We start from the raw sequence: 54,679 nt of genomic DNA on the forward strand, positions 1-54,679 counted from the left end.
CTCGACGATGCCCGATCCTACTTCCTGCTGCCGTGCCGCGGGCGGCTACTGCCAGCGCTGTGATCTTCTGGTCGGGTTGCCGGGGCTGCATGTGGTTGGCGTCGCCCGCGACGAGGCGGGGCTCAGGATTGAGGTCGAGTCCAGCGCCGACCAGGTGATGGGTTGCCCCGCCTGCGGGGTGATCGCGCATGCGCATGGCCGGCAGCGGGTCGAGTTGATCGACGCGCCGTGTTTCACGGCGCCGGTGAGGTTGTGGTGGCGGAAACGACGATGGCTGTGTCCCGAACCGTCGTGTCCGGTGACCTCGTTCATGGAACAAGACCCCGACGTGGCGCGACCCAGAGCGCGGCTCACCAGACGCGCGACGTCGTGGGCGATCGGGCAGATGCGGCGGGAGAACGCCTCTGTTCAGGGTCTGGCTCGGCAACTCGGCTGCACCTGGAAGACGCTGTGGCGGGCCGTCAAGCCGGTCCTTGAGACCGCCGCCGACGACGAGACCCGCTTCGCCGACGTCACCTCACTGGGCGTCGACGAACACATCTGGCATCACGTCTCCACCAAGCCCGTCGAGCTCGGCGGACGCGGCCCGAAGGAGTTCACCGGCATGGTCGATCTGACACGTGACAAGGACGGACGAGTCCGAGCCCGGCTCCTGGATCTGGTCCCGGGCCGCTCCGGCGAGATCTACACGTCGTGGCTGAAGGACCGCGGCGACGTGTTCCGCAAGGGTGTTGAGATCGCCACGCTGGACCCGTTCCACGGTTACAAGAACGCGATCGACGACCAGTTGGAGGACGCCGTCGCGGTGCTCGACGCGTTCCACGTCGTCAAGCTCGCCACGGCTGCCGTTGATGAGGTCCGCCGCCGCGTCCAGCAAGACATCCACGGACACCGCGGACGCAGAAACGATCCGCTCTACCGGGTCCGCAACGTCCTACGTGCCGGGCAGGAGCACCTCACCGACCGGCAGAAGACCCGGCTCGAGGCGGCGTTCACCGTCGATGACCGGCACGTCGAAGTCGAGGTCGCCTGGCACTGCGCCCAGCACCTGCGTTCGGTCTATCACCAGTCGAGTCCTGCTGACGGGCGTCGGGTAGCGGAGAAGGTCCTCGCCTCGTTCCCGACGTGTCCGATCCCGGAGATCGCCCGCCTGGGCCGCACCCTCAACCGATGGAGAGACGCGTTCCTGGGCTACTTCACCACCGGCGGCGCCAACAACGGCGGCACCGAAGCGATCAATGGCTTGATCGAACTCGCCCGCCGCGTCGCCAGAGGGTTCCGTAACCCCGACAACTACCGCCTCAGAATGCTCCTCATCGGCGGCGGTCTACGCCTCTGACCCCACGCTCAAGTCCGAAGAACCGAAGAACTTGGTGAAATTTGACCACTCAGGATCATCGCACGGCAACAGGATCGTCTTGCCCCTGAAAACGTCTGGGTCATACTCCACATAGGCGTTCATCTCACGTTCGATGTCCGCCCACTGGGTGTAGAACTCATCCTGTTTGGCCGCCTTGGCGGCGGTAAGGTTCGCATTCGCCATCTATCCCTCAAGCCTCCTCGCTCTCGTGAGAACCATAGCGGGAAGCGCTGACGGAGAACTTGGTGCCCTGCGACTTGGGGGAGGTGGCTGTGCGTGGACGCCCCTCGCTCTCTGGAGGACAGCGCCAAGCGGGGTGGGTGTCCTTGAAACGGCCCAGTGGCGTTACTCGCGGGTGACGGCTGGCTTAACCCCGCTCGACTGCAGATCAGGAGCCTGCATGGCCCTGCGCCTCTCGTCGCTCGCCTTCTCCCAAACGTTGATCGCCTTACGCAGTTCCTGCGTGTCGGGAGCGCGGTCCGGCATCTTGAGATGCGTGCACGGGCTCCGGTGCCTGAGGCGCTCCCATGAGCCGTCGGTGCGCGCATACTCTGCGGATACAGGGGAGGCGTTGCCCGTTCGAGCTCCGGCGCCCAGCGGTGCGACCCATGCCCAAGTCAGCTTTCGGCACGTGCTATTGCTGCAGCGAACCCCGATGGGCACCCAGCAATCGATGATGAGGTAGCCCGTCCCTGTCTTGAGTGGCTCTGGCTTGAGTAGCGCCATCACGCCGTGCCTGCTTCCTTGTAAGCCTTGTCGAACTGAGCCATGATCTCACGCCGTCGCTCTGGGAAGTGTCGTGCGTAAACCTGCAGGACCATCTTCATGTCACTCCAGCCCATCAACTCCATGGCTTCGTGCATGGGAGTGTTCTGAACTGCAAGCTGAGTCGCGAAGGAGGCCCGCATGTCATGCTGTCGTGGCACCTTGTAAGTGGCGCGCTCCGCTTCACTGAGCTTCTTCCACTGCCTCCCGCTGGGCAATAGTCCCATTTTCCGCAGTGTCCCCAGATGAGCTTGCCTTGGGCGGGACTCGGTGAGGGGTCCTCCATCCTCGCGCTGGAAGAGGAGAACCTCGGGGAGGCGGGGGTGGGCGCGGACGTACTCCGACAGGATTTCGGCCAACCCCTCGGTCATCGGGACGTCACGCGTAGCCGAGCGTGTCTTGCCCCCCGCTTTCACCTCTGTCCGATAAGTGCCCCCGTCCCGATATCGGGTGACCGAGTTTCGCACGTGGACGATGCGGTTCTCAAGGTCGATGTCTCTACGCAGCAGACCGCGCACCTCTCCGCTTCTGAGTCCTGCAAGCGCGGTTAGTGCCAGCAGCGCCCGGTGCTCCGGGGGCGCTGCTTCGATGTAACGCTTCACGTCGGGGAGTTCGAAGCCGTAGACCTCCTTACGCTCACTCTTCCTAACGCTGGTATCCATCCCGCGTGCAGGGTTACGCGCCAGTGTCGTGAGTTCCGCGTCCATCGCGAAGTCGATCAGTTGCCTGAACAGGGTCCATACGGAGTGCTGCACCTTCTTGCCGTCTGACAAGGCAGTCTCTCTCCACTCGTCAACGTCTGCCCTTGTGATGCTCGCGACCTCCCGGTCCTGGCCCCAGTAGGGGGCTATCCAGATACGCCAATGGGACTCCTGTGTATCGTGATTGCCCTTTGACCACCTGCCGGTTGTGAGCTTCCGACGCGAGAGCCGCTCCCAAACGTCCCCGAGCGCCACATCCCTGGATGCTTCCTGGTACCTGCCAAAGTCCGGGGTCCACGTGCCCGCGTCTATAGCGGCCAATGCTTTGAGCCGGAAAGCGCGCGCGGCCTGCAGCGTGGTGAAGGGGTGCGGGCCCTTGACCTGCCCCAAACCCGGCACGGAGTAGTAGACCCGAAAACTCAGCGTTCCGTCCTTAAGCTCGCGCACCTCAATGCCCGGCTCCTTCTTTGGTTTGCGTGCCATGGTCGGCCCCCTCCTGTGGTGCTCGTTCTTGACAAACTATCCCATAGATATCCCGTATGCGACAGCCCGCAGCCATCAAAATGGTGAATTACCTCGTCAAACGCGTGTCGATGCCACCATGCGCGCTTGTTTCGAATCCAACCGGGGTCGCCAATGAAGTCGCATCTTTCGTCGCGCCTGGCGTCGAGAAGCGCGGGGCCACTCGCTCCAGTCAGCTTCCGTCAGGCCCCTGGCCTGCTGTTCTTCTGCAGGAAGCGCGACACCGCGATGGCCAGCTCCGTCGGGTGCGTGAGCGCGAGATCGTGACCCGCCCCCGAGATGCTGACCGTCTGCACGTCAGGGAAGAGTTCCCGGACCCAGGCCTTGGTCTGGCGGAACATCGGCCCGCTGTCGGTCCCGCCGACGTACAGCACCGGGGCACCCAGGGAAACGGCCTCGTCCGGCCCGTAGCGCCAGGTCAGGAGGGCCGGGATGTCGCGGCCGAAGAACGCCGCCGCGTCGCGCTCGATCCGTTCAACCGACCCCGGCGCCACGGCCGCCGGGGCCAGCGAAGCGAGGTGCAACGCCTCTGCCGCCAGCAGCGGAGGCCGGAACTGCGCTCCCCCCAGCGCAGTCCCGACCGGTTTCCCCCCCAGCGCAGCGGGCTCAGAGCCCGACTGAATCCGCCCCGTGCTCGGCCTGTGCCTGCGAGAATCCCTCGTAGAGCAACTGGTCCACCAGGCCGGAGCGCGAGAATCCGCCCATCTCCAGGTACGACTTCGCCTTCAGCGCCGCCTGCTCCATCCAGTCGACGGTGACGTTGGCCACCCCGTAGAGGGCCTCCTCGGACGTGAAGCCCTCGTATTCGAGCTGGTCCACCAGGCCCGACTCCGAGAAGGCGGTGAACTCGAGGTACGACTCGGCCTTCAGCGCGGCCTGCTCCATCCAGTCGGCGCCGATCGCGTCAGCGGCGAACTCGGCGTCCGCAGTGGCGAAGCCCTCGTACTCGAGCTGGCCGATCAAACCGGTGCGCGAGAACGGGGCGAAGCGGATGTAGTTCTCGGCGCTGACGACCGCCTGGCCCTGGGTGACGCTGAGGCCCGGATCCGCCGGCTCCTCCACCACGGGCTCTTCCACCACGGGCTCCGCCGGCGTCGTCTCAGGGGCGGTTTCGGCCGTGGGCTCGAGTGCTGCCACCTCCGTGGTGGCTGCCGCCGGGGTGGTTTCCTGGAGCGGCTCCGCGGTGGTCTCCTCGACCGGTGCGACAGACGTGGTCTCCGCCGTTGCGCTGACGCTGGCCAAGGGCGCGGCCTGCTCGGTGTCGTCGCCGCCCTTGGGCAGGATGGCGATCAGGCCGATGAGCGCGACCACCGGGATGATGATGCGCTTCTTCGTGTACCAGGGCCGCCGCGCTGCGGCCGTGGTCTGGGTGGCCTGCGCGGCCTGGTCTGCCCACTGCGTCCCGTCCCAGTACCGGGACGAGCCGTCCGGCTGGGTGTACCAGCCGGCTGGATGCTGCTGTGTCATGTTGGTTCCCCCAATGACGATTGATGTGTACGTCATTGACGCTAGAGAGGGGGTCTGACAAAAACTGGGGACCGAAGGAAGATCAGTCGGTGAGTTCGCCGCGCACCAGGGAGTCGCCGGAGTGCGTGGGGGCGTCGTCGAACAGTTCGCGGGAGATGTCGACGATGGTGTAGCCCTCGTCCAACAGTCGCTGCGTCACAGGGAAGCGCTGCTCCCCGTCGGGCTCCAGGATGCCCACCGACACCATCCGCTGAAGGTCTTCGTTGATCAGCCAGACCTCGAAGTAGTCGGCTTCCTTCGCGTCGAACACCGGTGCCTCCACGACAAGGACCAGACCGTCGCCCCCGTCGACCAGGCGGGCGGCGGCAGGCGTGGCGTCGTCGGCGAGGGGGGCGAGTTCTGCGGAGGCCACGGTCACCGGGGCCGCGTCCCGTGACGGGAGCTCCAGCAGTGTGCCGAGGCCGACGCCGACCATGAGGCAGACGGCAGCCGCCAGCACCCAGGGCCATGACCGGGAACGCAGGCCGGACGTGGTGGTGCCGGCGGTGGCCGGTGCGTCGGAGGCCTCGAGGACGCGGGCCCGGAGCCGTGGGGGAGGTGTCGCGGCCAGGCTGGGCGAACCCTGCGCGTCCCTGACCAGCTGCGCGCCCAGGCGGAGATCCGCCACGGCCGAGTTGCAGCGGGGGCACGACGCAAGGTGGGCCGCGTACTGATCCGTTGTGTCATCCTCGGCTAGCGCCAAGGAGAGCAACTGGTCGTTCTCGAGGTGGGTCGTCACGATTGGCTCTCCTTCCAGGCGTCCTTCACGATCAACAAGCCCCGTCGGATGTGGCTCTTCACGGTGCCGACGGGCATCTGCAACCTGTCGGCGATCTCCGCGTGCGTCAGGCCATCGTAGAAGGCCAACTGCAACACTTTCCGCTTCGGATCACCCATGGCGTCCAGTACTGCGGTGACGAGGAGGCGGTCGTCGGCGGGCTGCTCTGTGGTGTCCTCCGTGCTGCTGTAGCGGCGGGCCTCGTCCACGCGACGGTTGTGGCGGGCGCGGGATTCCCAATGGTCCGCCACCCGCCGTCGGGCGATCACCAGCAACCAGGCGGGCAACGCCGTCTCACCGGGAACCAGCGCTGACCTGCTCGACCAAGCGGAGGCGAAGACCTGCTGGGTGACGTCTTCGGCATCCGCATCCGGGGGTGCCACCTTCCGCCGGACGAAGCCGTGGATCAGCGGCGCCCACCGGTCGTACATGGCCGCAAAGGCCTCGCGTGAACCCGCGGCGACATCCCGGCTGAGCATCGCAACGTCATCGGAGTCCACACTGAGAGCCTAGGTCAAGAAACGGGAACTGCGCGGGCGATCACGTTGTTCTGGTACCCGCCACGGTCACGGAGATAGGGGCCGCCGCACGTGACCAGATTGAGGTGGTGCGTCCCGGTGCGGGCGAACAATTGCGCAAGGTCGAGTTCGGCGCGCGGCACGGAGTCAACCGACTCCACGCGGTAGGCATGCTCAACCCCTGTTGCGTCGAGCACGACGATGACCTCACCGGGGGCCAGCCTGCGAAGGTCCGCCAGAGGTCCGATGCCCAGTTCCTTCGAGTCGACGTGGGCCGCGATCACGGTGGCGCCCTGGGTGTCGCCGGGGGCCGGACCGAAGCGGTACCAGCCAGCCTCTGCGGGATCGGGTGGCAGGGCCATCAGGCCGATGTCGTCGACGCCCTGAGGTGAGACCGGCATGTCGATCTTCAGGGAGGGGATCATCATCCGGGTCGGTGACGGCCGGGTGGTGGCAGCCGCGAGTCCTGCCGAACTGGTGCCGACCTGATCAGCCGGTGTGGAGGCAGGCGAGGGGGCTGAGGTCGGCGGGGCGGGGGACTGCGGGGGAGACGTGTCGGGCGCTTCCGATGAAACGGCCGGGGACGGGGACGAGGTCGCGAGGGCCGGCGCGGTGGAGGGCGGGACCCCTTGGGCGACCGGCCCGCCGCAGGCGGTGATCGCCGTGAGAGCGATCACCGCTGCGACTCCGAAGGCGGGGCGCCGTCGGTCAGGGCTCATGATGGTCAGTTGACCAGGGCGCGCCTGCGCACCAGTACCACACCGGTGCCTGCCGCCAGGAGTGCTGCCACGGCGAGGAGGGCGGCGGAGTTGGTGGCGTCCGCAGCAGCGGCCTGTCCACCGGTGCCGCCGGGAACGCCGCCGGGGGCGCTGTGGAGACCGTCGATCACCTGGACGGCGAGCCCCAGGTTGGCGTCTGCCGCACTGCCCCAGGCGTAGACGATGGTGTTGGCGCCCTCAGCGATGTTCACATCCGCCGGGCCGATCGCCACGGTGTCGGTGCCGGTGAGCACCACGTCGGCAGACACGGTGCCGGCCGCGAGGTCGGCCTTCATCTCGTCAGGGTTGGCGAGGTTGCTGAAGGCCACGGTGCCGTTGGCGCGCACGTCGACGGCAGGTGCCGCTGCGGTGTGGCGGACGGTGAGGCGTCCTTCTCCGGCGGCGGTGGCGGAGACGTCGTTGACGAAGGGCGTGAGCATGGGCTTGCCGTCGGCGTCGAGGTGGGCCACGACGGTGATGTTGGCGCCCCCGGGAACGGTGACGTCGTTGGCCTCGATGGCGGCCTCCCCGTCGGCACCGGCACCGGCGGCGGTGACCTTGAGGTCGTAGGAACCGGCCGGCAACTGCACGGCGTCGGTGAGGGTGCCGGGCGCGAAATTGGTCAGAAGGGAATTGCCGTTGGCGTAGACGTCCACCGTGAGGCCGGGCACGCCGTGGAGGATGTGGACGGTTGCTTCGTGCTCGTCTGCGGCTGCCATGTTCGGGGCAACCGCGCAGGCCAGTGCCAGCGGTAGCGCCGCGGCGAAGATTCGTGCTCGCATGATGGATCCTTTCGGTCCGGGCCCTGAGGCCGGCGCAGCGCGGCTTTCGTGCTACTGCCCCCTTAGTCCGCCTGGGACCGGTCCGTGGATGCACCTTGTTCAATGTTTTTTTAAGGTTGGTCTGATCGCTGCCCATGGAGGGGCACCCCGGAGATTAATCCCACACCTTGGTAGTAATATCTCCGGCATGCAAGATATCTCGCTCAGCCCCAAGTCCAGCTGCGGTTGCGGCGGCCACGACGAAGCCCTCCCGGAGCTCGACGCCCGCACCATCCCGCACGCCATCCGTCACGCCGCCATCCACGGCGTCGTCGACTCGTTGCAGCCCGGCACCGCTTTCGTGCTCGTCGCACCGCACGACCCGATCCCGCTCATCGCCCAGATCCAGCAGCGTCACGGGCAGGACGTCGCCGTCAGCTACGTGCAGCAGGGCCCCGACGCCTGGAAGCTCAAGCTCGCGCGCTCCTGATCGTGACAACCTCGGGTACAGCTGACCGGACGTCCCGGGCCACACGGGACATCGGTCAGCGCACGAAGAACTGGCGGGTGGCGATGGTCGCCCTCGCCGGTTTTTCGCTGTTGGCGGGGCTCAACGCCGGGCTGTTGCGGCTCGGCGTCTGGGCGCCCGTTGATTCAGACCGGCTGGCAGACCTCCACGGCCCGGTCATGGTGCTCGGCTTCATGGGGACCCTCATCTCCCTGGAGCGGGCGCAGGCGCTGCGGCAGGCGTGGGCCTATCTCGCCCCCGCGCTCTTCGGCCTGGGGTCGGTCACCCTGCTCGTCGGCGCCCCCATCGGGTTGGGCAAACTCCTCCTCTTCGACGGGGGCCTGGCCTTCCTCGCGCTCACCATCGCGCTGTGGCTGCGGGCCCCGCTCTCGCTGGTGGCCGCACAGGCCTTCGGCGCGCTGTTCGTCGCGCTCTTCACAGGCCTGTGGCTGGTGGCGGAGATCGCCCCGTTGCTGCCGCTGCTCGCCGCCTTCCTCATCATCACCATCGCTTCAGAGCGCGCCGAACTGGCCCAGCTCACCATGGGCCGCCGCGCCATCCCCACCCTGCTCGCCCTCGGCACGCTGATCGGCGGTGGCGCCACCCTCAGCCTGGTCTTCCCCGACACCGGTGCCCGGATCGTCGGCCTCGGCTGCCTGCTCACCGCGCTGTGGCTGTTCCGCGACGACGTGGGCCGCCGCTTCGTGCGCAGCACCGGGCTCCGGCGGTTCAACGCCGCCTCGCTGCTGGCCGGCAACCTGTGGCTCGCCGTCGCCGGCGTCGTGTGGCTCGTCGTCGGCCAGCCCACCTCCAGCGGCACCTACGACGCCGTCATCCACGGGGTCTTCCTGGGCTTCGGGCTGGCCATGATCATGGCGCACGCCCCCATCATCTTCCCGGCCGTCATCGGGCGGCCGCTCCCGTATCGTTCGTCCATGTGGGCCCCGCTCGTCGTGCTCAACGTGGGCATGGTCCTGCGCCTCAGCGGGGGGCTGGCGGGCATCCAACCCCTCTACCGAACCGGAGGCATCCTCACCGTGCTGGCACTCCTGATCTTCGCCGTGACCGTCGTGGTGTCGGTGGTGCGTTCATGAGGGGGCGCCGGTCGCTGCGCGACTTCACCCTGCTGGTCTGGCTGGTCGGCGCCGTCGTCATCGCGCTGGTGCATCGCTGGGTGCCCGAATCCACCTGGCTGATGGTGCACCTCGTCGGGCTCGGCGCCATCACCCACTCGGTCATGGTGTGGAGCGCCCACTTCACCGCAGCCCTGCTCAAGACCCGGCCGGACGACAAAGCCAGGAAGGTCGCCGATGTGCGGTTGGGCCTCCTCGCCGTCGGCGCGCTGGCGGTGTTCGTCGGGGTGCCGACCACGCAGTGGTGGCTGGTGCTCATCGGCGCGGTGGCCGTGTCGACGGCGGTGCTGTGGCACGCCTGGACCCTCATCCGCGACCTGAAGCGCGCGCTCCCCGGGCGCTTCCGGATCAGCATCCGCTACTACGTGGTGGCCGCGCTCTGCGTGCCGGTAGGAGCCGGCTTCGGCGCCGCGCTCGCCTGGGGTCTGGGCGACCGCTGGCATGCCAACCTCCTCGTCGCCCACACCATGACGATGATCCTGGGCTGGGTGGGCTTGACACTGGTGGGCACCCTCGTCACCTTCTGGCCAACGGTGCTGCGCACCCGGATGGACCACCGCGCGGAGCGCCTCGCCCGCCAGACGCTGCCCATCCTGCTGGGCGGTCTGGCCGTGATCATCGCCGGCTCGTTGACGGGGCTGCGGCCCGTCGCCGCCGTCGGCATCGCGGGATACGCCGTCGGGCTCCTGTGGTTCGGGCGCTGCCTCGTGGCCCCCACCAGAAAGCGGCCCCCGCGCGAGTTCGCCTCCGCGTCGATCCTGGCTGCCTGCGTCTGGGCGTGCGTCGCGCTGGTCGCCACGGCGGTGCACGTGTGGCGCGCCGACGACATCGCGCTCGCCACGGACTACCCGCTGCTCGCCGGCATCTGGGTGGTGGGCTTCCTCCTGCAACTGGTCACCGGTGCGCTGAGCTACCTCCTGCCGTCGGTACTCGGCGGCGGCCCGCGCGTGGTCCGGGCGGGCGCTGCTTACTTCGACCGCTGGGCCACCGCCCGGCTGGTCGTCATCAACGGCGGCCTGCTGCTGTTCCTGCTGCCGCTGCCCAGCTGGGTGAAGGTGACGGTCTCCAGCGCCGTGCTGGTGGCGTTGGCGCTGTTCATCCCGCTGATGGTGCTGGGCATCCGGGCGTCGGTGAAGGAGAAGAGGGCCGCCATGGCCGGCCTCGAACCCTCGCTGCCCGCAGAGCGGCCCAACGCGCTGACCGGCAGCGGCCTGGTGGCCGGCGTCGCCGCGCTGGCCGTCGTGGTTTCGCTCGGGTTCGGAATGGACCCCGGAGCGGCCGGCATCGTCCCCCCGGGCACCACGACGCAGGCGGTGGCGCCCACCGGCGAGACCGTCCGCGTGGCGGTCACCGCGCACGACATGCGCTTCGAACCCGCCAGCATCCAGGTGGACCCGGGCGACCGGGTCATCATCGAGCTCACCAACCTGGACGACACCAACGTGCACGACCTCATGGTGGGCGACGTCCGCAGCCCCCGGCTCGCCGCAGGGGAGACGGCGGAGCTGGACCTGGGCGTGGTCGGGCAGAGCATCGAGGGTTGGTGCACCGTCGTCGGCCACCGGCAGATGGGGATGACGTTCGACGTCGTCGTCGGCGACACCGCTCCCGAGCCGGCCGCCACTCCCGGCGACGGTCACGCGGTCCACCAACCCGCCGCAGGCAACCCCGAGGCGGAGTTGGGCCACATCGTCGACCCCGTCGCGCCGGAGCTGACAGACGAAACCGTCCGCCGCTACGAGTTCCGCGTCACGGAGGAGCCCCTCGAGGTGGCCCCCGGCCTGTGGCAGCGCAGGTGGACGTTCAACGGGCAGAGCGTCGGCCCCACCCTGCGGGGCACGGTGGGCGACACCTTCGAGATCACCCTCATCAACGACGGCACGATGGGCCACTCGATCGATTTCCACGCAGGCGCGGTCGCGCCCGATGCGCCGATGCGGACCATCGCGCCCGGCGAGAGCCTCGTGTACCGCTTCACGGCGGAGCGGGCCGGAGCCTGGCTCTACCACTGCTCCACCATGCCCATGAGCGCCCACATCGCCGCCGGCATGCACGGCACCGTGATCATCGAACCGGAGGAGGGCTGGCCCGCGGTGGACCGTGAATACGTGGTGGTCCAGTCCGAGGTCTTCGCCGACGACGCCGCCACCGCAGACGAGGCCACCGAGATCAACCCGGACCGCGTGCTCGCCGAGCAGCCGGACCGGGTGGTGTTCAACGGCATCGCCAACCAGTACGACCAGCGGCAGTTCGAGGCGAAGGTGGGGGAGAAGGTGCGCTTCTTCGTGGTCGACGCCGGGCCCAACCGGGCGTCGAGCTTCCACATCGTGGGCGGCCAGTTCGACACCGTCTACCGCGAGGGTGGCTACCTGCTGCGCGACGGCGAGGACGCCTTCGGCAACACCGGAGGCGGGGCCCAGGTGTTGGCGCTCCAGCCGGCCGAGGGCGGTTTCGTAGAGATCACCTTCAACGAGGCGGGGCACTACCCGGTGGTCAGCCACATCATGGTCGACGCGGAGCGCGGCGCCCACGGCATCGTCGAGGTCACGGACTGAAGACGCATCCGAACTCCACGCTTTCAGGCTGCCGAGAGCTCCGTGTCGTCGCCCAGCGACTCGCCGGCGACAGCGGGGACGCCGCCCAGGTCCACGAGGAAGCCACCGGGGAACTCCTCCGACAACAGATCAGCCAACCGGCGCGCGGTGCGGGAGCGGGCGTCGCGTTCGGCGTCCGCCGACACCGGCTCCAGCGGGTCCGTGCCGTGCAGCATCGCGCCCAGGTGGTCGTCAAGGATGGGATGGCCGCCGAGCGCGTCCATGTCGCCGAAGACGTCGAGTTCCGCACGCACCACCTCAACGGCCGGCAGGAGCGCCTCGGGGTTCGAGGTCAGCAGGGTGGCGCGGGTGCCCAGGGCGGGGAAGGTGGCCTCGTAGGGGAGCAGCGACATGGTGGTGTCCGTTCTGTTCGTCGGTGAATACAACCAAACCGGAGCTTTCTGTGCACATCCTGTGAGGCGTCTGGCAGGTCGGTGTGACCGGTTCCACTGCCCGATCTGGCCCCACGGGGGCACCTGAAGGTGAGCAATCCGAGGTCGCCGGTTAGGATCGATGCGTTACCTAGGAAGGGAATCGTCGTGTCCGAAGCCGGCCTGCAGGCAGCACGCCAGAAGATGATTGATGCCGGGGTACCCACTCCGGCCATTGAGGTGTTCACGCGCTTCTACCATCTGCTCGAATCCGGTGAGACCGGTGTCATCCGAGAGGACACGATCGAGCCGCTGCTCGACCCGCCGATGCTGACGGACGTGGACATCACCGACGCCGAGGCCCGCGACGCCATCGGCAAGACGGTCATCATCAAGCTCAACGGTGGCCTCGGCACCTCCATGGGCCTCGACAAGGCCAAGACCCTCCTCCCCGTGCGCGACGGGCTCAACTTCCTGGACCTCATCGTCCGCCAGGTGCTCGCCGCCCGCGAGCGCTACGACGCGCGCCTCCCGCTGCTCCTGATGAACTCGTTCCGCACCGACGACGACACCCTGGCGCACCTGAGCCGCTACCCCGAACTCCCCGTCGAGGAACTGCCGCTGAGCTTCGTGCAGAACCAGGAGCCCAAGCTCCGCGCCGACGACCTCACGCCGGTGTCATGGCCCGCAGACCCGTCGCTCGAATGGTGCCCGCCCGGCCACGGCGACCTGTACCCGGCGCTGGAGGGCTCCGGCGTGCTCGACGCGCTGCTCGAGGCCGGCTTCCGCTACGCCTGCGTCTCCAACGGCGACAACCTGGGCGCGGCCCCGAACGCCACCATCGCCGGCTGGTTCGCCAAGTCCGGCGCCCCGTACGCCGCAGAGCTGTGCCGCCGAACCATCAACGACAAGAAGGGCGGCCACCTCGCCGTCCGCAAGGCCGACGGGCAGCTGATCCTGCGCGACACCGCACAGACCGCGCCGGAGGAGATGGACTTCTTCACCGACGAGCACCGCCACCCGTTCTTCCACACCAACAACCTCTGGTTCGACCTGCAGGTACTGAAGGACACCCTCGTCGAGCGCGGCTCGGTGCTGGGGCTGCCCCTCATCCGCAACGAGAAGACGGTGGACCCGACGGATTCGTCGTCGACACCGGTCATCCAGGTGGAGTCAGCCATGGGCGCCGCGATCCAGGTGTTCGAGGGCGCCACCGCCATCTGCGTCGGCCGCGACCGCTTCCTCCCGGTCAAGACCACCAACGAACTGCTGCTGCTCCGCTCGGACGTCTACAACCTGACCGACGAGGGCAAGCTCATCGCCTGCACGGATGCCTCGCCGGAGATCAACCTGGACTCGCGCTACTACAAGACGGTGCAGAAGTTCGCCGAGCGCATCCCGTCGGCGCCGTCGCTGCGCAAAGCCAGGTCGTTCCGTGTGGAGGGCGACTACACCTTCGGGGCCGGCGTCGTCGTCACGGGCGACGTCACCCTGGCGGATCCGGGCGACAGCCGCACGGTCGCGGACGGTGCCCGGCTTGACGGCTGACCCGCTCGCGCGTGCCCTCGCCCTGGCGCTGACGGGGGAGGAACTCCCCGTCGGGTCTGTCGCAACGTTGGCCGAGGAACTGGCCGCACTGGGCTTCACCCCTGAGCGGCTGTCCGCACTCCGCCACGAGGCCCAGGCGGCGGAGCGCGTCTGGCCGTTCCCGGTGCCGCTGGACGTGCGACGCGAGGTGGGCTTCGCTCGCTTCGACGCGGCGTTGGCCACCGGCCGCCAGCAGTTGGGTCTGACCGGTCTGGTCGCGAGCCGGCCTGCGGAGCGGCCCCTGAACCGCGACGAACAACGCCTCGTTCAGGACCGGCCGCCGCACTGGTGAGCCGGGCCGGGACATGGGAAGGGGCGCCTCCGGAAGGAGGCGCCCCTTTCGTGTCCGTCGAGGTCAGAGGGTGCGGGCGCGGATGGCGTCGCGGATCTCCTCGAGCAGTTCCTCGGACTTGGTGATCGTGGGCGCCTCCGCCGCGGAACGGTCGAAGCGCTCCTTGGCCCTGGTGTACGGCAGCACGACGCCGAAGTAGACCACCGCGGCGATGATGACGAACGCCAGCAGCGCGGTCAGGAACGCGCCGACCGAGACGCCGCCCGGCTTGAAGTTCGAGAAGTCCGGGGTGCCGCCCAGGAGGCCCAGCACGTCCATGAACATCGCGGTGAACGACTCGATGACGGTGGCGAACGCGGCGCCGATGACGAATGCGATGGCCAACTCGATGAGGTTGCCACGCATCAGGAATTCTTTGAAGCCCTTCATAGCTCTTCAGACTTTCTGTGTAACCGCCGGAGCGGGGTCTGTCACGACGCGCGACTGTCGCGCCGTCGGACCGTGGTCCGGGATGACTCTAGCGGGGCGCCGGTGCACCGACAACACAGGAGAGCGTCACCCGGAGGCGCCACCCAGCACGATGCGCAGGCCGCCGTCCTGCCCCAGCGCGGCCACCATGGGGGCCTCGGACGTGGGTACGTCCACGAGGATCATCGGCCCGGAAGTGCCTGTTGCAGTGGCCAACGGTGAGCCTCCGGAGGGCGCGGTGGCCAGCACAGCCACGCGTGCGTCGGTGGTGAGGATCTCCACCTCGTCATAGCCCGTGGCGATCAGGGAGATCCGGTCGCCGGGGTTCAGCAGCGAGCGGAGGTTGTCGTCGCGCAGGACGATGGGGACCAGCGACCGGCCGGGTTCTGTGCTGCGGCTGGCGGCCAGCATGCCGGGTTGGAGGACGGTGCCCCCGCCCAGGGAGACTGCGGTGCTGCGACCCACCAGGGCGTCGGCTTCAGTGAGGGCGCCGTCGGGCACGGACTGCGGTGGCAGATGGGTGAGGCCCAGGTCCGAGGCCGTCAGCACGTGGCCCGCCGGCAGATCCGCCGAGATCACGACGGCGGGCTCAGTGGGCCCGTCCGCGGGGGCGAGGGAATTGCCCAACATCAGGACGGCCGCCGCGGCGAGCACTGCGCCCACCGCGCGGCGGTGCCAGGACACCCGTTGGGCGATGAGATCGAGGAGGCGCTTCATGCCTCCACTGTGGCCGGTTGGACCATCGATCCACCGTTATCCACAGGTCTGAGTGCGCGTCAGGCGGACTTGGCCTCGACCTTGGCGGCCGGCTTGGCCTCGGTCTTCGCGGGCTCCGCTGCCTTGGCGGCAGGCTTCGAGGAGCTGCGGTTGTCCGTCTTGTAGAAGCCGGAGCCCTTGAACACGACGCCGACGGCGCTGAACACCTTGCGCAGGCTGCCTTCGCACTCAGGGCAGACGGTGAGCGCGTCGTCGGTGAACTTCTGCACGACCTCGAGGTCGGTGCCACAGTGGGTGCAGCGGTACTGATAGGTGGGCATTGACTTCCTCCGTAGAGACAACCGCCCGCCATGATAGTTCAGCGGTCAACGATGACCCAACCGAGCTCGGTGGCGTAGCCATCCATGGGCACGTCATGGGGAAGCATCGGCACGCTGTCGACGACCTCCTCGGACCTCGCGAGCGCCACCAGCAGGACGTTCGGGCGTCGTCGGCTCAGCGCCCGGTCGTACCAGCCCCCGCCCGTCCCGAGCCGCGATCCGTCGCGCCCGACGGCGAGGCAGGGGAGGAGCACGAGGTCAGCCGCAGCGATGGCCTCCGCGCCCAGCCCCGGGCCTGGCGGGTGCGGGATGGCTCCCCAGCCGGGAACCAGCGCGTCCCAGCCGGGGAAGACCGCCCAGTCGGGTGAGTGGGTGAGCCGCGGCACCAGCACGCTCCAGCCCAGCGCCAGCAGCCCGTCGATGATCGCTCGTGTGCCAGGTTCACCGGGCCGCGACACGTAGACAGCCGCCGTCCCCACCGGCAACTCGTCGACGGCGGCGAGCACGTGCCGGGCCAGCTCCGCGTCCGCGCGGCGCCAGCCCGCCTCCGGGACAGCCCTCCGGGCGGCCGACACGTCCTGGCGCAGCGCGTCCTTCCGGAGCTGTTCGGGCATTGGCATATCGTAAGGGCCATGGCCTGGTTTGGACGCAAGAAAGAGGACCCCGTCGTCGAGGAGATCCCCGAAGAGCCGCGGCTCCCGGAGGCCCCTGCCCTGAACGCCTCAGGGCTGCGCAGCGTCGCAGACCACACCGCCTATCTGCTCGGCCTCGTGGAGCCGCTCGAGCCGTTCGGTACCCCGTTGCTGGAAGCCTGGGACCAGGTGATGTGCGAGGACATCGACTCGATGATCAACGTGCCGCCCAACTCCACCGCCAAGGTGGCCGGGTACGCGGTGCGCGCGGCGGACCTCGTCGACGACCAGGGACACCTGGCCGAGCCCCTGCAGATCGCCGAGGCCACCGTCGAGCGGTTGCCCGAGGGCGCGGCTGTTGTGGTGGCCGCCGGTGACGTGCTGCCGCGCGGCGCCAACGCTGTGCTGCCCGCGACCTTCGCCACGCTGGAGGGCAACCGTGCGCACCTCATCGAGAAGGTCACGGAGGGTGAGTACGTACGCGCCGCCGGCGAGCATCTGAGCGTCGGCACCCGCCTCCTCAGCGAGGGCGAGGTCCTCGACGACCGCGCCATGGGCCTCCTGGCGGGGGCCGGCATCGACAAGGTGATGGTGCGGCCCCGGCCGCGCGTCGTGGTCGTCAGCTCTGGCGAGCATCTCGTGGACCCAGGCGCCACCATGTCGCACGGTGACGCGACGGACGCCAACTCCTACATGATCTCCGCCGCGGCCCGCGCCGCCGGAGCCACGGTGTTCCGCGTGGCCGTGCACTCCAATGACCCCGAAGCGCTCCGCAACGCCATCACGGACCAGCTCATCCGGGCAGATCTGGTCATCTCGACGACCGGTGGGCGCCGCGAGGACTACGAGGCCGTCGTCGATGTCATGAACGATCTCGGCCTGGTGGATTCCGTCGACGTGGCCATGTCGCCGGGCCGCACCCAGACGTTCGGCCTGATCGGCGAGGACAACGAGCGGGTGCCCATGCTGATGCTGCCTGGCAACCCGGTGAGCGCCTATGTGTCGTTCCACGTCTTCGCGCGGCCGCTGATCCGCCGCCTGATGGGCGCGCGCACCGAACACCGGGCCTTCCGCGCCATCACCCGCACCATGCTGCGGTCCATGCACGGCACCATGCACCTCCTGCGGGGCCGGGTGCAGCTCGACGGCAGCATCCGCTACGTCGAACAGGTCTCGCTGCCCCACGCACTGGGGGAGCTGACGGAGTCGAACGCCCTGATCCTGCTCGACGAGTCGCTCGAGTCGGTGAAGGCCGGCCAGGCCGTCAAGGTGTGGTTGTTCGACGAAGAGGACTGAGCCCCGGCGGTCGTCTGCAGCCTGCGCCGCGTACAGGCGCGAACATGAAGAGACACCCTTCCACGCCTGGCGCGTGATGTACGCCAGGTCCGTCAGGTTGTTGAACGCCCAACCGGACTCGCGGGCGAACTGCCCGTTCCTGACGAGCACGCTGGATCCGCGCAATCTCGTTAGAATCAATATCGCGACGCGCCGCGGCCGAGCGGTCGAATTACGCGGATGTTGTTAACGTATGGGCATGCTCGCCGGGATCATCATCGCTGTTGTCGTCTGCGCCGGCCTTGCGTTCGCTCTTCCCTGGGTGAGCGCGCAGCGGCCCTCTGACCTCGAGCTCGAGGGCGACCCCACTGAGCGATTCGCAGACTCCATGCGTATCCTGCGCCGGGACGTGGAGGATTTCGTCGAGGACGAGAACCTCGCCTCGGTGTCCACCCCCTTCACCCGGCGGGCCGAGTTGAACGAACTCCGCCTCATCGCGCGCCAGGCCGCCCGGCGACGCCTCACCGTCGTCGTCGTGCTCCTCGGCGCACTGGTCATCCTCACAGTGCTGGCCGCGTCGAACATCGTCGCGTGGTGGACGCTCTCAGTGCCCGGGGGACTGTTGGTCGCGTTCCTGTGCGTGGCCCGGCTCACCGTCGTCGCGATGCACCGCAGCCTCGACCGTCGGGCAGCGGCCGTCAACGGCGGCTTCGACGAGCACGAGGACACCACCACCATCGACATCGGCCAGCCGGAATCGGAGAGCACCGAGATCTCCATCGAGCTCACCATGCCCACCACGATGGGTGCGTTGTGGGATCCCATTCCCGTGACGCCGGCCACCTACGTGTCGCAGCCGCTGCTGCCGCGCACCGTGCGAACCATCGACCTGTCCGCGCCCGTTGCGGCCACCTCGCCCCTGGTGCCGACGGCGGACAACCCCGCTGCCCCGGTCGAAGAGGGCGAGGCGACGATCACGGCGTCGGGCGGCGCGGCGAACATCGCCGAGTTCCGCCCCCGCGCGGTCGGCGAGTGACGCTGGTCACGGGCGAGATCGCCTCAGGTACCCCAACTTGGAGCGATTCCTCACGCGGTGCTAGAGTTGTCGATGCTCTGGGGCTATGGCGCAGTTGGTAGCGCGTCTCGTTCGCAATGAGAAGGCCGGGGGTTCGAATCCCCCTAGCTCCACCAGACAAATGCCCCGCTCCGGCGGGGCATTCTGCTTCTCCGGGACGATGCTCGAAATTCGCAGGGAGCTATCTGCCACATCGCCCTCTGTAGCGCCGATGTGGTAGAAATCTCCCTCCTATTTCTGGAGACTCAACCCTGGTCGGCGAGTAGTTCGACTTCCGCCGTGGCGCTCTGCTTGATCGTGCGGCCGACGGAGCACAGTCGGTCGACTGCCTTCACCGCACGCTCCACCAGCGCCGTCTGCTTCTCGGTGTCGATCTCCGACATGTCCACCACAACTGTGCTGCGGATCGCGGAGTAGCGGTTCTCGCCTCGCACCCCGTCACCTTCGACGGAGAACGTCGCGTCGAAATCCAGCCCCAGCTTGCTGGAGAGGACGTGGTCTGCGGACAGCGCGGCGCAGGAGGCGGACGCGATCTGCAGCAACTCGCCGGGAGTGAAGGCCGCCTCTGCGTCCGGTCCGCCGATGCGCACCTCGGCGCCGCGGTCGTTGCGAGCCACGTACACGGCCCGCTCCACCCTCTCTGCGGTCAGCCTTCGGGGCGGTGTCCCACCGATGTCGGCCTCGGGACGCTCAGGATCGTCGGTCATGGCGTCAGTCTGCCACGGGACGATGTCCCACCCGATGGGCCTGGATGTGGTTTCAGTCCAGGCACAGCCCGCCGCGACAACCTGGCCTGCTGCGGCAAGGGGATGAAGCCCACCATCGCCGCCGCGCTGCGGCCCTGCAGGTTGAGAGCAGTTCGAGCTGCCGGAGCGTGACGCTGGCCACGATCATCAAACGGCATCCGCACCCGAGCAGCGCGATGGCGAACACCACCACCACTGCATGCTGCACCGTCAGCGCCGCGAAGGACGACACGAACAGGGCCAAGCCGCCCATCATCAGCCGGTCGTAGCCCCACCGGAGGAGCATGCCTTCCGGCGGGGATCAGTGCGACCCGCCGGCCTGCCGCGGCCGCACGTCCTTGAACTCGCGCAGGTGGTAGCCGAGACTCGAATCACCGAACGTCTCGGCGTGAGTCACGGACGCCAGCACGACGGTGTGGTCACCGCCCGGCACGAACTGCAGGTGGTCACACCGCAGCCACGACACCGCCCCGTCGATGCAGGGGAGGCCGTGGTCCTCGCGCCACTCGAGATCGGTGAACCGTTCGGTGGGCTCCCTGCGCGCGAAGCGCAGACCCACGTCGGCCTGGTCCCCGGCCAGCACGTTCACGCCCACCCGGCCGGCGGCGCGGATGCGTTCGATCATCCCGCCCCGGTTGTCCAGGGCGAAGAAGACCATGGGGGGATCCACGGAGAGGGAGGCGAACGCCGAGACCGTGGTGCCGGTGGGGGTGCCGTCGACGGTGGTGGTGATGACGGTCACCGGGGCCGGAACGCGAGCCATGGCCTCGCGGAAGCTCACCTCAAGTTCTCTCACGCGCACCACGGTAGTCGCTCCGCGCCGACTGACCGTTGCCTCGACCCGGGGACGCCTCAGGAGTGCTCAGTGCTCGTCAGCGGTGTACATCCCGGGGGTGTCGTACTGCAGCGTGGCGCCGTCGGCCTCGTCGCGCATCTTGCGCGGCGCGATGGCGCGGGCCAGATGGTAGATGCCGATGGTCACGATGGTGCCCAGCGCGATGCCGCCCAGCTCGAAGTCGCCACCGAGGGGCACCTTCACGTCGCCCACGCCGATGATGATGCCGGCCGCGGCGGGGATCAGGTTGAGGGGGTTGCCGAAGTCGACGTTGTTCTCTTTCCAGATCTTCGCGCCGAGCAGGCCGATCATGCCGTACAGCACGACGGTGATGCCGCCGAGGACGGCGGACGGGGTGGCGGAGATCACGGCGCCGAAGATGGGGGAGAAGCCGAACAGGATGGCCACGATGGCGGCGACCACGTAGGCCGCCGTCGAATAGACGCGCGAGGCGGCCATCACGCCGATGTTCTCCGCGTAGGTGGTGGTGGGGCCGGCGCCCACGGCGGTGGCGAGCATCGACGCGGCGCCGTCCGCCGCGATGGCGCGGCCCATGAGCGGATCGAGATCCTCCTTGGTCATCTCCGCGACGGCCTTCACGTGGCCGGTGTTCTCCGCGATCAGGGCGATGACGACGGGGATGGCGATGATGATCGCGCCCAGCGAGAACTGCGGCAGGTGCAGGCCCACCACGTTGGCGGTGGAGCCGAACTCCCAGTTGGCCAGGTCCGTCACCGGGGGCAGACCGAACCAGTCGGCCTCCTTGACGGCGCTCCAGTCGACGCGGAGCTGTTCGGTGACCGTGCCGTCGGCGCCCTCCTTCTGCAGCGGACCGAACGCGAGGTCGGCCAGCCAGCTGACCACATAGCCGATGACCAGCGACAGGAAGATGGCGATGCGGCCCCAGAAGCCGCGCAGGCCGATGGACAGCCCCACGACGATGAGCATGACCACGAAGGCCAGCCAGGGGTCGACGGGCCAGTACACGCCGGCGACCACCGGTGCGAGGTTGAAGCCGATCAGCATGACGACGGCGCCGGTCACCACGGGCGGCAGCGCCTTGTGGATCACGCGGGCGCCGGCGAAGTGGATGATGAGGCCAGCCATGAACAGCAGGAGGCCGACGACGAACAGCGCGCCGGTCAGCGTCGCGGGGTTGCCGCCCGCCGCGTAGATGGCCGTGGCGACCCCGACGAAGGAGGCCGACGAGCCGAGGTAGCTCGGCACGCGGTGCTTGACCACGAACAGGAACAGCAGGGTGGCGATGCCCGACATCATCACCGCGAGCTGCGGGTTGAGGCCCATCAACAGGGGGAATACGAAGGTGGCGCCGAACATGGCCACGACGTGCTGGGCGCCCAGCCCGATGGTGCGTCCCCAGCCCAGGCGTTCGGTGGGCTTGACCACCGCGTCGGGGAGGAGGACTCCGTTATTGTGCAGCTTCCACATGCGGTCGCTTCCTTTCGTCGGCGTGATGTTACTCGGAGCGCCCCTCGGGTGGCATCTCCGGGTGTCCTAATGGGCGGCCATGTTGCGTGTGCGTCCCGGTGCCGCGCGCGGCGATGGATACTGTGGGGTCATGGCGCATGACGTGGTGGTCCTCGGCGCGACGGTGGCAGGTCTCACCGTCGCACGGCTACTCGCGTCCGAGGGCTTCGGCGTGGTGGTGCTCGACCCGAACGACGAGGGGGTCAGCGCAGCCACCGGCCACGGTGTCGCCGCCATCGGCCACGCCTCCACCGTCGCCACCATGGCCCACTTCTACGGACTGGCGGCCGCACGCGAACACACCCGCCGCAACATCGCAGGCCTCGCGCAGATCAGGGAGGTCTACCCGGACGCGCAACCCATGATGCTCCGCGACCGGTCGCTGCCCGGCGGAGACGAGGCGGAGACGCTGCAGCTCGCAGAGCTGTACCGCGGGGAGGGCGGCGAGGCCGACGTGCTGGTCGCGCCGGACTCGATCAGCCTCATGACGCAGGCGTTGGTCGTCGACCCCGTCGCCTACGCCGCCGAACTGCGCGCGGCAGCCGTGCGGGCGGGCGCCAACGTCGTCCACGGCGTCACCGTGACGCACCTGACGCGGCGCGAGGGCGCCACGCGGATCTACTTCCGCAACAACATGGCGTGGCTGCACGACGTGGGGCACGTGACCGGCATGGCCGTGATCGACACCCTCGGCGTCAGCCCGTGGGGCAGGGTGGCGCGGATCGGCCCCGCCGAGTGGGTGCCCGTCGTGCGGTGCCGCCCGGCCGCGCCGCTCACCGAGGTGTCGCTGTACGCCCGCCCCGAGGTGTGGATGGTGCGCCCCACTGGCGACACCGCGCTGCTGCTGGGCCAGAAGACAGCCCTCGGCGGGGTGGAGCACGCCGCGGAGGCGCTCGGGGCGTGGGCCGTCGAACACCTCGACGCCACTGAGATCGAGCACAGCCGCTTGGCGATCGACCCCAGCGACCACGGTCGCCCCGTCGTCGGCGCCTCCGCCATCCCGGGCGGGTTCTATGCGCGCGGCAACGGTCGCGGCGAACTGATGAACGGGACGGCGAGCGGCCACTACCTGGCCAGGTTGCTGGCCGGGCACCAGCGCAGCGACAACGCGCTGCCACCCATCAGCAAGATCCGCGCCCTCGGGTGGCGGATGCTGCGCAGCCTCTGACCCCTGCCCTGCCGTCAACCGGCACACCGGGCCGTGAACGACCGAAACCCCTGGGCTTCCAAGCTTCCGCTTGAACACCCCGGGGGTTTCGCACCGCCGCGACGTCGTCGCCGGGTCCGGCTCAGCCGGCGTTGGTGTTGAACAGCACGATGTTCTTGAACACCCACTGGTTCTGCTGGCTGAAGGTGTAGCCCCAGCGGGCTTCGCCGCGGACGCGTAGACCGTCGTCCAGGTGTAAGACCGGCACGCCCCGCGGCCGGTGGCCGCGGTGTCGCACTCGGTCTTCCACTGGCGCCCGGCCGAGGTGAACACAGCCCGTTCGTGGTCGAGCCCACGGCCGCGGCGCGAATATTCATCGGGGTCCCGTGCGACGGGAACAAGATCGGTCAGTGCTCAGGCTGGTGCGGGGCTTGTGACCGGTCGGTCAGACCCAGGTGTTGCCCAGCCACATCCGCGCCCACCAACTGCTCCTGCTGACCAGTTCGGCAGTGAGCACCGGATAGAGGTAGGCGAAGTTGACGATTACCAGCGCGACGATCAGCCCCGCGACGATGGCCCGCACCCGCCTCTTCGGATGCTCCGGTGGCCCGAGGATCTTGCCGATCGCCATCGCCAGGGCGATGGAGCTGAACGGGATCATCATGATCGCGTAGAAGAAGAAGATGGGCCGGTCCGCGTACTGGAACCAGGGCAGCCAGGCCGCGCCCAGCGCGAGCACCGGCACCGCGAAGCGCCAGTCGCGCTTGATGATCCACCAGTAGAGACCCGCCAGCAGTGCGAGGGCCGCGGCCCACCACAGGACCGGGGTGCCCATGCCGGAGATGATCCGCATGCACGTGTCGCCCACCGCCTCGCAGCCCTGGGTGCCGGGCTGGATGTCGTTCTCGGCCTCGATGCCGATGGGGCGCAGCATGAGGATCCAGCTGGCCGGATGCGACTGGTACGTGTGCGTCGTCTCCGTCATCATCTTGTCGCTGGTGTGGAACTCGTAGGCCTGGTGGTGGTACCACATGAGCGAGCCGAGGGCCTTGCCGAAGAACTTCACGAGGGGGTGGTCCGGATTGCCCTCTCCCCAGTCACGGCTGTAGCCCCCAGAGGTGCTGAGCCAGCCCCACCAGGTCGCGATGTACACGGGCACCGCCACGACGACCAGTTGGACGAACGCGGCGGGGGCGTCGATCACGAGTGAGAGCCACTTCCGGTGACGGGCACCGGCCAGCTGCCTGGCCCCGAGATCCCAGACCACGGTCACGATCCCGAAGACGGCGAGCACGTAGATGGAGTTCCACTTCACCGCGCAGGAGAGGCCGAACAGGACGCCCGCGGCGATGCGCCAGGGGCGAAGGAGCATGAGCGGACCGAACTGGCCGCCCAGGTCGTCGAGGTTGTTCTTCCTCAGGTGGTGCGCGAGGCGGTGCCGGAACCAGTCGCGGTCCGCCACCAGGGCGGCGATGGCCGCGACGGCGAGGGTGGCCTGGAAGATATCCAGCAGCGCCAGCCGGCTCATCACAAAGGCGAGGCCGTCGAACGTCAGCAGCAGGCCGGCGACCGCGCCGATGAGCGTGGAGCGCGACACCCGGCGGGCGAGCCGGATGGTGAGGAACACCAGCAGCGTGCCGAAGATGAGCGCCATGAACCGCCAGCCGAACGGGTTCATCCCGAACATGGTCTCGCCGAGGCCGATCAGGATCTTGCCCAGCGGAGGGTGGACGACGAACGCGGCCGTGTCCTCCATGCCGCTGAGGTCGCCCTTGAGGAGGAGGTCGTTGGCGCCGTCGGCCCAGTTGCGCTCGTAGCCGGACTGCATGATGGCCCAGCCGTCCTTGGCGTAGTAGGTCTCGTCGAACAGCACCTTGTGGGGGAAGCCGATGTTGTAGAACCGCAGCGCGAAGGCCATGAGGGTGATGGAGATCGTCACGATCCAGCCGACGGTCCGGTCACGGAGTTTGCCGTCGTCGAGCGCCGTCAAGGTCGTTTGCACACAGGCATCATAGGCTCTACCCATGCATGACCCGAGCGATGGAACACTGATCCTGGCAGCCACACCGATCGGTTCGTCCGACGACGCCAGTCAGAAGTTGCGCGACGCTCTGACCTCGGCAGATCTCATCGCCGCGGAGGACACCCGCCGTTTCCTGACGTTGGCCAGGCGCCTCGGCATCACGCCGAAGGCGCGGGTGGTGAGCTACTTCGAGGGCAACGAGGCCAGCCGCACGCGCGAACTGGTGGAGGCGGTGGGCTCCGGGCAGCGCGTGGTGCTCGTGACCGACGCGGGCATGCCCTCGGTGAGCGACCCGGGGTACCGCGTCGTGACCGCCTGCATCGACGAGGGCCTGCGCGTGACGGCAGTGCCCGGTCCGTCGGCGGTGCTGACCGCGCTGGCGGTCTCCGGGCTGAAGGTGGACCGGTTCTGTTTCGAGGGGTTCCTACCACGCAAGGCGGGTGAGCGCCGGCGGCGGTTGGCCGCCCTCGCCACGGAGGAACGGACGATGGTCTTCTTCGAGGCCCCGCACCGGCTCCAGGAGTTCCTGACCGACGCCGCCACTGAGTTGGGCGAGGGGCGGCGCGGTGCGATCTGCCGCGAACTCACCAAGCCGTACGAGGAGATCATCAGGGGGCCGCTCTCGGAGCTGGCGCAATGGGCCGCCGGCGAGGTGCGCGGTGAGGTCACCGTCGTCATCGGTGGCGCCGAGCCGCAGGAGACCTCGGCCGACGATGCGCTGGCGCTGGTTCGGCAGGCCATGGCCGGTGGTGCGAAACTGTCTGCGGCGGTGGCCGATGTCGCCAAGATCACCGGCACCAGCCGGAAGGCTTTGTACGCGGCCGCGCTGGCCGACAAGGAGAAGTGATGAGCGTCATCGACGAACTGGGGCTGCCCCCGCTGCCGGAGTCGTTGCCGCACGCGGTGATCGACAACCACACGCACCTCACCTCGACGGAGGAGTACTCGGGCCTGAAGGTTGCGGACAACCTTCGTCTGGCCGCCGGGGTCGGGGTGACGAGGGTGATCGAGGTCGGCTGCGACGTGCCGAGTGCCCGGGCCGCCGTCGCCCTGATGGAGGCAGACCCACAGGTGCGCGCCGCGGTGGCGCTGCACCCCAACGACGCTGCCCGTACGTTCCTGAAGCACGGGGAGTCGCGGCTGGACGGAGACCTGGCGGTCATCGAGGAGTTGTGTGCGCATCCGGGTGTCGTGGCCGTGGGGGAGACGGGGCTGGACTACTTCCGCACGCGGGAGGCTGAGGGTCGCCGGGTGCAGGAAGTCGCGTTTCGGCGCCACATCCAGTGGGCAAGGCACCTGGGCAAGACGCTGATGATCCACGACCGTGACGCCCACGACGACATCCTGCGGGTGCTGGACGACGAGGGCGCGCCGGAGCGGTTCGTGATGCACTGCTTCTCCGGCGACGCAGATTTCGCTGCCCGGTGCCTAGAGAGGGGCGCCTGGCTGTCGTTCCCCGGTGTGGTCACGTTCGGCTCGGCGGAGTCGCTGCGCGAAGCCGCGCTCGCCACGCCGGCTGACCGGATCCTGGTGGAGACCGACGCCCCCTACCTCACACCCAAGCCGCAGCGTGGCAAGGCCAACGCGCCCTACCTGCTGCCGCACACCGTCCGGTTCCTGGCCGAGCTGCTCGAGGTGGACCTCGCGGAGTTCTGTGACCAGTTGACCGCCAACACGTTCGCCGCATACGGCGGGAGGTGGGGAGATGCCTGAGACCGGACTGCTGGACCCGTCGTCGGTCCGCAAGATCGCCGCGGAACTGGACCTGCGCCCCACCAAGCAGCGCGGCCAGAACTTCGTGATCGACCCCAACACGGTGCGCCGCATCGTCGACATCGCCGAGGTGCAGGCCGACGACGTGGTGCTCGAGATCGGGCCCGGCCTGGGTTCGCTGACGTTGGGCCTCCTGGAGCGCGGCGCCACCGTCGTGGCCGTGGAGATCGAGCAGCGGCTTGCGCGGCGGCTGGAGCAGACCGTTCGCGAGCGGATGGGCGGTGACGCGGCGGGGCGGCTGCATGTCGTCGAGGCCGACGCCCTCCAGGTGGAGCAGTTGCCGCTGGCGCCCACCGCGCTGGTGGCGAACCTGCCCTACAACGTGTCGGTGCCCGTGTTGCTGCGGATGTTCGAGTTGTTCCCGGACTGGACGCGTGGCCTGGTCATGGTGCAGTTGGAGGTGGCGGACCGGCTGGTGGCGCCACCCGGCTCCAAGGTGTACGGCGTGCCCAGCGCCAAGGCCGCCTGGTACGCCGAGACCGCGCGGGTGGGCACGGTGCCGCCGAAGGTCTTCTGGCCGGTGCCCAATGTCGACTCGGGGCTGGTGCGGATCAGGCGCCGCCCCGCACCGGAGACGACGTCGACCCGCGCGCAGGTGTTCGAGGTGGTCGACGCGGCGTTCGCCCAGCGTCGCAAGATGTTGCGGGCCGCGCTCTCCGGGATGGCCGGCTCCTCGTCGGCGGCGTCCGCCGCGATCGAGGCCGCCGGGCTCGACCCGCAGCTGCGCGGGGAAATGCTTGACATCGAGGCATTTGCGCGCATCGCCGAGCGACTTCTGGGGTAGGTTCATGCCGTGAGTAACACGGTGCGGGTGCGCGTGCCTGCGAAGGTGAATCTCGCTCTGAGGGTCGGTGGGACCGACGCCCAGGGCTATCACCGGTTGGCAACCGTTTTTCAGGCCGTGTCGCTGGGCGACGAGGTCGCCGCTGAAGAAGCCGGAGCCGGTCAGTTCAGCCTCGCGTTCCACGGCGAAGGCGCCGCATTCCTGCCCGTGGACGACACGAACCTCGCCATCCGGGCCGCGCAGCTGCTGGCCCGGCACGTCGGGCGCGACGACCTGGGCGTCTCGTTGATCATCCGCAAGCGGATCCCTGTCGCGGGGGGCATGGCCGGCGGTTCAGCCGACGCCGCCGCTGTGCTCGTGGCGTGTTCCGCGTTGTGGGAGTTGGGGCTCTCCCGAGAGGAGCTCCACGCGCTGGCCGCGGAACTGGGTTCCGACGTGCCGTTCCTGCTGCTTGGCGGCACCGCGATCGGCACCGGCCGCGGGGAACAGCTGGCCCCCCTGATGACCGAGGGCACCTACCACTGGACGTTCGCGCTGTCGCACACCGGCCTGTCGACCCCCGCCGTGTTCAGGGAGTTCGACCGTGTCAGCACGCCGAACGCAACAGACGTCCCGCACGACCTGGTGGAGGCGCTCCGCGCCGGTGACCTCCCCGCTGTGGGGGCCGCGCTGTCCAATGACCTGGAGGAAGCTGCCATCGCGCTGCAGCCCACCCTCGCCCACACGCTGCGGTTGGGCCGCGACGCGGGCGCGCTCGGCGCGATCGTCAGCGGTTCGGGCCCCACGTGCGCCTTCCTGGCGGGGTCGGAGGCCCACAGCCACGAGATCGCCGAGGCGTTGGCCGTGTTCAGCGGCGTCCGTGCCGTCCGGCGTGCCTACGGCCCGGTCTCCGGAGCGCAGGTGATGCCGTGAGTGACGAGGTCGACGGCGTCGTCGCCGCCTGGGAACGGGTGCGCCCGGATCTGCAACTCGCTCCGCTGCAGGTGTGGTCGCGGATCGACCGCCTCGCCGGCACCTTGGCGGTCCAGCGCAAGGCGGCGTTCGCCCGCCACGAGATCGAGGGCTGGGAGTTCGACGTGCTCGCGGCGCTCCGCCGCGCCGGCAGCCCCTACCAGATGACGCCGGGGCAACTCCTCAAGGAGACCCACGTCACGTCGGGCACGATGACCAACCGCGTGGACCGGCTGGTGAGTAGGGGAGCGGTGACCCGCGAGCCTGATCCCCACGACGGCCGGGGCGTGCTGGTGTCGCTGACGGAGTACGGGCTGACGCTGGTGGACGCGGCGATGGCCACGCTGATCGAACTCGAGGTGGACCTGCTGGAGCAGTGGAACCAGGCCGACCAGGACCGGCTGGCCAACTACTTGCGGCGCCTGCTCCTGGGTTCTTCCTGAGGCCCGTCCTCCACTGCAATCTTGTCGCGTCGCTTGTCGATGGTCTCCATGATCAGCTTCGGGTCCGGTTTGAGGTGCGCCATCCCGTTCCAGGCCAGGTTGATCAGATGCCGGGCCACGATCTCGCGGGACGGCTCACGGCTGTCCAGCCACTGTTGACCCGTCTGCGCCACCAGCCCGACGAGGGCCTGTGCGTAGAGGCCGGCGAACTGGGGGTCGTGGCCGGTGCGGCTGAACTCCGACGCGAGGATGTCTTCCACCTGCACCGCGATGTCGCTGAGGATCGACGCGAACGAGCCGCCGGTCTGGCCGGCGGTGTGGACCGACGACGGGTCGCGCGACAGGATGCGGAAACCGTCGGGCCGGTTCTCGATGTAGTCCAGCAGTGCCATCGCGCCTCGCTCGAGCAACTCGCGTGACCTTGCGCGGGGGGTGGTGAGGGCGTTGCGGATGGCGTTGTGGAGCGTCTGGGTCTCGCGGTCCACGACGACGGCGTAGGCGCCTTCCTTGCCGCCGAAGTGTTCATAGACCACCGGCTTGGACACACCGGCCCTGGCCGCGATCTCCTCGACCGCGGTTCCCTCGTAGCCGCGTTCGGCGAACAGTTCGCGGGAGATCTCGATCAACTGCTCCCTGCGTTGGACCGCCGTCATGCGCGTCCGCGAGCGGCGGGCACGGTTGGGCGCAGCGGGAGTGGTCACCCCTCCAGTCTGGCCCATCGCTCAGACGGGCGCCAACCATCAGATATCTGCGGGCGACAACGCGCTGCGTCCGAGCGGGCGCCGGAGTCGCTGGATCGATCACGCCCGGGCGAGCCAGCACCCCTTGATGTGGTCATCCACGTGCCCGATCGCCTGCATGAGTGCGTACATCGTGGTGGGGCCGACGAAGCGGAATCCGCGCCGGCGCAATTCCTTGCTCAGCGCCACCGACTCGTCGGTGCTGGCCGGCACGTCGAACCCCGTCAGGGGTGCCCGCTCCCGCGGCTCCGGCGCGTACTCCGCGATCAGGTCCGCCAGGCGTTCGCCGTCCTCGTGCATCTTGTTGAGCGCCCGGGCGTTGCCGATGGTGGCGAGGATCTTCAGACGGTTACGGATGATGCCCGGGTTGGCCATGAGCTCCTCCACGTCGTCCTCGGTGAATTCAGCGACGACGGCGGGATCGAAGCCCGCGAACGCCTCACGGAAGGTGTCCCGCTTGCGCAGGACCGTCAGCCAGCTCAGGCCGGCCTGGAAGCCTTCGAGGCAGACCCGTTCGAGCAGCTCGCGTTCGTCGTCGGAATGTTCGAGAGGGTGGCCCCACTCGTCGTCGTGGTAGGCCTGATACAACGGGTCATCGGCGCCGAAGCAACGCACCTTGTCCATCTGGATTCTCCTTCGTGGCAGGAACAAGTCTCCCCTCCACTGTGGCCGGTGCGCCAGCCGATTTTCGATGGCTCTGGCTCCTGTGGATAACGGGGCTGTCGCCTTGATAGACTCTCGGGAGCCTCAGACGAGGTTGATCCCCGGTTGGTCTTTCGGTAGGGCCCGCCTGACTTTGAATCAGGATTAGCGAAGCAGGTTCGACTCCTGCCCGGGGAGCCGCAAAGGAGCTTGACAAGGCAAAATCCCCGCTGGCTCCGACGAGGCGGGTCCGAGCGTTCTCACAGGTAGCGGCCCCGGCGATGCTCGAGGGCCTCCAACTCGGACTCAGGCAGCTCGAGGGATTCCACCACAGCCCGCACGAGCAGCCCCCACCCGGCATGCCCCGGATCCGCGTCGACGAGTCGCACGCCGGCCCAGGCCGCAGCGTGGACCAGGCGGGGGCCGTGGGCGTCGTCGCTCCACTCTCCGGTGCGGAAGGGCCCGCCAGGTGACGGTGCCACCCGGGCGAACACGTCGGAGAGCCAGCCCTGCCCCTGGCGCAGCACGTTGACAGTGGCCAGCTCAGTCCTTCGGAACAGATCCCACCAGTCGCTGTCCTCGTCCACGAGCGCCACCAGTTCAGCGGGCTCCCCGTCGGCCACCAGTACCGACGAGATGGTCCATCCGTCGCGGGTGGTGCCTTCGGCGCTGGTCCAGATCGTGACCGGGGAGGGCATCAGGCCGCGGAGCCTGCGAACCGGGTCGCGCCGGTCTCGCGGTGGCAGGAACGGATGGTCACTGTGGATCGACATGGTTCCAGTGTTCCCCATGGGGCGGGGCCGGCCGCTGATGCCGGGCACGCCAGCGCGGCCTCGCCAGATCCCGAGCCCGCCTACAAGACGCCAAGCCACCTACCCCTTGCCGCCTAGAAAAACACCACGCCATGGGACTCGACCGGGAGCTTTCGGGCGCGTGCGGAGGAGCCGCCCGCACCAGTGCTAGAGAGTTGGCGGAGGGGCCGTCGAAGCGCGCACCACGAGACGGGCCGGGACAAGATCGACCCCAGGGGGGATCCTCTCTCCCTCGATGCGCCGGATGAGCATCTCCACGCTCCTTCGCCCCACTTCATCGAAGTTCTGGTGAACCGTCGTCAGGGGGACAGGGAAGTTGGCGGCGAGAGCGATGTCATCGAACCCCACCACGGAAACATCGTGCGGAATCCTGATTCCCCGTTCGCCGAGTGCGCGCATGAGGCCCAAGGCCATCTCATCGTTGGCCACGAACACGGCCGTCGCCACCCCCTCGTCAGCGATGTGGACACCGGCCCGGTAACCGGATTCGGCCGACCAATCTCCGCGAATCGGTTCGGGCACGGGCCTGCCGTGCGACCGCAAGTACTCCCTCCAGGCGTCTGTACGGCCGGCGGCGGAGAAGGAGTCCTCCGGTCCAGCCACGTGGTGCACCGTGATGTGTCCGAGGCCCAGAAGATGTTCCATGACCGCCCTGGTCCCATCGGCCTGGTCGGAGTCCACCACCGGGAATCGGTAGGCGGCGTTGGAATCGACGATGACGAGCCGCTCGTACGGGAGTTCCGTCAGGTGAAGTTCCTCGGCGGTCTCGATCTCGAGCAAGAGGATAGCGCCGTCCACGGGAGCCACGGACATGCGGTGGAAGACGTTCCCCAAACTCGCGTCGCTCGGAGCGTCCACGGTCATGAGCATCATCGAGTAGCCGCGCTCGTTGGCTGCCGAGACGATTCCCTCCAACGTCCTGTGGTTGCCGGTGGTCGCGAGACCTGACAGCACCACCCCCAATGACTTGAAGGAGCCCCGCTTCAGCGCTCGGGCTGCCGAGTTGGGACGGTACTTGAGGTCGGACATGGCTGCGAGCACCTTCCTCCGTGTCTCGTCCACGACGCTCGGGTGACCGTTGGCGACGCGAGAAACCGTTTGAGGAGAGACGCCGGCGTACCGAGCCACGTCTGCCATGGAGACCGCATTCTTCGACATGGGGCCAGTCAACCACAGGTTGCCCCAGCAATAATTGCGCAATCATTTCCTGTCGTGCATACTCTTGAGCAGCGCAATGGTTGCGCAAACATTTGCTGGAGGCAGCTGTGGCATTCGAGGTGGCCGACGACGGCTTCCGCTTGGACGGGCAACCCTTTCGAGTTCTATCCGGCTCGTTGCACTACTTCCGTGTCCATCCCGACCATTGGGCGGACCGCATCATCAAGGCGCGCCAGCTCGGCCTCAACACCATCGACACCTATGTCCCCTGGAACTTCCACTCGGAACGGGAGGGAGAGTTCCGGCTCGATGGATGGCGAGACCTGGGAGGCTTCCTCGATCTCGTTGCGGAGCACGGGCTCAACGTCATCGTGCGGCCGGGTCCCTACATCTGCGCCGAGTGGCGCAACGCCGGGTTGCCCACTTGGCTCACGGCGAAGAAGGGGATCAGGGTGCGTACCTCCGACCCCCAGTACATGGAGGCGACCGCAGCGTTCTACGCCCAGGCGCTGCCACTCGTTGCCGACAGGCAGGTGACCCGCGGCGGCAACGTGCTGATGGTGCAGGTCGAGAACGAGTACGGTGCCTTCGGCGACGACAAGGACTACCTGCGTAGCCTCGTCGGACTCATCCGTGCACAGGGGATCGACGTGCCGCTGTTCACCTGCGACCAGGCCAATGACGAGATGCTCTCCCGGGGTGGCCTGCCCGAACTCCTCCGCACTGGGACCTTCGGTTCACGTTCGAAGGAACGCCTCGAAATCCTACGGAGGCACCAGCCCACGGGGCCGTTGATGTGCGCCGAATTCTGGAATGGGTGGTTCGACAGCTGGGGCGGCCACCACCACACGACGGTTGCCGCTGACAGCGCCGCCGAGTTGGACCAGCTCCTCGCAGCCGGCGGCTCCGTCAACCTCTACATGCTGCACGGTGGCACGAACTTCGCCCTGACCAATGGTGCCAATGACAAGGGTGTCTATGTCCCCATCGCAACGTCGTACGACTACGACGCGCCGCTTCGCGAGGACGGCACTCCCAGCCCCAAGTACTTCGAGCTCCGCGAGGTGCTGAGCCGGTACACAACTGTTCCCGACGAGACTCCGTCCGGATTCGAGCCAGCACCGTCCTTCTCCGTTCCCCTGCAGCAGGTCGCGGTCTCGATGGAGGAAGTGCTGACCGGTCCCGTGGAATTCCACGACGTACCGGACATGGACGAAGTTGCACCGGACGCGAGATTCAGTGTTTACACCGCCGAGATCCAACCCGATGACGGCGTCGTGGTGTTTCGGGAAGTGCGAGACCGGGTCATCTGCCTGTTCAACGGTCGAAGGATAGCCACGCTGCAGCGAAGCCAGCACGAGCGAGCAGTCGTACTCCCCGACGGGGAAGCAGGCACGCTGCAACTGATCGTCGAAGACTTGGGGCGCGTCAATTATGGGTCGTGCATCGGCGAGGCCAAGGGGCTCATCGGGCCTGCCGTCACTCAGGTGCGGACGGTCACCGGTTGGAAGGTCGAGGTCCTGGACCACGAGCGGCTGCGCCTACAGGCCTTGTCGCAGACGGCGCGCCCCCTGCCCGAAGAGTCGCCCGTTCGTGGGCTCACCCTGATGACCGGTAGTTTCACTGCGCCGGCTGGCTCCGATCTGTTCTTGGACACTTCACAGTTCGGGACCGGTCTGGTGTGGGTCAACGACCTCCTCCTGGGGCGCTACTGGTCTGCAGGCCCTACGTCGACGATGTACGTCCCCGGCCCGGTCGTGACGTCCGGAGACAACACGATCGTCGTTTGGGAGCTCAACGGCGCGGACCGACCAGTGGCGGAGTTCGTCGACGGACCGCGCCTTGGGCACACAGAGGCATAAGGAGTCAGCATGGTTGAGGTCCGTGAGTTGAAGATGAGGAAGCCCAGGAAGAACTGGAAGGGCTGGATGTTCGTCGGTCCGTTCCTGTTCTTCTTCATGATCGTCTTCGTTGCGCCGCTGGTCTACGCGATCTACCTGTCCTTCCTGCAACCCGAGATGGTGTGGGGAGTGTCGCAGGGGGAGAAGTTCGTTGCGCTCGCCAACTACGCCAAGTTGTTCGGAGATCCGAACTTCTGGTCCGGCGTGGTGGGAGTCGCTCTCTTCCTGTTGATCCAGGTCCCCATCATGCTGCTCATCTCTTTGTTCCTGGCGCTCGCGTTGGACTCCGGACGGCTTTGGGGTGCTTCGTTCTTCCGCATGTCGGTCTTCCTCCCGTATGCCATCCCCGCGGTGGTCGCCACTCTCATGTGGGGATTCATGTACGGCACGCGCTACGGCGTCATGTCGGAGGTCAACGCGGCGTTCGGCACGTCCATCGATTTCTTCGGCCCGTCGTTGATCTGGGCTGGGATCGGCAACATCGTGACCTGGGAGTTCATCGGCTACAACATGCTGATCTTCTACTCGGCACTCAAGACCATTCCCCACTCCCTCTACGAGGCCGCCAGGATCGATGGAGCTGGAGAGTTCGCCGTCATCCGCGCAATCAAACTCCCAGCGATACGTGGTTCGTTGATGATCGCCGTGATTTTCTCCATCATCGGCACGTTCCAACTGTTCAACGAGCCGAACGTGCTCCAGCAGATGGCGGGCAACACCATCACCACGTACTTCACCCCCAACTTCTATGCCTTCCATCTGGCGTTCGAAGCCAACAACCCGAACTATTCCGCCACCCTCGCCATCGTTATGGGGGCTATTACCGTCCTGGTCGCCTACGTCGTGCAGCTGTGGGGAGCCAGGGGAGGAGTGAAATGACCACGCTTCGCGCGCCTCGAAAAACCAGCGGATACTCAGCCAGCCGACCACGCAAGTCGGTGGCGCTGACGGTCGCGACGAGCCTGTTCGCGCTCTATGCCCTGCTTCCCTTGGTGTGGCTGTTCATCAGCGCCACCAAGACCCAGCAGGATTACGTGGCGACGTTCGGGTTCGCCTTCGGCGACTCGTTCGCCCTGTTGGACAACATCAAGCAGACCTTCGCCTACCGCAATGGAATCTTCGCGCGGTGGTTCCTCAACACGATCATGTACGTGGTGGTGGGAGCCGGGGGAGCGACGCTGCTGGCGGTATTGGGTGGCTATGGCCTGGCCAAGTTCAGGTTCCCGGGGCGCCGAGGCGTGATCGCGCTGGTCATGGGAGCGATCGCGGTGCCCGCCACTGCGCTCACCGTCCCGTTGTTCCTCATGTTCAGCCGCATCGGTATCGTCAATACGCCGTGGGCGGTCATCATCCCGAGCCTCATCACACCCTTCGGCTTCTACCTCATGTGGGTGTTCGCGTCGGAGGCCATTCCCGACGAGTTGCTCGAGGCCGCCAGAGTGGACGGTTCGGGTGAGCTCAGCACCTTTTTCCGGATTTCGCTGCCGCTCCTTGCTCCGGGCATCGTCACGGTGGCGCTCTTCGCGATCGTTGCGACCTGGAACAACTACTTCCTTCCGCTCATCATGCTCACCTCCGAGTCCTGGAAGCCCCTCACCACCGGACTCAACGACATCAAGTTGCAGACCTATTCCGCAGCCGGGGGTGTCACGCCACTGCAGAACGTGATCGTCACCGGTTCCCTGCTGACCATCATCCCGCTCATCATCGCCTTCCTGTTCCTGCAGCGCTATTGGCAGTCCGGACTCGCGGCCGGGGGCGTCAAGGAATGAGCAGTAACCACACAACCACCCAGTGAACTTTTCACAGTTGAAAGGAAGCATCATGAAACTACCCAAGATCGTCGGCCTAGCGTTGGCGTCCACCCTCGCCGCCAGCCTGACTGCATGTGCAGGGGGAGGTGACAACCCCTCAACATCCCCGGAGGCCTCCGGCTCGGTGGCCGGAACTCCCGCGGGTGGGGAGCAGATCGAGCTCACCGTCTGGGGCTGGGAACCGACCCTCGAACCGGTCGTGGAAGCCTTCGAGAAGGCGAACCCGGACATCGACGTCAACCTCGAGAACGTCGGTGGTGCGGGTGACACCTACACCAAGCTCGACAATGCCATCGCCGCTGGGTCGGGTGCACCGGATGTTGCCCAGATCGAGTACTACGCCGTGGGCCAGTACGCGATCCCGGGACGACTCGCAGATCTGACCAGCCTGGGGGCTGCTGACCTCAAGGACCGCTTCACCACGGGTACGTGGAATGCCGTGACCCTGGCCGACAGCGGCAAGATCTACGGACTTCCGGTGGACTCCGGACCGATGGCCCTCTTCTACAATGAGGCCGTCTTCACCAAGGCTGGCGTCACGACGCCTCCGGAGACCTGGGAGGAGTACTACGAGGCCGCGAAGAAGATCCGCGCGCTCGGAGACAACTACTACATCACCTCGGACAACGGGGATGCCGGCTTCGCCACCTCCATGATGTGGATGACAGGCGCCAAGCCCTTCGGCATCGAGGGTGACCAGGTCACCATCAACCTCGGCGACGAAGGGGTGGTGCAGTTCGCGGAGTTCTGGCAGCGGATGATCGATGAAGACCTCATCAACACCACAGTCAGCGGTTGGTCCGACGACTGGTTCAAGGGACTCGGCGACGGCACCTTGGCCAGCCTCATCACCGGTGCCTGGATGCCGGCGAACCTCGTGGGATCTGCGCCCGACGCGTCGGGCGACTTCCGCGTTGCAGCGGCCCCTGTCCCTGAGGCGGGTACTCCGGCCAATGCCGAGAACGGCGGTTCCTCCATGGCGATCCTGGAGTCCAGCCAGAACAAGGAGGCCGCCTACCGGTTCCTCGAGTTCAACAGCAGCGGAGACGGCGTCGCCATCCGTGTCGCGGGAGGCAACTTCCCGTCCACGAAGGCCGAGCTGGAGGATCCGGAGTTCCTCGGCCACACGGACGAGTACTTCGGTGGACAGGCGTACAACGAGGTTCTTGCGCAGGCTGCCGAGGACGTGCTCCCCGGTTGGAGCTACCTGCCTTTCCAGGTGTACGCCAACTCGATCTTCGGTGACAAGGTGACCGGTGCCTACACCGGGTCCGGCACTCTCACCGAGGCCTATGCCGCTTGGCAGACAGACCTCGAGTCCTACGCCAAGGACAACGGGTTCCAGAAGTAGCCAGCGATGCGGTTGTGTGCCCCCTGCGTGCAGCGGGGCACACAACCGCACTGCTCCCACGACCCCTCTGACCCCGGCAACAACACATCGGGGGGCTGGAACAACGACAGCCAGGCCAGTCCCGACGTCTCCCGCAGGGCCAGAATCATCGCCGAAGCCGGTCAACGGACACTGGACAAAGGAGTCAACCGAACACCGCTAGGGCAGCTGAACCCAGACCTCACGATTCACCCAATCCCCGGCACGCGTCCGCACCCTTTGAAGGGTGGGGCACGAGCCTGATCTGGATGGCTAATGCCACGGGCCAGTATCCTGAGGAGCTCCGCAGCGACCTGATCGACAAAGTCTTCGGCGAAGATGGGCTGAGGCTGAACATCGCCAGATGCAACGTCCGCGGCGGCAACGCGAGCGACGTGCCGGACTACCTACGCATCGGGGGAGCGGTCGAGGGCTACTGGAACCCGGCCGCCCCGCTCAGTGACGAGCACGGTGCCATCACCTGGAATCACGCCGACAGGGAGCGCTACCTCGCTGCCTGGACCGGTGGCAGGGAGAGTGACTACAACTTCGGCGCCGACGCCAGCCAACGCGCCTGGATCGACGAGATCAAGAACAAGGTCACCGTCTGGGAGGCGTTCAGCAATCCCCCTATTTCATGACTGAGTCGGGCTTCACCAGCGGTGGCCTCAAATCCAGCTCGGGGGGAGCGATCAGACCGGGCGCACCAACCCCAAATCTCGACCCAGCGGTGAACTGGGTCACCGTCCGATCGGCTGTCGACTGGGTCACGGCACTGCTCTCCGACGCGTTGACCGCATTGGTGACGCCCGACGGCGCGCAGTACACCCCGCCTCACAGCGGGATCACGACGGGGCACGGGCAGCTACCCAGCCACTCGTGGGCAGAAGGCGGGACTGCTGACGAGGCACTCGGTGGCCGCCTCGTGGCACAGCGCTCCCCGTGAAAGGTTCGGCTTACCCCGCGAGAGTGCCGCCGAAGACCTGCCAGGCAAGCAGCGACTTCGCCACCAGGCTGAGGATGATGTAGCTGCGCTCCCCGAACAGGTAGTCGGCCCATCGACCCTTGGCGCGGTACTGCAGCCACTGGTTGAGGCCGAACACGTTGAAGAACAGGAAGAGCGACACGACGATGGCGTAGACGAAGCCGGGCGGCTCGGCGTCGGACCCCGGGGCGATGGTGTAGAACAGGATCGCCAGCCAGGGGACTATCCCGGCTAGGCAGCCGAAGATGAAGGGCAGGAAGCCCCCGGTGCCCGCAACTTCGTACTTTTCCTGCAGCCATCCGAACAAGATCATTGACACGTTCGCCCCGGCGATCCCGATGAGTGCGGAGACATCAGTGATCCCCACCAACTGTGAGATGACCACGATCATGAGGGTGGACGAGAAGGAATACTCCACCCAGCGGGCGCGATTGATCTGGCGGGACAGATCCCTGACATAGCGTCGGAACCACACGGTGCCGACGATGAGATGCGCCAGGAACGAGAGGAACAGGAAGCCGGCGACTGCGAGGCCCGTGGGTAGATCCGCCAGCACCGTCGCGGGGCCGGGCGGCGTTCCGGGCGGCCCCGCCAGGTAGGAGGCCGTGATCGGCAGCGCGAAGTCCGTGGCCAGAATCAGCACCGCTATCGCCTGAGCCAGATGGAGCCCCGCAGCCCCCAGGTTCAGGGTGCGGAGTCTGCCCTGTTCCGATGTCGTGATCTCGCGTGACCTCATTTTGACAATTTAGCTGCAGCCTCTCCCGCTGGGGCGATCCACGCAATTTCTCGATCCGCACCGCTCTTGCGGGGGTGACGGGGGCTATCGTTGACCCACAGACATCGGTGGGTGGACCGGGAAGAGTGCGGCCGAACGGCGGCACCGCACAGCGTTCGGCTTACGAACGTGTGCGAACGTCCGCTAAGCTCCCGCAGGCCAAGAAGATTTCAAGCTGGTGTGGTTATTCCAGCTCTCAGGATCCTTGAGATGCAGTCGCGCCGGACAAGCGCGAACCCATGGCGCCCACCCGACGTGACAGTCCGCGGAACCGCTGTCTGCAGCCGTGCGTCGCCGCCCCAGCCAAGGAACCACCATGACCAAGAAACACGCACTTCTCACCCAGATCTTCATGACCTTCACAATGGCCGCCGCGATGTCCGGCGTCATGAGCCTCATCTTCATGGGCCCTTCGCTTGAATGGCTGGCCACATGGCCGACTGATTTTGTGATCGCGTGGCCCATCGCCTTCCTCTTCACCATGGTGGCCCGGCCGATGTCCGTGTCCCTGGCCGGGTCGGTGCTCCGTCGCCGGACGCTCGCGCCTGCCGGGGCGACGTCTGCCGAATCAGCTGCCTGAGAGTCTCACCTTGGGGGTGCCGAGGCTGCGCGGCACTGGCTGCCGCGCAGGGGCCCGCCGACGGCGGCGCTGATGTAGCAGATGTCCAAGAGCCCGGCGGTGAGAGGGAGGGCGCTCCAGGCGATCGATGCCAGGCCGAGCGCACTTCCGCGGCCCGCGAGGCCGGCGGCCAGGAAGGCAGCGCCGGCGACCACCCTGAAAGCGCGGCCGCTGGGGCTGTTGACCCACCTGCCGAACCTCGACCTGTTGAAGGACTCCGCCATGGCGCTCATGCGCGCATCGTAGGCATCCCGGCATGCCGGGAGCAATGGCTCACGGCTGTGGACGTGCGGCCCACGGCGGTTCGGCGGCGGCCGGACCGGCGTGGATAGTGCGAGAGCTCCTGACTAAACGTCCAATAGTGACCCTATGCTCGTATATAATAGCTCACATGAGCGACGTGGGGGATCTGGTGCAGCAGGGCATCGCAGCGCTCTGGCACGCCGCTGCCGCCCTGAGGGCTGACCCCGCGGTGTCTTCAACCAGGCGGTTGAGCCTGGTCGATCAGGTGGCACAGGCGAAGGCGCAGTTGGCCGGCCTGGAACTGCACCTGCTCCATGAGGCCCGGCTCGCCGCCGACGACGCGACGGTGGACGGGGCGAGGCAGTCGGTGCGCACCACCACGGCGCAGTCCACCGCGTCGCTGAAACTGGCCATGGATCTGGGGGAACGCTTTCCCCTGATCGCGGCGGCGTTGAACGACGGGGTCATTTCGCTGGCGCAGGCCGAGGCGATCGTCTCGGGGCTGCGGAAGTTGCCCGGCAGGCTGACCCGCGCAGACCTGGTGGAGTGCCAGAAGTCGGTCCTTGAACACGTCGACACCCTGGGGCCCGCCGAGTTGCGGGAGTTGGCGTCGCGGCTGGCCGAGGTGATCGATCCTGACCTGGCGGACGCCGACGAAGCGAAACGCCTGGCGGCCGAAGAGCGGGCCGCTCGCAGGGGAAGGTTCCTGCGCCTTTCGCCGGACTACCACGGCTCGATCCGGATCACCGGCCTGCTGCCCGTGGCGGATGCCGCCTTGCTGGCGGCGCAGCTGGAGGCGTTGCTGCCGTCGGCCTCCTCCTACGCGGATGCGGGCGAGACGCCCGGGCCGGATGTACGCCGCGCCGACGCCCTGGTGCTGCTGGTCCAGGCCGCTGCCGCGTCCGGCGAGCTTCCGGCCCATGGCGGAGACCGGCCGCGGGTCCACATCACCATGCACCTCGACACCCTGGCCTCCGGCCTCGGGACGGTCGGGTTGCCCGGCCTCGACGTCGACAGCATCACGGCTGGCGAGGCCCGCAGGATGGCGTGCGACGCGGGCGTGATCCCGATGGTGCTCGGCACCAGCTCCCAGCCCCTCGACGTCGGCCGCGAACATCGGCTGTTCACCCCCGCCATCCGCGCCGCCCTTGTTCTCCGTGACGGGGGCTGCGCGTTCCCCCACTGCACCGCCAGCCCAGCTTCGTGTGAGGCGCACCACATCGTCCCCTGGTGGGCAGGCGGCGAGTCGTCGATCAACAACGCGGTGCTGTTGTGTCCGCACCACCACCGGCTGGTGGAGCCAGATCCGCAACAGTCAGCCGAATCGCAGTGGCAGGTCCACCTGGATCCGGTCACCGGGATGCCATGGTTCGCCCCACCCCGGCATGTCGACCCGGCCCGAAGACCCAGGCAACACCGAAGACACCTGCTGCGCGAACTCGTGGCCTCCGCCAAGGCATCACCCTGCACACCCGAGGCAGACGGAAACAACTACAGCCTGGATGAACTCCTCGAACGCAGCGCGACTATCTGGCACGCGGACGGCGGGAATGGTTCCGCGCCAAGCGGCACCGCGCCAGTACGAGTCGCCGCCCGGCCGAGAGGCCGGCCCCCAGTGGGAACCGGCCTCTCCTTCCGTCGACGATGACGGTGACCAACGCAACCGCCGATCAACGCAAACGCATCGAAATCAGTTCGCCCTGCGGAGGGTCGAAGAGGGCCTTGGTGGTGGCGTAGAGCGTCGATCCCTTGACTTCAACGTCAACCGCCATCGGGAGCGCCTCGTAGAGGCTCACCGCCCGGGTATCGGCATCGACCTGGTAGATGCCCTCGCCGAACAGGGACGCGATGTACAGGTTGCCGTCGCCGTCGAAAGCCAGACCTGTGGGGGTCATGAGGCCGTCGACGTAGAGCTCGTGGTGGCCACTGGCGACGTCAATGCGATGCACCGAGCCGCGGGCGCCGAGGCTCGGGTCTTCAGGTCCACCGGGAAGCAGGCCGACGTACAGCATGCCGTCGGGCCCGAACTCAAGATCGGTCGGCACCGCTTCGAAGGCGTACTCGAGGCCGGCGCAGGACGGCACTCCCAGCGTCTCCGCCGCTTCGGCCGTGATCTCCGCGGGTTGTGGGGGAAGGACTGCCACGGTGCTGATGCTGCCGGTCTTCAGGTTGATGGCCAGGACGGCATTCGCGCCGGCGTCTGCCACGTAGGCGGTGTTGCCGCGCACTGCGAGCGAGTAGGCGTGGGAGTCCACTTCGACGTCGGCGCCGGTGTAGCTGGCGGGGAATCCGACTTCTCCCAGCTCGGCGACACAGTCGGGATTTGCCACAGCGTCGGCAGCGGACAAGCCGTATTGAACGTCCGCATCGAGGTTGTTGTCCATCTCATACTGTGCGATCTGGTCCGTGATGGTGGTCACATTGCCCGCCGCGTCGATGGCCTTCAGGGTGCCCACCATGGGGCTCGGGTCGAATGGGCCTGCGCCCACGCTCTCTAGGAAGTACAAGGTGCTGCCGCGATAGTCCGCACCGCCCACCTCCCATCCGGGGGAGGAGTACACGGTGGTGGACTCACCCTTGCGGACAGTTGTCAGCATCCCGGCGAACGACTGTGAGATGGCCACAGTGCCGCCTGGGCCCACGGCGAGGTGGAGTGGTGTGATGAGCCCGTCCTGCAGGACAGTGGGGCCTGGGTCGGGCGGTGCCGCCTGGGACATGCCGGCGGGTACCAGTGCGAGGAGGGTGGCTGAGGCTAGAGCGACGCTGCGGAACTTCATGAGATCCCCTTTGGACGCAGAGCCGGCCGACGTGGCCGGTCGCATAAGGGCCAGCCTCATCTGAGGCGTGAGCCATGTCAATAGTTTTCATGCCTGGGAAACTGCGCTGACCATGATCCACGCGGCCAGTCGTCGCGCTTCGCTAGGGTTCAGATATGCGAGGGCGTAAAGACATCAAGAGCTGGCTGACGGACATGGACGGCGTGCTGGTGCACGAGAACGTCGCGCTGCCCGGAGCCATCGAACTCATCGAGCAGTGGAAGGCCGACGGCACCGAGTTCCTCGTCCTCACCAACAACTCGATCTTCACGCCCCGCGACCTCGCGGCCCGCCTCCGTGCCTCCGGCCTGGACGTTCCGGAGGAGCGGCTGTGGACGTCGGCGCTGGCTACGGCCGATTTCGTGTCCCAGCAGAAGCCCGGCGGCTCCGCCTACGTCATCGGCGAAGCAGGCATCATCACGGCACTGCACGAGCGCGGCTTCATCATGACGGACCGAAACCCGGATTTCGTGATCGTGGGGGAGACGCGCACCTACTCGTTCGAGCAGGTGACCACCGCCATCCGGCTGATCGCGGCAGGTGCCCGGTTCGTCGTCACCAATCCCGACGCCACGGGCCCGAGCCCGGATGGCATCATTCCGGCCACCGGCGCCATCGCGGCCCTGATGACCGAAGCCACCGGCCTGAAACCTTATGTCGTCGGCAAGCCGAACCCCATGATGTTCCGGTCGGCGCTGAACAAGATCGGCGCCCACTCGGAGGAGACGGGCATGATCGGCGACCGGATGGACACCGACATCGTCGCCGGCATGGAAGCCGGGCTGCACACGGTGCTGGTGCTGACGGGAATCGAGACCCGGGAGAGCCTGAAGATCCGGCCCTTCCGTCCCGTCGAGGTACTCGACGGGGTGCACGAGCTGGTCAGGGAGTACCGCGGCCCCGCGCATCAGGAGAGATGACCTCCTGCCCCACGAAAACGTGAGGAACCTGAGCCGGTGCCGCAATGCGCGGTAGTCATCGCAGCAATCTTCGAGCCGTTAGCCAGGCATGTGCCCGCCGGAACCACCAGCAAGGCCGTGCGGGTGTCCATCACGTCGTGCTCGGTCGCCTGGAACGTCACCGACGGTACCTGCGCGGAGCCCCCGTCGTTTCGTGTCGTGCCATGCGTCCGGGCTGGTAGTTTCTGGGGTGAGCCCCCTGGCCGTCGTCGAAGGGAAATTCTGGTGTCCAACACTGACAACGAGCTCGCGCAGGTCGCGGCGGTCATCGTGCTCGCCGCGGGTGGCGGGACGCGGATGAAGTCCAAGACCTCCAAACTCCTCCACGAAGTGGCCGGCAAACCCATGCTGAGCTTCGCGGTGTCGGCCGCGGCCGCGCTGGACCCGGAGCGACTCGTCGTGGTCGTCGGGCATCAGCGCGAAGAGGTGGTGGCCCATCTGGAGCAGCTGTCCGAGCAGCTCACCACCGCTGTTCAGGAGGAACAGCTCGGCACCGGGCATGCCGTGGAGTGCGGGCTCGCCGGCCTCGGCGACATCGAGGGCGACGTCGTCGTGACCTACGCCGACGTGCCGATGCTGGCCGGCGACACGCTGCGGCAACTCGTCGCGGTCCACCGTGGCCGCCGAAACGCCGTCACCGTCATGACCTCGCGCGTCGAGGATCCCACGGGCTACGGACGCATCATCCGCGAGGACGACGAGGTCACCGGCATCGTCGAGGACCGCGACGCCACGGAGGAACAGCGCGCCATCACGGAGATCAACTCCGGTATCTACGTCTTCGACGCGGCCAGCCTCCGCGAGGGCCTGGCATCGCTCAAGACCGACAACAACCAGGGCGAGCGCTACCTCACGGACGTCGTGAAGTTCTGTCACGAGCGGTCGCAGCGGGTCGGCGCCCACCTCGTCGACGACGTCTGGCAGACCGAGGGCGTCAACGACCGCATCCAGCTGGCCCGCATCAACCAGGAGATGCAGCGCCGCATCCGGGACTCGTGGATGCTCAAGGGCGTCACCATGATCGACCCGGCGTCCACCTTCATCGACGTCGACGTGGACCTCGCGCCCGACGTGCTGCTCCACCCCGGCGTCATCCTGATGGGTGCCACCACCATCGGCGAGGGTGCCATCATCGGCCCCGACAGCAGCCTGATGGACGTCGAGGTGGGTTCCGGCGCGGAAGTGATCCGCACGCACGGATCGTTCGCCGTGATCGGTGGGGGCGCCACCGTGGGGCCCTTCGCCTACCTCCGGCCCGGCACGATCCTGGGCGACGACGGCAAGATCGGCAGCTTCGTCGAGACCAAGAACGCGCAGATCGGGGCGGGTGCCAAGATCCCGCACCTGTCCTACGTGGGCGACGCCATCGTCGACGAAGGGGCCAACATCGGGGCCGGCACGATCTTCGCCAACTACGACGGCGTCCACAAGTCCACCACCCACGTCGGCAAGGCCGCCTTCGTCGGATCGAACTCCGTCCTGGTGGCACCCGTCGACGTCGGCGCTGGCGCGCTGGTGGCCGCTGGGTCTACGATCACGGACGACGTGCCTGCGGGCGCGTTGGGCGTGGCCCGGGGGAGGCAACGCAACGTCGAGGGCTGGATGACCCGCGGTCGTCCGGATTCCAAGCAGGCCGCAGCAGCGGCTGAAAGCGACGGCACCATCCATCCGGCAGTGATCGAGTCCCGAGAAAAGAAGGCCTGAGCCACATGTCCCACCAGATCGCCAAGAACGACAAGCACCTGATGCTGTTCAGCGGGCGCGCCTACCCCGAGCTCGCTGAGGAGGTGGCGAACCTGATGGGCTGCCCGCTGGTGCCAACCCGCGCTCTGACCTACGCCAACTCCGAGATCTACGTCCGGTTCGAAGAGTCCGTCCGTGGCTGCGACGCGTTCGTCATCCAGTCGCACACCGCTCCGGTCAACGAGTGGATCATGGAGCAGCTCATCATGGTGGACGCGCTCAAGCGGGCCTCGGCCAAGCGCATCACCGTGGTGGCCCCGTTCTACCCCTACGCCCGCCAGGACAAGAAGCACCTGGGCCGCGAGCCCATCTCCGCGCGCCTCGTGGCAGACCTGTACAAGGCCGCCGGCGCGGACCGCATCATGTCGGTGGACCTGCACGCCGCCCAGATCCAGGGCTTCTTCGACGGCCCGGTGGACCACCTCTGGGGTCTGCCCGTGCTCAGCGAGTACGTCCAGGAGAAGTACGACACCTCCGAGATGGCCATCGTGTCTCCCGACGCCGGCCGCGTCCGCCTGGCTGACCTGTGGACCGACTACCTCGGTTGCTCGCTGGCTATCATCCACAAGCGCCGCGACCCCAACAAGGCCAACACCGTCGCCGTGCACGAGGTCGTCGGCGACGTGGAAGGCAAGATCTGCCTCCTCGTGGACGACATGATCGACACCGCCGGCACCATCGCACAAGCTGCCCAGGCGCTGAAGGAACGCGGTGCCAAGCAGGTCATCGCGGCGGCCACGCACGCCGTGTTCTCCGGCCCCGCGGCCCAGCGCCTCAACGCCTCCGGCATCGACGAGATCATCGTGACCAACACGCTGCCACTCCGCACGCCGGAGCCCATCGCGAACCTCACTGTGCTGTCCATCGCCCCGCTGATCGCCAAGGCGATCGACGCGGTGTTCCTCGACGGTTCCGTCACATCGCTTTTCGGTGGCCAGGCCTGAGGTCCTCCCGTTGCGTTGTGAAGGGTACGTCCCGGTTCAGCGGCTCAGAGTGAGGGGCGACGGCTCCGGGAGTGACGCCAGCGCCACGGCGAGCCGCTCGGCGTAGGTGCCGCGAGGTGCCAGGACGGCTGGGGCGCCTGACGGCAGGTCATCGGGGTCCGTGACGGGGGGCGCGGTGTAGAAGACCTGCGCGCCGGCGCCGGGGCCTCCGTCGAGCCGGATGCGGTGGGTGAGCACGGCCAGGTTGGCGAACCGCTTGGCGGCCTCCGCTGAATGGTCACAGTGATCGACTGCGAGGTGGAGGCGACAGTGAACGGCCAACTCCACCAGCCAGGCGAAAGGAACTTCCGTCAGGCAGCGGTCCAGAACCACGGAGCCGGATAACGACGACTCCTGGCAGCTCAGGCTGATGTCTGTCGCGCCACTGGAGGCGAGCCAACGCAGGATCGCTGCGTGTTTCTTTCCGGCATTACCTGTCCTTTCGGCCGTTGATTGACCCTATCCCGTTTTCATCCAGGCCGGGTGAACCGTCCTTGAGTTAGCACTATGGGCCCGGACGGGACGAAATAGACTCCATCTCTCACGAAAACACGAAAGATTGTTACACGCCCACCGCGCACCCTCGGCTGCCTCGGGGTCTTCCACGACCCTGGTCTGACCGGGGCCTCATACCTGCGACGTGCGAGACGGGACGTGGGGTGGATTCCCCGGGTGCGGCGGCCTCAATAGGTTGGTCGGCGAAACCTCTGGAAGGACACCCCATGACGCAATCCCAGCGCGCCTCGCATCCTGCGTGCGGCACCCACCACCTCACGAAGGTCTACGGTTCCGACGACCGGCAGGTCGTCGCGGTCAACGACGTCTCGGTGAGCATCGAGCCCGGTTCCTTCACCGCCATCATGGGTCCGTCCGGCTCCGGCAAGTCCACCCTCATGCACTGCATGGCGGGCCTCGACCGTCCGACGTCCGGCTCGGTGTTCGTCGGCACCGACGACCTGGCGCGGCTGCCGGAGAAGAGCGTGACGCGCATCCGTCGCGACAAGGTGGGCTTCGTCTTCCAGAGCTTCAACCTCCTGCCCACCCTCACCGCCGAGCAGAACATCCTGCTGCCGCTCGAACTGGCCGGCAAGAGGGTGGACCGCCCGTTCTTCCAGCAGGTCGTCGCGTCGTTGGGCCTCGGCGACCGCCTCACCCACCGCCCATCGCAGCTCTCCGGCGGCCAGCAGCAGCGCGTCGCCATCGCGCGCGCCATGGTGACCCGCCCCGAGGTGATCTTCGCCGATGAACCCACCGGCGCACTGGACCTGAAGACCGGTACCGCGCTGCTCGAATACCTGCAGCTCTGCTCGCAGGAGCACGGGCAGACCATCATCATGGTCACCCATGATGCGCGCGCCGCCTCGTACGCCGACCGGGCGCTGATGCTGCTCGACGGCCGCATCGTCGCCGACATCGCCCAGCCCACCGCCGAGGGCGTCAGCTCCTTCCTGCAGCAGGCGGTGGCCTGATGTGGCGTCAAGCCGTCTCTGAACTGAGGCTTCATCCCGGCCGGTTCGTGGCCACCCTCATCGCCATCGCCATCAGCGTGGGCTTCATCGCGGCCATCTCCGTCTTCGTCAACTCCGAGCAGACGGCGCTCGGCAAGTCCACCACCATGCCGCTGGCCAACGCGGACCTCTTCGTCACGACGCTGGGCCTCGAACTGCCCGAGCTCGTCGACACCCTCGAGGGGGTCGACGGGGTGCGCGCCGTCCACGAGGTGCCGTTCGGCCAGTCCACCATCCTCAACTTCGGCGACAGGTCAGAGGTGAGCATGCTGTACAGCGTGCCGCCGGCAGACCTCCAGTGGTCTGAACTGGTCGACGGCAGGTGGCCCACCTCCGAGCAGGAGATCGTGCTGTCGCGCGCCGGCCTCGATTCGCTGGGCGCCGACATCGGTGACTCGGTCTCGCCGGACCACGATTCCGCCACCGCCTTCACCATCGTCGGCGCGACCGACGACCCCGCCTCCCTGTGGTCCACCGTCGGCTACCTGCAGTTCGGCCCGGAGTACGTGAGCACCGATTACGCACTGGTCCTCGACGACCGGGCCTCCGCCGCCGACGCCTTCGACGGCGTCTCCGAGGCCGCGGCCTCCCTGGACCCCGACATCACCGTGCGGACGGCGGACGCCGAGCGGCAGACGCAGCTCGACGACCTCACGAACCAGTTCGACATCTTCACGTACCTGCTGCAGACCTTCGGCGTCGTCGCGCTGCTCGTGGGCATGATCACCATCGCCAACACCTTCGCCATCCTCGTGGCGCAGCGCCGTCGGCAGGTGGGCCTGCTGCGGGCCGTGGGCGCCTCGCCGGGTCAGGTGATGGGACGCATCGTCGTGGAGTCGTTGCTGCTGGGTGTCGTCGGCTCGGTCCTGGGCATCGCGCTCGGCTTCGGCGTGGCCCTGATCGGCGGCTCCATCACGGGTTCGCTCTACTGGGGCCTCGACGTGCGCTGGGGCGAGTTGCTCATCGCGCTGCTCGCAGGCGTCGCCGCCACCATGATCTCGGCCATCGCGCCCGCCATCGTGGCGTCGAGGGTGAAACCGCTCGAGGCGCTGCAGGCTGTGCCGACCGAAGCCCAGGCACGGCGGGCCGGCCTCATCCGGACCATCCTCGTGGCCCTCACCGCGGCCATCGGCGTCTTCCTCGTCGTGATGAGCCGCATCAACACCGAATGGAGCGTGTTGTGGGCCGTGGGTGCAGGCGCGTTCCTGACGGTCGCGGTGCTCGCGGCGGCCCCGTTCTTCGTCCCGCCGCTGCTGAAGCTGCTGGGCGCCGTCTTCGGCAGGACGGGTCCGACGGCCAGACTCGCCTTCACCAACGCCGCCCGCAACCCCAAGCGCGCCGCGGCGACGGCCACCGCGCTGATGCTCGCCGTCGGGCTCATCGTGACGCTGCAGGTGGCGCTGGCGACGGCCCGCACCTCCGGCACGGAATCCATCCACGCCACGTACCCCGTCGACTTCACCGTCTCGTTCGCCGACGATGAGGTGCCGGCCGACCTCATCGAACGCCTCGAGGGCATGGAGGGTGTCGCGGGTGTGCGGACCCTGCCGGCGAAACAGTTGGACAACGACGTGGTGGCCTTCGACCGCAATGGCCTGCTGCGGGAACTCGGCAAGCGCATCGCCGAGGACGCCCATCCGCAGGACGGCGAGGTGGTCGTCTCGGAGGGGAGTCTGCTCGCCCAGGGCCAGGACACGGTGACCCTGCCCGGTGCCAACGGCGACGTGACGCTGAAGGTGGTTACGGGCGCCGGCCTCGAGTATTACCAGGCCTCGGTGAGCACGGCCACGCTGGAGCAACTGGCCGGCGACCCCGTGGAGCGCGAGATCTGGATCACCTTGAAGGACCGCGGCGACCTGCAGGCCATCAACCAGGTGATCAAGGTCCTGGAGACGGTGCCCGACGCCTTCTTCGGCGCGTCCGGAGCCGGCGCGATCCTGGTGCTTAACCAGGTGCTCGACGTCATGCTGATCGTGCTGACGGGCCTGTTGGGCGTGGCGATGATCATCGCCCTGGTGGGCGTCAGCAACACGCTGGGCCTGTCGGTGATCGAGCGGCAGCGCGAGTCCGCGCTGCTCCGCGCCCTCGGCATGCAGCGCTCCGGCCTGCGCTGGATGCTGCTGGTGGAGGCCCTCGCCCTCGTCGGGGTGGGGGTGCTCATCGGGCTCGTGGCCGGCATGTTCTTCGGCTGGTTGGGGGTGTCGTCGACGCTCCTGATGATGCCGGGCGAGAACGTCCAGCTGCACTTCTCGATCGACGCGCTCTACACCGCCGGGCTCATCGCCGTCTGTCTGGTGGCGGCCGTCCTGGCCTCGCTGCTGCCCGGTCAGAAGGCGGCCAGCGCGCCCCCGACGGAGGCGCTCGCCGCCGACTGAGAAAGGAGCTACTCGGTGGCGACCTGCTTGCGGTAGGCCTCCGCCTCCCAGTTCTCGATGAATCGACGCTCCCGCTCGTCCAGGGCCCGCACACGGCCGAGGGCCGTGGCGGCCTGGCCGACGGTCAGCGCATCGACGTAGACCTCGAGCGCCGTCCTGGCCTGCTTCTCGTCGGCTCCCACCGCAACCACCCCAAGCCCCGGGGAGACGGCGATGACGGGGTCCACCCCGTGGCGCTCGCGATGCCGGCGGACTGCCTCGGCTGCGTCGTCGCCCTCGTTGAGCACCACGGGGAAGGAACCCGCGTACACGATCTGGTCGGGAATCAGGGGACCTTCGTGGAGGAAGCGGGCGCCGGCCTCGGTGAGCGGGAACTGCGTGGCGATCGTGCTGGCGTCGAGCGCCGTGAACTCGGCGCCCACTGCGGCGCGGAATGCTTCGGCGACCGCGGGCAGACCGCCGGTGGCGGCATCCACGGCCTGCTGCACCCGTCGCATGACGCGGTGACTCTCGCTGCGCACCTGGTCCGGGTCGTCGCCGGAGACGATGAGGCCGTGGTTCATGAGGAACGTGGTGGTGGGGGCGGGCCGGCCGGTGCGCTCCGTGTAGGCGGCGCGGCGTGCGGCGATCTCCCTGGCCAGCGGCAGGCCGGGGTCGACGTAGGGCACCCAGAGGACCTGATCGCCGAACAGCCGGCGGGTCAGCTCCTCGCCGTCGGCGTTGCAGGTCACCGCGTTGATGAGCAGCGGGTGGGTGTGCAGCACGAACGTGTCGTCGATGAGGGCGTGGAAGAGGATCTCCACCGACGGCCGGCGGGGCCCGTCGTCGAGCCTCGCCAGGGTGGCCAGGTGGTTGACCGGGTCGCCGAGCGCGGGGTCCGGATCCGGGCTTGCGAGGGCGCCGTTGAGGACGTCGACGGCGAGCGGCACCAGGTCGTCGGTGCTGAGCGTGGCCATGGAGACACCGCTGGGCTTGATCCAGAGCACGCCGCCGGACTTCACCGACGAGTTGCCGCCGCCCGCCCGGGTGAAGGCCGGGTCGGCGCCGAACTCGTTGGACAGCGTCACGATCTCACGCAACAGGCCGACGGGCCGCTCGGGGGAGGGTTGGTAGGAGGTCAGGTCGGTGGACATCATCGAGATCTTTCGCAGTTCGGAGAGGGAGCCGTGGAGCAGGCCGACGGCGCGGGCCTGGATGAGCGAGTTGCCGATGGCGGTCGCCTCGACGGGCCCGGCAAGTACGGGCAGCCCCGTGCGGTCCGCGGTCAGTTGGTTCAGGAGGGTGTTTGCAGAGCCACCGCCGACGATGACGACGCGGCGCGGCCGGCGGCCGGTCAGGTGCGCCAGTTCCGCGATCGTGTCGGCGTAGGCGGCGGCCAGCGATTCGAGGACGGAGCGGGTGAAGAAGGCGGGGTCGTCGAGACGTTCGTCGCCTCCCAGGAGCGCCTTGACCCGGGCCGGCATGTTGCCAGGCGGGAGAAGTGAGGGGTGGTTGACGTCGAACACGGGCGCGTCCGTGACGCGGCGGGCGGCCTGCGCCAGGGCGGCGGGGGAGTGGCGGTGCCCCTGCGAGTCCCAGTGGCGGATCGCCTCGGAGATGACCCAGAGGCCCATCACGTTCTTGAGGTATCTGACGGTGCCGTCGACCCCGCCCTCGTTGGTGAAGTTCGCCAGCCGTGACTCCTCGGTCAACACCGGCGCCGACAATTCCATGCCGACCAGGGACCAGGTGCCGGACGAGATGAACACGTCGCCGTCGTCCTCTAGCGGGGCGCCCACGACGGCGGAGGCAGTGTCGTGCGAACCCACCGCGACGAGCGGGATGCCGGCGGCGGCACCTGTGATGATGTCACCAAGCACGGTGCCGGGCTCGACCAGCTCCGGGAAGATGCGGCGCGGCAGTCCCAGCCGGTCGATCACCGCCCAGTCCCACCGGCCGGTGCGTGGATCGAGCAGCGCGGTGCTGGAAGCGTTGGTTCGCTCGGCGACCGCCCGCCCGGTCAGCCAGAAGCCCAGCAGATCGGGCAGCATCAGGAAGCCGGTGGCCCGCTCGAGCCGGCCAGTTGAGAGGTCGTGCCCGAACTGGTTGATGGTGTTGAACACCACGTCCTGCAGCCCGGTGCGGGAGTACAACTCCCGGTGCGGAATGACCGCCTCCACCACGGCGCGGCCTTCAGCGGTGCGCTCGTCGCGGTAGTTGTACGGGAGGTCGAGCAGCCCCTCCTCATTCAAGAGGCCGTAGTCGACGGCCCAACAGTCGATGCCGACGGCGGCCACGTCCCCGTGGGCCGCCGCCATCGCCAGGCCGATGCCGGTCTGGATCTCATCGAACAGGGCCACGACGTCGAGCCGGAGCCCGGAGTCGGTGCTGTGGGCGGCAGTGGAGAAGCGGTGCACCTCGGTCAGTTCGGCGCGCCCGCCGTCGAAACGTGTCAGTACGACCCGTCCACTGGTGGCGCCCAGGTCGACCGAGATGACCGCATTCATGGGGTCAGGCTCCCCAGCTCGACTGGGCACCGCCGACGCGCTCCTCGGCGATCTTGGCGAGGTAGCCGCTGTCGGCGAACGCCTTCATGGGGTCGGCCGGGAGGTCCCGGCTCTCCCGCCATTGCGCCAGCGCCGGCCGCACGTCGGTGTAGAACGCGTCCATGAGCACGGCGTTCGCGCCCAGCACGTCGCCCGCCTCCTGGGCCGCCTCGAGAGCGTCGGTGTCGACCAGCAGGGTGCGGGCGGTCATCTCCTGCACGTTGAGCACGGAGCGGATCTGTCCCGGCACCTTGTCCTCGATGTTGTGGCACTGGTCGAGCATGAAGACCACGCCGTTCTCGGCGTCGAATCCGCCGCCCCGCTTGACCTCCCACAGGATGCGGAAGAGCTGGAACGGGTCCGCGGCTCCGACGATGAGGTCGTCGTCGGCGTAGAAGCGTGAGTTGAAGTCGAACGACCCCAGCTTCCCGAGGCGCAGCAACTGGGCGACGATGAACTCGATATTGGTGCCCGGGGCGTGGTGGCCGGTGTCGAGGCAAACGAAGGCGCGCTCACCGAGGGCGGAGGCGTGGGCGTACGAGGTGCCCCAGTCCGGCACGTCGGTGTGGTAGAACGACGGCTCGAAGAACTTGTACTCCAGCACGAGGCGCTGGTTCTCGCCGATGTGCCGGTAGATCTCCGCGAGGGAATCGGCCAGCCAGTCCTGGCGGCGGCGCAGGTCGCCCTGACCTGGGTAGTTGGTCCCGTCGGCCAGCCAGATCTTGAGGTCCTGGGAGCCGGTCTGGTTCATCACCTCGATGCAGTCGAGGTGGTGCTCGATGGCGCGACGACGGACGCCCGCGTCGTGGTGCGCGAGGCTGCCGAACTTGTACTCGTCGTCCTGGAAGGTGTCGCGTGAATCGGTTCACACTCGCGCCTGAGCCAGGTGATTTCTTGAGGACTCCAGGGGTGAGGTAGGCTTGCCGGGTTGCCTGGCGAGGGACTCATGCGGGTCCGTCATCGACTAGCTCGCTTCTCGCTCGGCGCCTGCATGCGCACCATTCACCTGAGAGCTTGAGGAGTTCACCCCATGGCTGCTGACGCCCAACTGTCCGCCACCACCCGCACCGAGTTCGGCAAGGGCGCTGCCCGCCGCCTCCGCCGCGAGGGTGGCACCCCCGCCGTCCTCTACGGCCACGGCATGGATCCCGTCCACCTGGCGCTGCCCGCGCAGGAGACCTACCTCGCGCTGCGTACCTCCAACGCACTGCTCGAGATCTCGATCGACGGCGACAAGAAGCCCTCGCTCGCGCTCGTCAAGCAGATCCAGCGCGACCCGATCCGTCCCCTGATCGACCACATCGACCTCCTGCTGGTGAAGGCCGGCGAGAAGGTCGAGGTCGAGGTGCTGCTGGTCCTCGTCGGCGACGCCGAGCGCGGCACGCTGATCAACCAGGACCTCACCACGCTGACCGTCCTCGCGCCGGCCACCGACATCCCCACGGAGCTCCACGTGTCACTCGACGGCCTCGTCATCGGCGACCAGATCCTGGTCTCCGACGTCAAGCTGCCTGAGGGCGTCGAGGCGACGGGAGACCCCGATGCGCTCGTCCTGTCCGTCAACGCGCCCACCGTCGAGTCCGAGTCTGAAGAGACCGCCGGCGAAGAGGCCGCTGAGGGCGACGACTCCGCGGAGTGACCAGTTCCACCTTTCTCGTGGTCGGGCTCGGGAACCCGGGCCCGGCCTACGAGATCACCCGGCACAACGTCGGGTTCTGGGCCGTAGCGGATCTCGCAGACCGCTACGGCTCCTCCTTTTCGTTGAATTCGCGCCAGAAGGCCGAGATCGCGACCGTGACCCTGCGCGGTCAGGAACCGGTCAGGCTGGTCCTGGTCCGTCCCACCACGTTCATGAACCTGTCCGGCGTGGCCGTCAGGTCC

At 67.8% G+C, this 54,679-nt stretch carries 58 protein-coding genes and 2 tRNA genes (1 of these 60 cut by a window edge); 31 read left to right on the top strand and 29 right to left on the bottom strand.

The window, feature by feature from the left end:
• The first annotated feature begins 7 nt into the window (after nt 1-7).
• The gene (locus ACX1DX_RS13835; RefSeq protein WP_459397054.1) at nt 8-1,339 is read left to right on the top strand and encodes an ISL3 family transposase; all 1,332 of its coding nucleotides are present in this window, start codon (nt 8-10) and stop codon (nt 1,337-1,339) included.
• Here the strand turns inward: ACX1DX_RS13835 and ACX1DX_RS13840 are convergent.
• The 8 genes from ACX1DX_RS13840 to ACX1DX_RS13875 form a co-directional block, all read right to left on the bottom strand.
• Nucleotides 1,328-1,543: an adenine-specific methyltransferase EcoRI family protein gene (locus tag ACX1DX_RS13840; protein WP_459397055.1), complete on the bottom strand. Its 216-nt coding sequence runs from the start codon at nt 1,541-1,543 to the stop codon at nt 1,328-1,330. The genes ACX1DX_RS13835 and ACX1DX_RS13840 overlap by 12 nt on opposite strands.
• Before the next feature lie 542 nt (nt 1,544-2,085).
• Nucleotides 2,086-3,309, bottom strand: coding sequence for a tyrosine-type recombinase/integrase (locus ACX1DX_RS13845; RefSeq protein ID WP_459397056.1), 1,224 nt, complete (start codon nt 3,307-3,309; stop codon nt 2,086-2,088).
• 221 nt (nt 3,310-3,530) lie between these two features.
• Nucleotides 3,531-3,872 carry an alpha/beta fold hydrolase gene (locus ACX1DX_RS13850; RefSeq protein ID WP_459397057.1) on the bottom strand — a complete coding sequence of 114 codons (342 nt, stop codon included), beginning with the start codon at nt 3,870-3,872 and terminating at the stop codon, nt 3,531-3,533.
• A gap of 82 nt (nt 3,873-3,954) precedes the next feature.
• Nucleotides 3,955-4,815: an Ltp family lipoprotein gene (locus tag ACX1DX_RS13855; RefSeq protein WP_459397058.1), complete on the bottom strand. Its 861-nt coding sequence runs from the start codon at nt 4,813-4,815 to the stop codon at nt 3,955-3,957.
• An 82-nt stretch (nt 4,816-4,897) separates the two neighbouring features.
• Complete coding sequence (locus ACX1DX_RS13860; protein WP_459397059.1) at nt 4,898-5,593, bottom strand: anti-sigma factor domain-containing protein; 696 nt, start codon at nt 5,591-5,593, stop codon at nt 4,898-4,900.
• Nucleotides 5,590-6,132, bottom strand: a complete 543-nt coding sequence (locus tag ACX1DX_RS13865) for an RNA polymerase sigma factor (protein ID WP_182762308.1) — start codon at nt 6,130-6,132, stop codon at nt 5,590-5,592. Before ACX1DX_RS13865 ends, ACX1DX_RS13860 begins: the two co-directional genes overlap by 4 nt.
• Before the next feature lie 14 nt (nt 6,133-6,146).
• Nucleotides 6,147-6,551 carry a class F sortase gene (locus tag ACX1DX_RS13870; RefSeq protein ID WP_459397060.1) on the bottom strand — a complete coding sequence of 135 codons (405 nt, stop codon included), beginning with the start codon at nt 6,549-6,551 and terminating at the stop codon, nt 6,147-6,149.
• Between the two features lie 323 nt (nt 6,552-6,874).
• Nucleotides 6,875-7,690, bottom strand: coding sequence for a DUF4397 domain-containing protein (locus ACX1DX_RS13875; protein ID WP_459397061.1), 816 nt, complete (start codon nt 7,688-7,690; stop codon nt 6,875-6,877).
• Between the two features lie 187 nt (nt 7,691-7,877).
• Between ACX1DX_RS13875 and ACX1DX_RS13880 the strand changes: the two genes are divergently transcribed.
• From ACX1DX_RS13880 to ACX1DX_RS13890, 3 genes are all read left to right on the top strand, one after another.
• The gene (locus ACX1DX_RS13880) at nt 7,878-8,159 is read left to right on the top strand and encodes a DUF2249 domain-containing protein (protein WP_076060138.1); all 282 of its coding nucleotides are present in this window, start codon (nt 7,878-7,880) and stop codon (nt 8,157-8,159) included.
• Nucleotides 8,160-8,242: 83 nt separating this feature from the next.
• On the top strand, nt 8,243-9,271 hold the full coding sequence (locus ACX1DX_RS13885) for a DUF8744 domain-containing protein (RefSeq protein WP_459398223.1): 1,029 nt from the start codon (nt 8,243-8,245) through the stop codon (nt 9,269-9,271).
• On the top strand, nt 9,268-11,865 hold the full coding sequence (locus ACX1DX_RS13890; protein ID WP_459397062.1) for a multicopper oxidase domain-containing protein: 2,598 nt from the start codon (nt 9,268-9,270) through the stop codon (nt 11,863-11,865). The genes ACX1DX_RS13885 and ACX1DX_RS13890 overlap by 4 nt, the downstream gene beginning before the upstream one ends.
• Before the next feature lie 23 nt (nt 11,866-11,888).
• Here the strand turns inward: ACX1DX_RS13890 and ACX1DX_RS13895 are convergent, their stop codons facing one another.
• Nucleotides 11,889-12,257 (bottom strand): hypothetical protein, encoded by a 369-nt coding sequence (locus ACX1DX_RS13895; RefSeq protein WP_076060131.1) that lies wholly within the window; start codon nt 12,255-12,257, stop codon nt 11,889-11,891.
• 186 nt (nt 12,258-12,443) lie between these two features.
• Between ACX1DX_RS13895 and ACX1DX_RS13900 the strand changes: the two genes are divergently transcribed.
• Together ACX1DX_RS13900 and ACX1DX_RS13905 are read left to right on the top strand one after the other, a co-directional pair.
• Entirely contained in the window at nt 12,444-13,823 is a 1,380-nt protein-coding gene (locus ACX1DX_RS13900) for a UTP--glucose-1-phosphate uridylyltransferase (RefSeq protein WP_459397063.1), read from the top strand.
• Nucleotides 13,813-14,154 carry a hypothetical protein gene (locus ACX1DX_RS13905; RefSeq protein WP_459397064.1) on the top strand — a complete coding sequence of 114 codons (342 nt, stop codon included), beginning with the start codon at nt 13,813-13,815 and terminating at the stop codon, nt 14,152-14,154. Before ACX1DX_RS13900 ends, ACX1DX_RS13905 begins: the two co-directional genes overlap by 11 nt.
• Before the next feature lie 63 nt (nt 14,155-14,217).
• Here the strand turns inward: ACX1DX_RS13905 and mscL are convergent, their stop codons facing one another.
• From mscL to ACX1DX_RS13925, 4 genes are all read right to left on the bottom strand, one after another.
• Nucleotides 14,218-14,583, bottom strand: coding sequence for a large conductance mechanosensitive channel protein MscL (gene mscL, locus ACX1DX_RS13910; protein WP_076060123.1), 366 nt, complete (start codon nt 14,581-14,583; stop codon nt 14,218-14,220).
• A 126-nt stretch (nt 14,584-14,709) separates the two neighbouring features.
• Nucleotides 14,710-15,339 carry an SAF domain-containing protein gene (locus ACX1DX_RS13915; RefSeq protein ID WP_459397065.1) on the bottom strand — a complete coding sequence of 210 codons (630 nt, stop codon included), beginning with the start codon at nt 15,337-15,339 and terminating at the stop codon, nt 14,710-14,712.
• A gap of 59 nt (nt 15,340-15,398) precedes the next feature.
• A complete protein-coding gene (locus ACX1DX_RS13920; protein WP_076060118.1) occupies nt 15,399-15,659 on the bottom strand; it encodes an FmdB family zinc ribbon protein in 261 nt (86 codons plus the stop codon).
• A 38-nt stretch (nt 15,660-15,697) separates the two neighbouring features.
• Entirely contained in the window at nt 15,698-16,273 is a 576-nt protein-coding gene (locus ACX1DX_RS13925) for a 5-formyltetrahydrofolate cyclo-ligase (protein WP_459397066.1), read from the bottom strand.
• Between the two features lie 18 nt (nt 16,274-16,291).
• Here ACX1DX_RS13925 and ACX1DX_RS13930 point away from each other — a divergent pair, with 18 nt between their 5' ends.
• The 3 genes from ACX1DX_RS13930 to ACX1DX_RS13940 all read left to right on the top strand — a co-directional run bounded on the left by ACX1DX_RS13930 (nt 16,292) and on the right by ACX1DX_RS13940 (nt 18,757).
• Nucleotides 16,292-17,587: a molybdopterin molybdotransferase MoeA gene (locus ACX1DX_RS13930; protein ID WP_459397067.1), complete on the top strand. Its 1,296-nt coding sequence runs from the start codon at nt 16,292-16,294 to the stop codon at nt 17,585-17,587.
• Nucleotides 17,588-17,825: 238 nt separating this feature from the next.
• Nucleotides 17,826-18,602 (top strand): hypothetical protein, encoded by a 777-nt coding sequence (locus tag ACX1DX_RS13935; RefSeq protein ID WP_459397068.1) that lies wholly within the window; start codon nt 17,826-17,828, stop codon nt 18,600-18,602.
• Between the two features lie 79 nt (nt 18,603-18,681).
• Nucleotides 18,682-18,757: transfer RNA gene (locus ACX1DX_RS13940), tRNA-Ala, on the top strand.
• 129 nt (nt 18,758-18,886) lie between these two features.
• Here the strand turns inward: ACX1DX_RS13940 and ACX1DX_RS13945 are convergent.
• The 4 genes from ACX1DX_RS13945 to ACX1DX_RS13960 form a co-directional block, all read right to left on the bottom strand.
• A complete protein-coding gene (locus ACX1DX_RS13945) occupies nt 18,887-19,348 on the bottom strand; it encodes an OsmC family protein (protein WP_459397069.1) in 462 nt (153 codons plus the stop codon).
• A gap of 52 nt (nt 19,349-19,400) precedes the next feature.
• A complete protein-coding gene (locus ACX1DX_RS13950) occupies nt 19,401-19,631 on the bottom strand; it encodes a hypothetical protein (RefSeq protein WP_459397070.1) in 231 nt (76 codons plus the stop codon).
• A 57-nt stretch (nt 19,632-19,688) separates the two neighbouring features.
• Nucleotides 19,689-20,183 carry a flavin reductase family protein gene (locus tag ACX1DX_RS13955; protein ID WP_459397071.1) on the bottom strand — a complete coding sequence of 165 codons (495 nt, stop codon included), beginning with the start codon at nt 20,181-20,183 and terminating at the stop codon, nt 19,689-19,691.
• A gap of 66 nt (nt 20,184-20,249) precedes the next feature.
• Nucleotides 20,250-21,671, bottom strand: coding sequence for a uracil-xanthine permease family protein (locus ACX1DX_RS13960; protein ID WP_459397072.1), 1,422 nt, complete (start codon nt 21,669-21,671; stop codon nt 20,250-20,252).
• 130 nt (nt 21,672-21,801) lie between these two features.
• Between ACX1DX_RS13960 and ACX1DX_RS13965 the strand changes: the two genes are divergently transcribed.
• On the top strand, nt 21,802-22,878 hold the full coding sequence (locus ACX1DX_RS13965; protein ID WP_459397073.1) for an FAD-dependent oxidoreductase: 1,077 nt from the start codon (nt 21,802-21,804) through the stop codon (nt 22,876-22,878).
• A 121-nt stretch (nt 22,879-22,999) separates the two neighbouring features.
• On the opposite strand, the gene ACX1DX_RS13970 is transcribed toward ACX1DX_RS13965, so the two are convergent.
• Nucleotides 23,000-23,125: a hypothetical protein gene (locus ACX1DX_RS13970; protein ID WP_459397074.1), complete on the bottom strand. Its 126-nt coding sequence runs from the start codon at nt 23,123-23,125 to the stop codon at nt 23,000-23,002.
• Nucleotides 23,126-23,302: 177 nt separating this feature from the next.
• Nucleotides 23,303-24,859 (bottom strand): dolichyl-phosphate-mannose--protein mannosyltransferase, encoded by a 1,557-nt coding sequence (locus tag ACX1DX_RS13975; protein WP_459397075.1) that lies wholly within the window; start codon nt 24,857-24,859, stop codon nt 23,303-23,305.
• 22 nt (nt 24,860-24,881) lie between these two features.
• Here ACX1DX_RS13975 and rsmI point away from each other — a divergent pair, with 22 nt between their 5' ends.
• From rsmI to ACX1DX_RS14000, 5 genes are read left to right on the top strand one after another with little or no spacing between them, the layout of a single operon-like run.
• Complete coding sequence (gene rsmI, locus ACX1DX_RS13980; RefSeq protein ID WP_459397076.1) at nt 24,882-25,727, top strand: 16S rRNA (cytidine(1402)-2'-O)-methyltransferase; 846 nt, start codon at nt 24,882-24,884, stop codon at nt 25,725-25,727.
• Nucleotides 25,727-26,593 (top strand): TatD family hydrolase, encoded by an 867-nt coding sequence (locus tag ACX1DX_RS13985; RefSeq protein ID WP_459397077.1) that lies wholly within the window; start codon nt 25,727-25,729, stop codon nt 26,591-26,593. Before rsmI ends, ACX1DX_RS13985 begins: the two co-directional genes overlap by 1 nt.
• A complete protein-coding gene (gene rsmA, locus ACX1DX_RS13990) occupies nt 26,586-27,437 on the top strand; it encodes a 16S rRNA (adenine(1518)-N(6)/adenine(1519)-N(6))-dimethyltransferase RsmA (protein WP_459397078.1) in 852 nt (283 codons plus the stop codon). Before ACX1DX_RS13985 ends, rsmA begins: the two co-directional genes overlap by 8 nt.
• 9 nt (nt 27,438-27,446) lie before the next feature.
• The gene (locus tag ACX1DX_RS13995) at nt 27,447-28,349 is read left to right on the top strand and encodes a 4-(cytidine 5'-diphospho)-2-C-methyl-D-erythritol kinase (RefSeq protein WP_459397079.1); all 903 of its coding nucleotides are present in this window, start codon (nt 27,447-27,449) and stop codon (nt 28,347-28,349) included.
• A complete protein-coding gene (locus tag ACX1DX_RS14000; protein ID WP_459397080.1) occupies nt 28,346-28,831 on the top strand; it encodes a MarR family winged helix-turn-helix transcriptional regulator in 486 nt (161 codons plus the stop codon). The genes ACX1DX_RS13995 and ACX1DX_RS14000 overlap by 4 nt, the downstream gene beginning before the upstream one ends.
• On the opposite strand, the gene ACX1DX_RS14005 is transcribed toward ACX1DX_RS14000, so the two are convergent.
• On the bottom strand, nt 28,798-29,484 hold the full coding sequence (locus ACX1DX_RS14005; protein ID WP_459398224.1) for a TetR/AcrR family transcriptional regulator: 687 nt from the start codon (nt 29,482-29,484) through the stop codon (nt 28,798-28,800). The two genes, ACX1DX_RS14000 and ACX1DX_RS14005, sit on opposite strands and share 34 nt — an antisense overlap.
• Nucleotides 29,485-29,631: 147 nt before the next feature.
• The gene (locus ACX1DX_RS14010) at nt 29,632-30,195 is read right to left on the bottom strand and encodes a DNA-3-methyladenine glycosylase I (protein ID WP_459397081.1); all 564 of its coding nucleotides are present in this window, start codon (nt 30,193-30,195) and stop codon (nt 29,632-29,634) included.
• A 137-nt stretch (nt 30,196-30,332) separates the two neighbouring features.
• Here ACX1DX_RS14010 and ACX1DX_RS14015 point away from each other — a divergent pair.
• Nucleotides 30,333-30,411 (top strand) — tRNA-Gln (locus ACX1DX_RS14015).
• 62 nt (nt 30,412-30,473) lie between these two features.
• On the opposite strand, the gene ACX1DX_RS14020 is transcribed toward ACX1DX_RS14015, so the two are convergent.
• Complete coding sequence (locus ACX1DX_RS14020; RefSeq protein WP_459397082.1) at nt 30,474-30,986, bottom strand: flavin reductase family protein; 513 nt, start codon at nt 30,984-30,986, stop codon at nt 30,474-30,476.
• 186 nt (nt 30,987-31,172) lie between these two features.
• The gene (locus tag ACX1DX_RS14025) at nt 31,173-32,183 is read right to left on the bottom strand and encodes a LacI family DNA-binding transcriptional regulator (protein ID WP_459397083.1); all 1,011 of its coding nucleotides are present in this window, start codon (nt 32,181-32,183) and stop codon (nt 31,173-31,175) included.
• Nucleotides 32,184-32,290: 107 nt separating this feature from the next.
• On the opposite strand from ACX1DX_RS14025, the gene ACX1DX_RS14030 reads away from it, so the two are divergent.
• From ACX1DX_RS14030 to ACX1DX_RS14055, 6 genes are all read left to right on the top strand, one after another.
• Entirely contained in the window at nt 32,291-34,045 is a 1,755-nt protein-coding gene (locus tag ACX1DX_RS14030; RefSeq protein ID WP_459397084.1) for a glycoside hydrolase family 35 protein, read from the top strand.
• Between the two features lie 9 nt (nt 34,046-34,054).
• Nucleotides 34,055-34,963, top strand: a complete 909-nt coding sequence (locus ACX1DX_RS14035; RefSeq protein WP_459397085.1) for a carbohydrate ABC transporter permease — start codon at nt 34,055-34,057, stop codon at nt 34,961-34,963.
• Entirely contained in the window at nt 34,960-35,856 is an 897-nt protein-coding gene (locus tag ACX1DX_RS14040) for a carbohydrate ABC transporter permease (protein WP_459397086.1), read from the top strand. Before ACX1DX_RS14035 ends, ACX1DX_RS14040 begins: the two co-directional genes overlap by 4 nt.
• A gap of 52 nt (nt 35,857-35,908) precedes the next feature.
• Nucleotides 35,909-37,249 carry an ABC transporter substrate-binding protein gene (locus ACX1DX_RS14045; protein WP_459397087.1) on the top strand — a complete coding sequence of 447 codons (1,341 nt, stop codon included), beginning with the start codon at nt 35,909-35,911 and terminating at the stop codon, nt 37,247-37,249.
• A 287-nt stretch (nt 37,250-37,536) separates the two neighbouring features.
• Complete coding sequence (locus tag ACX1DX_RS14050) at nt 37,537-37,908, top strand: hypothetical protein (RefSeq protein WP_459397088.1); 372 nt, start codon at nt 37,537-37,539, stop codon at nt 37,906-37,908.
• An 89-nt stretch (nt 37,909-37,997) separates the two neighbouring features.
• On the top strand, nt 37,998-38,213 hold the full coding sequence (locus ACX1DX_RS14055) for a hypothetical protein (RefSeq protein WP_459397089.1): 216 nt from the start codon (nt 37,998-38,000) through the stop codon (nt 38,211-38,213).
• Nucleotides 38,214-38,223: 10 nt separating this feature from the next.
• Here ACX1DX_RS14055 and heR read toward each other — a convergent pair whose 3' ends face one another.
• Nucleotides 38,224-38,988, bottom strand: coding sequence for a heliorhodopsin HeR (heR, locus tag ACX1DX_RS14060; protein ID WP_459397090.1), 765 nt, complete (start codon nt 38,986-38,988; stop codon nt 38,224-38,226).
• Nucleotides 38,989-39,343: 355 nt separating this feature from the next.
• Here heR and ACX1DX_RS14065 point away from each other — a divergent pair, with 355 nt between their 5' ends.
• Nucleotides 39,344-39,607, top strand: coding sequence for a DUF2798 domain-containing protein (locus tag ACX1DX_RS14065; protein WP_459397091.1), 264 nt, complete (start codon nt 39,344-39,346; stop codon nt 39,605-39,607).
• Between the two features lie 5 nt (nt 39,608-39,612).
• Here ACX1DX_RS14065 and ACX1DX_RS14070 read toward each other — a convergent pair whose 3' ends face one another.
• The gene (locus ACX1DX_RS14070; RefSeq protein ID WP_459397092.1) at nt 39,613-39,879 is read right to left on the bottom strand and encodes a hypothetical protein; all 267 of its coding nucleotides are present in this window, start codon (nt 39,877-39,879) and stop codon (nt 39,613-39,615) included.
• A gap of 158 nt (nt 39,880-40,037) precedes the next feature.
• On the opposite strand from ACX1DX_RS14070, the gene ACX1DX_RS14075 reads away from it, so the two are divergent.
• A complete protein-coding gene (locus ACX1DX_RS14075) occupies nt 40,038-41,537 on the top strand; it encodes an HNH endonuclease (RefSeq protein WP_459397093.1) in 1,500 nt (499 codons plus the stop codon).
• 22 nt (nt 41,538-41,559) lie between these two features.
• On the opposite strand, the gene ACX1DX_RS14080 is transcribed toward ACX1DX_RS14075, so the two are convergent.
• The gene (locus ACX1DX_RS14080) at nt 41,560-42,666 is read right to left on the bottom strand and encodes a ScyD/ScyE family protein (RefSeq protein WP_459397094.1); all 1,107 of its coding nucleotides are present in this window, start codon (nt 42,664-42,666) and stop codon (nt 41,560-41,562) included.
• A 155-nt stretch (nt 42,667-42,821) separates the two neighbouring features.
• On the opposite strand from ACX1DX_RS14080, the gene ACX1DX_RS14085 reads away from it, so the two are divergent.
• The 3 genes from ACX1DX_RS14085 (at nt 42,822) to ACX1DX_RS14095 (ending at nt 46,351) form a co-directional block, all read left to right on the top strand.
• Nucleotides 42,822-43,625 (top strand): HAD-IIA family hydrolase, encoded by an 804-nt coding sequence (locus tag ACX1DX_RS14085; protein WP_182762232.1) that lies wholly within the window; start codon nt 42,822-42,824, stop codon nt 43,623-43,625.
• Between the two features lie 264 nt (nt 43,626-43,889).
• On the top strand, nt 43,890-45,368 hold the full coding sequence (gene glmU, locus ACX1DX_RS14090) for a bifunctional UDP-N-acetylglucosamine diphosphorylase/glucosamine-1-phosphate N-acetyltransferase GlmU (protein ID WP_459397095.1): 1,479 nt from the start codon (nt 43,890-43,892) through the stop codon (nt 45,366-45,368).
• Nucleotides 45,369-45,373: 5 nt separating this feature from the next.
• Nucleotides 45,374-46,351 (top strand): ribose-phosphate diphosphokinase, encoded by a 978-nt coding sequence (locus ACX1DX_RS14095; protein ID WP_076060027.1) that lies wholly within the window; start codon nt 45,374-45,376, stop codon nt 46,349-46,351.
• Between the two features lie 36 nt (nt 46,352-46,387).
• Here ACX1DX_RS14095 and ACX1DX_RS14100 read toward each other — a convergent pair whose 3' ends face one another.
• Nucleotides 46,388-46,723 carry a hypothetical protein gene (locus tag ACX1DX_RS14100; RefSeq protein WP_459397096.1) on the bottom strand — a complete coding sequence of 112 codons (336 nt, stop codon included), beginning with the start codon at nt 46,721-46,723 and terminating at the stop codon, nt 46,388-46,390.
• 389 nt (nt 46,724-47,112) lie between these two features.
• Between ACX1DX_RS14100 and ACX1DX_RS14105 the strand changes: the two genes are divergently transcribed.
• Both ACX1DX_RS14105 and ACX1DX_RS14110 read left to right on the top strand, forming a co-directional pair.
• A complete protein-coding gene (locus ACX1DX_RS14105) occupies nt 47,113-47,859 on the top strand; it encodes an ABC transporter ATP-binding protein (protein WP_459397097.1) in 747 nt (248 codons plus the stop codon).
• Nucleotides 47,859-50,273 (top strand): ABC transporter permease, encoded by a 2,415-nt coding sequence (locus ACX1DX_RS14110; protein WP_459397098.1) that lies wholly within the window; start codon nt 47,859-47,861, stop codon nt 50,271-50,273. The genes ACX1DX_RS14105 and ACX1DX_RS14110 overlap by 1 nt, the downstream gene beginning before the upstream one ends.
• 8 nt (nt 50,274-50,281) lie before the next feature.
• Here ACX1DX_RS14110 and ACX1DX_RS14115 read toward each other — a convergent pair whose 3' ends face one another.
• Both ACX1DX_RS14115 and ACX1DX_RS14120 read right to left on the bottom strand, forming a co-directional pair.
• On the bottom strand, nt 50,282-52,759 hold the full coding sequence (locus ACX1DX_RS14115; RefSeq protein WP_459397099.1) for an FGGY-family carbohydrate kinase: 2,478 nt from the start codon (nt 52,757-52,759) through the stop codon (nt 50,282-50,284).
• A 4-nt stretch (nt 52,760-52,763) separates the two neighbouring features.
• On the bottom strand, nt 52,764-53,549 hold the full coding sequence (locus tag ACX1DX_RS14120) for a hypothetical protein (protein WP_459397100.1): 786 nt from the start codon (nt 53,547-53,549) through the stop codon (nt 52,764-52,766).
• Nucleotides 53,550-53,828: 279 nt separating this feature from the next.
• On the opposite strand from ACX1DX_RS14120, the gene ACX1DX_RS14125 reads away from it, so the two are divergent.
• On the top strand, nt 53,829-54,437 hold the full coding sequence (locus ACX1DX_RS14125) for a 50S ribosomal protein L25/general stress protein Ctc (protein ID WP_076059989.1): 609 nt from the start codon (nt 53,829-53,831) through the stop codon (nt 54,435-54,437).
• On the top strand, nt 54,434-54,679 hold the 5' portion of the coding sequence (gene pth / locus ACX1DX_RS14130) for an aminoacyl-tRNA hydrolase (protein WP_459397101.1). The gene runs 339 nt beyond the window's last position; 246 of the gene's 585 nt are visible here — the first part of the coding sequence; it begins with the start codon at nt 54,434-54,436; its stop codon lies beyond the right edge, outside the window. The genes ACX1DX_RS14125 and pth overlap by 4 nt, the downstream gene beginning before the upstream one ends.

It is taken from the genome of Tessaracoccus zhenghani, from assembly GCF_054552775.1.

Coding starts and splice junctions, on each gene's coding strand:
- ACX1DX_RS13835 (WP_459397054.1), top strand. CDS start 8: ATGCCCGATCCTACTTCCTGCTGCCGTGCCGCGGGCGGCTACTGCCAG.
- ACX1DX_RS13840 (WP_459397055.1), bottom strand. CDS start 1,543: ATGGCGAATGCGAACCTTACCGCCGCCAAGGCGGCCAAACAGGATGAG.
- ACX1DX_RS13845 (WP_459397056.1), bottom strand. CDS start 3,309: ATGGCACGCAAACCAAAGAAGGAGCCGGGCATTGAGGTGCGCGAGCTT.
- ACX1DX_RS13855 (WP_459397058.1), bottom strand. CDS start 4,815: ATGACACAGCAGCATCCAGCCGGCTGGTACACCCAGCCGGACGGCTCG.
- ACX1DX_RS13870 (WP_459397060.1), bottom strand. CDS start 6,551: ATGCCGGTCTCACCTCAGGGCGTCGACGACATCGGCCTGATGGCCCTG.
- ACX1DX_RS13875 (WP_459397061.1), bottom strand. CDS start 7,690: ATGCGAGCACGAATCTTCGCCGCGGCGCTACCGCTGGCACTGGCCTGC.
- ACX1DX_RS13880 (WP_076060138.1), top strand. CDS start 7,878: ATGCAAGATATCTCGCTCAGCCCCAAGTCCAGCTGCGGTTGCGGCGGC.
- ACX1DX_RS13885 (WP_459398223.1), top strand. CDS start 8,243: ATGGTCGCCCTCGCCGGTTTTTCGCTGTTGGCGGGGCTCAACGCCGGG.
- ACX1DX_RS13890 (WP_459397062.1), top strand. CDS start 9,268: ATGAGGGGGCGCCGGTCGCTGCGCGACTTCACCCTGCTGGTCTGGCTG.
- ACX1DX_RS13895 (WP_076060131.1), bottom strand. CDS start 12,257: ATGTCGCTGCTCCCCTACGAGGCCACCTTCCCCGCCCTGGGCACCCGC.
- mscL (WP_076060123.1), bottom strand. CDS start 14,583: ATGAAGGGCTTCAAAGAATTCCTGATGCGTGGCAACCTCATCGAGTTG.
- ACX1DX_RS13915 (WP_459397065.1), bottom strand. CDS start 15,339: ATGAAGCGCCTCCTCGATCTCATCGCCCAACGGGTGTCCTGGCACCGC.
- ACX1DX_RS13920 (WP_076060118.1), bottom strand. CDS start 15,659: ATGCCCACCTATCAGTACCGCTGCACCCACTGTGGCACCGACCTCGAG.
- ACX1DX_RS13925 (WP_459397066.1), bottom strand. CDS start 16,273: ATGCCCGAACAGCTCCGGAAGGACGCGCTGCGCCAGGACGTGTCGGCC.
- ACX1DX_RS13930 (WP_459397067.1), top strand. CDS start 16,292: ATGGCCTGGTTTGGACGCAAGAAAGAGGACCCCGTCGTCGAGGAGATC.
- ACX1DX_RS13935 (WP_459397068.1), top strand. CDS start 17,826: ATGCTCGCCGGGATCATCATCGCTGTTGTCGTCTGCGCCGGCCTTGCG.
- ACX1DX_RS13945 (WP_459397069.1), bottom strand. CDS start 19,348: ATGACCGACGATCCTGAGCGTCCCGAGGCCGACATCGGTGGGACACCG.
- ACX1DX_RS13960 (WP_459397072.1), bottom strand. CDS start 21,671: ATGTGGAAGCTGCACAATAACGGAGTCCTCCTCCCCGACGCGGTGGTC.
- ACX1DX_RS13965 (WP_459397073.1), top strand. CDS start 21,802: ATGGCGCATGACGTGGTGGTCCTCGGCGCGACGGTGGCAGGTCTCACC.
- rsmI (WP_459397076.1), top strand. CDS start 24,882: ATGCATGACCCGAGCGATGGAACACTGATCCTGGCAGCCACACCGATC.
- ACX1DX_RS13985 (WP_459397077.1), top strand. CDS start 25,727: ATGAGCGTCATCGACGAACTGGGGCTGCCCCCGCTGCCGGAGTCGTTG.
- rsmA (WP_459397078.1), top strand. CDS start 26,586: ATGCCTGAGACCGGACTGCTGGACCCGTCGTCGGTCCGCAAGATCGCC.
- ACX1DX_RS14005 (WP_459398224.1), bottom strand. CDS start 29,484: ATGACGGCGGTCCAACGCAGGGAGCAGTTGATCGAGATCTCCCGCGAA.
- ACX1DX_RS14010 (WP_459397081.1), bottom strand. CDS start 30,195: ATGGACAAGGTGCGTTGCTTCGGCGCCGATGACCCGTTGTATCAGGCC.
- ACX1DX_RS14020 (WP_459397082.1), bottom strand. CDS start 30,986: ATGTCGATCCACAGTGACCATCCGTTCCTGCCACCGCGAGACCGGCGC.
- ACX1DX_RS14025 (WP_459397083.1), bottom strand. CDS start 32,183: ATGTCGAAGAATGCGGTCTCCATGGCAGACGTGGCTCGGTACGCCGGC.
- ACX1DX_RS14035 (WP_459397085.1), top strand. CDS start 34,055: ATGGTTGAGGTCCGTGAGTTGAAGATGAGGAAGCCCAGGAAGAACTGG.
- ACX1DX_RS14040 (WP_459397086.1), top strand. CDS start 34,960: ATGACCACGCTTCGCGCGCCTCGAAAAACCAGCGGATACTCAGCCAGC.
- ACX1DX_RS14045 (WP_459397087.1), top strand. CDS start 35,909: ATGAAACTACCCAAGATCGTCGGCCTAGCGTTGGCGTCCACCCTCGCC.
- ACX1DX_RS14050 (WP_459397088.1), top strand. CDS start 37,537: ATGGCTAATGCCACGGGCCAGTATCCTGAGGAGCTCCGCAGCGACCTG.
- heR (WP_459397090.1), bottom strand. CDS start 38,988: ATGAGGTCACGCGAGATCACGACATCGGAACAGGGCAGACTCCGCACC.
- ACX1DX_RS14065 (WP_459397091.1), top strand. CDS start 39,344: ATGACCAAGAAACACGCACTTCTCACCCAGATCTTCATGACCTTCACA.
- ACX1DX_RS14070 (WP_459397092.1), bottom strand. CDS start 39,879: ATGAGCGCCATGGCGGAGTCCTTCAACAGGTCGAGGTTCGGCAGGTGG.
- ACX1DX_RS14075 (WP_459397093.1), top strand. CDS start 40,038: ATGAGCGACGTGGGGGATCTGGTGCAGCAGGGCATCGCAGCGCTCTGG.
- ACX1DX_RS14080 (WP_459397094.1), bottom strand. CDS start 42,666: ATGAAGTTCCGCAGCGTCGCTCTAGCCTCAGCCACCCTCCTCGCACTG.
- ACX1DX_RS14085 (WP_182762232.1), top strand. CDS start 42,822: ATGCGAGGGCGTAAAGACATCAAGAGCTGGCTGACGGACATGGACGGC.
- ACX1DX_RS14095 (WP_076060027.1), top strand. CDS start 45,374: ATGTCCCACCAGATCGCCAAGAACGACAAGCACCTGATGCTGTTCAGC.
- ACX1DX_RS14105 (WP_459397097.1), top strand. CDS start 47,113: ATGACGCAATCCCAGCGCGCCTCGCATCCTGCGTGCGGCACCCACCAC.
- ACX1DX_RS14110 (WP_459397098.1), top strand. CDS start 47,859: ATGTGGCGTCAAGCCGTCTCTGAACTGAGGCTTCATCCCGGCCGGTTC.
- ACX1DX_RS14115 (WP_459397099.1), bottom strand. CDS start 52,759: ATGAATGCGGTCATCTCGGTCGACCTGGGCGCCACCAGTGGACGGGTC.
- ACX1DX_RS14120 (WP_459397100.1), bottom strand. CDS start 53,549: ATGAACCAGACCGGCTCCCAGGACCTCAAGATCTGGCTGGCCGACGGG.
- ACX1DX_RS14125 (WP_076059989.1), top strand. CDS start 53,829: ATGGCTGCTGACGCCCAACTGTCCGCCACCACCCGCACCGAGTTCGGC.